Here is a 57,671-nt window from a genome sequence, read left to right as displayed (position 1 = left end):
CGTCGTCAACGCGCCGTTCCTCGCCGCGCTCGGGTTCGACGACCTCGCCGGCCACCCGACCGTCCTGCTCGGCGACGACCACCCCGTGCGCGCACCGATCGTCGGGGTGACGCCGCAGCGCTGGCAGGGCGAGACGCCGCAGGCCATGGTGCTGTACGAGCAGCTCGGGCGCTGGTACGTACCGGCCGGGACCACCGGCCCGGGCCAGCCCGCGCCGACCCTCAAGGTGTGGGTGCCGCCCGAGGCCGCCGGCGACCTGTCCGACCGGCTGGAGCGCGACGTCGCGGCCGTGCTCCCCGGGTGGCAGGTCAGCGTGTGGGACAACCGTGCGTCCGGGTACAGCGCGCTCGACGGCGCTGCGCGGTGGGTCGCGCTCGGGGTCGGGGGCATCGCCCTGCTGCTCGGCGGCCTGGGCCTCGTGAACATCGCCCTCGTGACCGTGCGCCACCGGATCCGTGAGATCGGGATCCGTCGGTCGTTCGGGGCGACGTCCGGGCGCATCTTCTTCGGCGTGCTCATGGAGTCGGTGGTCGCGACACTCGTGGCCGGGCTCGTGGGCATCGTGCTCGCGGTCGCGGTCATCAAGAACGTGCCCGTCGACGTGCTGTTCGGCGGGGGCATCCAGGACCGCCCGCCGTTCCCCGTCTCGGCCGCGCTGGTCGGCCTGGCGTGCGCGACCGGCGTCGGAGCGCTGGCCGGGCTCATCCCCGCGACGGTCGCCGTGCGCGTCAAGGTGATCGACGCGATCCGCTACTGACCTGGGCCCGGACACCCGTCTCGAGGATGCCAACCCCGGCCTCGGTCTCATACCGCAGAATGACCACCCCGCAACCGGGGCTTCGCTAGGGTCGCCGTGACGCCCGTCGCGGGCGTCGGTGACCGAGTGCCCGATCCTCGCTCGTCGCGACCCCTTCCGAGAGGCCCACCGATGCGTCGTACCACCGTCCTGCCCGTCGCCGCCGCGATCGCGGCGCTCGTCCTCGCGGGCTGCACGAGCGGGGACTCGTCGCCGTCGGACGCCGAGACGGGCCCGCTGACCGCCTTCTTCGAGAAGATCGGGGGCTCCTACGACCAGGACGAGGCGACCGAGCAGCAGCGCCGGGCCGAGGAGATCGTCGCCGCGTGCATGAGCGAGGAGGGCTTCGAGTACTCCCCGAACGTCCCGCAGACCGGGTCGCAGGGCGTCATGGGCGGCGACGACGCGCCCGACTGGGAGTCGCGCGAGTTCGCGGAGCAGTACGGCTACGGCGCGTCGACGAGCGACGAGCTGTTCGGCGGCGCCACGAGCGGCGAGGAGCAGGTCGACCCCAACGCCGACTACGTCGCCGGCATGTCCGAGGGCGAGCAGACAGCGTTCTACGAGGCGCTGTACGGCGCGGCCCCCGAGGTCGACCCCGACGCCGACCCCGAGGCGGAGGCCGAGTACGAGTACAACTGGGAGGAGGCCGGGTGCCAGGGCAAGGCCCAGCACGAGGTCTACGAGGAGAACCAGCTCTGGGACGACCCGGCGATGAAGCAGCTCAGCGACGAGATGAGCGCCGAGTACGAGAACATGGCCGACGACCCGAAGCTCCGTGAGGCGCAGGAGAAGTGGGCCTCGTGCCTCGCCGACGCGGGCTACGACTTCGCGACGCCCGACGAGGCACGGCAGAGCGTCTACGACGAGCTCAGCGGTCTGTACGACTCGGTCGCACCGCCGGAGGGCGCCACCGACGAGGAGCTCGCGAACTTCGACTACCAGCCCGACGCCACGAAGATGGCCGAGCTGAAGAAGAAGGAGATCGCGCTCGCGACCGCGGACTGGGAGTGCAAGGACTCCGCCGGGTACGCCGACGCCCTGAAGGCGGCCAACCTCGCGCTGGAGAAGCGCATGTGGGACAAGTACGGCGCGCAGCTCCAGGCGATCGCCGACAAGCAGACCGCGTCGAAGTGACGCGACGCACCGAGCAGAAGAGTTCATCGTGAGCACGGTCTCGAACCATGTCAGCGGCGGCCGCCGCACCATCGTCGCCATGGCCGTCGTCGCCGTGGTGTGCCTCGCGGCGGGCCTCGGGCTGTCGCGCCTGATCGTGTCGCCCGGGCAGGCGGCCGCCAACGCCGCCGCCCCCACGGCCGGGCCCATCACGGTCCCCGTCGAGAGCCGCGTCATCGGCAACGAGGTGGTCCTGCGCGGCGACGTCGGCTACGACGACCCGGTCGACCTCACGGTCGAGGTCGGCGACCTCGGCGGCCCGGCCGTCGTCACCGGTCAGGTCAAGGAGGTCGGCGCGACCGTCGACCCCGCGACCGTGGTGCTCGAGGTCGCGGGCCGCCCCGTGATCGCCCTGCCCGGCGACCTGCCCACGTACCGCACGCTGCGCGCAGGGGTCTCCGGGCCCGACGTGCAGCAGCTCAAGGCCGCGCTGCGCGCGGTCGGGATCGACGGCGGCGACCCGGGGGGTGCGTCCTACGACTCGACCACCGCCGCCGGTGTGCGCGCCCTGTACCAGAAGGTCGGCTACGAGTCCCCCACCGGCGGCGAGGAGGTCACGGGCGCCGTGCGCGCCGCGCAGGAGGCCGTGACCAGCGCGGAGGCCGGCGTGCGCAGCGCGCAGTCGGCGCTCGCGACCGCGGGCCGGGGCGGCGCCGCGGGGCAGTCGGTCGCCCAGCTCGACGGCGCCGTGCGGGTGGCCGAGGCCGAGCTGACGTACCTGCGCCAGGAGTGCGCGAAGCCTCCGGTGCCGATGACGCCCGACGGCGCCGAGCCCGGCCCGCAGTACCGGGACCCCTCGGTCGCGAGCTGCGCGGCCCCGGCGTTCGTCGCCGCCGAGTCCGCGCTCGGCACGGCGCGGGCCGAGCGCGCCGCGCTCGACGTCGCGCCGGACACCACCGCCGAGCGTGACGCCGTGCGGTCGGCCCAGGACCAGCTCAAGGCCGCACGCGACGCGCTCGCCGAGGCGCAGACCGACGCGCTCACCCCGCTGCCGGCCAACGAGGTCGTGTACCTGCCGTCGCTGCCGCGGCGCGTCGACGCCGTCTCCGTCGAGCGCGGCGGGGTCGTCCAGGGCAAGTTCATGAGCGTGTCCGGCGCGACGGTGCAGGTCACCGCCACCGCGTCGCGCGCCGACGCCGAGCTCCTCACGCCCGGCACGGTCGGCACCATGAGCGTCGACGGCGCCGACGTCCCCGTGACGGTCGCCGAGGTCACGGAGCCCGACGCGAAGCCGGACGCCGCGTCCGGCACCGGGTCCGACGACGGCGCGAAGGCCCCCGCGGGCGACCGCCGCCGGGTCGTCTTCACGGTCGGCGACCTCACGCCCGAGCAGCTCACGTCGATCCAGGGCAGCAACGTGCGCGTGCGCGTGCCCGTCAGCTCGACCGACGGCGAGGTCCTCGCGGTCCCGCTCGCGGCGCTCACCGCGGGACCGGGCGGCGAGAGCCGGATCGAGGTCATGGCGGACGGCACGAGCACGCTCGTCGAGGTGACCACCGGCCTCGCGGCCTCGGGGTTCGTCGAGATCAGCGACGCGAAGCAGCCGCTCAAGGCGGGCGACCTCGTCGTCGTGGGAGTCAGCGCCGCAGCCGACGGCGGCGGTGGCGACGACGGGTCGGACGAGTCCGGGGAGGACGCGTGACGGTCCTGGACCTGCTCGGCGACGCGCCCCCGGAGTCGCCGTCCGAGGTCCCGCCGGTCGTCGAGCTGCGCGGCGTGACGCGCCAGTTCCCCGGCGACCCGCCCGTGCACGCCCTGCACCCGGCCGACCTGCGCGTCGGCGCCGGTGAGTACCTGTCGGTCGTGGGGCCCTCGGGGTCCGGGAAGTCGACGCTGCTCAACCTGCTGGGCCTGCTGGACCGGCCGTCGGACGGCGAGTACCTGCTCGACGGCATCCCGACGGCGCACGCGGGCGAGCGCGAGCGGGCCGCGCTGCGGGCCGGGCACATCGGTTTCGTCTTCCAGGCGTTCCACCTGCTGCCGCACCGCTCGGTGCTGGAGAACGTGCTGCTCGCGACCATCTACAGCGGTGTGCCGCGCGCGGAGCGCCGTGACCGCGCCGTCGCCGCGCTCGAACGCGTCGGCCTGTCCCACCGCCTCGACTTCCCGCCGACCGTGCTGTCGGGCGGCGAGCGCCAGCGCACCGCCGTCGCACGGGCCGTGGTGTCGCAGCCGCGCGTGCTCCTCGCGGACGAGCCGACCGGCAACCTGGACTCGGAGAGCTCGGAGGCGGTGCTCGAGCTGTTCGACGAGCTGCACGCCGGTGGCCTCACGCTGCTCGTCATCACGCACGAGGACGACGTGTCGGCGCGCGCGCAGCGGCGCGTCCGCATCGCCGACGGGCACCTGCGGGAGATCGCATGACCGCCGTCGCGCAGCGCGTGCCCCGCACCGACCGGTTCGGCCCGCGCGACCTGCTCGCCGAGGCGGCGGCCGGAATCGGCGCCCGGCCGGGCCGTCTGGTCCTCACGATCCTCGGCACGGTGCTCGGCATCGCGTCGGTCGTCGTGACGGTCGGTCTCGCGCAGACTGCGGCCGGTCAGATCAACAAGCAGTTCGACGCGGTGGCCGCGACGCAGGCCGTCGCGAAGCCGGCCACCAACCGCGGGTTCGACGGCAACGAGCGCTCGCTCGCCCCGCTGCCGTGGGACGCGCCCGACCGCGCCGAGCGGCTCAACGGCGTCGACGCCGCCGCGCTCGTCGCCGAGGTCGACGCCGGCGACCGGGACGTCACCGCCGTGCCCGTGCACGACCCGTCGGCGGCGCGGGTCACGAGCCCCACGCTGCTGGCGACGACCGCGCACGCGCTCGACGCCCTCGACGGGCGGGTCGTGCAGGGCCGCTTCTTCGACGAGGGCCACGACGCGCGCGGCGACCGCGTCGTGGTGCTCGGTGTCGACGCGGCGCAGCGCCTGGGGGTGAGCCGGGTCGACCGCCAGCCGTCGATCTTCATCGGCGACCGCGCCTACCAGGTGATCGGCGTGGTGGACGGCATGGTGCGCCGCACCGACATGCGGTCGGCCGTCGTCCTGCCGATGGGCACCGCACGCGCCGACCTGGGTCTCACGTCGGCGCAGGAGCTGCACCTGCACATCGCGGTGGCCGCCGGCCCCGTGGTGGCGTCCCAGCTGCCGACCGCGCTGAACCCGAACTCTCCGGAGACGGTGACGGTCCAGGCGCCGCCGTCGACGTCGTCGGTCCGCCAGAGCGTCCAGGCGGACATCAACACGATCTTCCTGGCCCTGGGTGCCGTCGCCCTCCTCATCGGCGGGGTGGGCATCGCGAACGTCACGCTGCTGTCGGTGCTCGAACGGGTCGGCGAGATCGGCCTGCGCCGCGCGCTGGGGGCGACGCGGCGCCAGATCGCCGCGCAGTTCATGGTCGAGTCCGTGGTGGTCGGGCTGCTCGGCGGCATGGTCGGCGCGGCGCTCGGCGTCGCGGCCGTGACGACCGTGTCCGCCGTGCAGAGCTGGACCCCGATCCTCGACCTGCGCATGGTCGGCGTCGCCGCCCTCGCGGGCGGGTTCATCGGCCTGCTGGCGGGGCTGTACCCGTCGCTCAAGGCCGCGTCGATCGAGCCGATCTCGGCGCTGCGCGGCGGGGTCTGACGGACCCCTCCGCCTCGCGACGACGGCGGCCCGCGGACCTGGTCCGCGGGCCGCCGTCGCGCGCGGTCAGAGCGCGTACTCCGCGACGAGCGGGGCGTGGTCGGAGAACCGGGCGTCGTACGTCGCGGCACGGTCGACCGTCACCGTGCGTGCGAGCTCCGCGAGCGCCGGCGTCGCCAGCTGGTAGTCGATGCGCCAGCCCGCGTCGTTGTCGAACGCCTGCCCGCGCCACGACCACCACGTGAACGGCCCGGGGCCGTCGCCGCCGTGCTCGCGACCGAGGTCGCGCCACCCGAGGTCGTCGAACCAGCGGTCGAGGTAGGCGCGCTCCTCGGGCAGGAAGCCCGCCTTCTTGACGTTGCCGCGCCAGTTCTTGATGTCGACCTCGCGGTGCGCGATGTTCACGTCGCCCGCGACCACCGCGAGACGCCCGTCGGCCGCGAGCTCGGCGAGCCGCGCGGTGACGTGCTCGAGGAACGCGAACTTCTCGTCCATCGACGGCGTCCCGACCGTCCCGGAGTGCAGGTACGCCGACACGACCGTCAGCGTCCGGGCGGGTGTCCCGTCCTCCCCCGCGACCTCGAGGTCGGCCTCGACCCACCGGCCGGCGTCCCCGGTGACACCCGTGCCGAGCCCGATCCGCACGGCGCTCATGGGCAGCCGGGTCGCGATCGCGACGCCCGCCCGCCCCTTGGCGTGGCCGGCCTCGTGCGCGAGGTGCCACTCGTCGGGCGAGAGGTGGTCGGCGAGGATCTCGTCGCTGCCGCGCACCTCCTGCAGCAGCAGCACGTCCGGCTTGCGGACGTCGAGCCATTCCCCCATGCCGCGCCGGAACGCGGCGCGGATCCCGTTGACGTTGACCGTGGCGACTGTCAGCACGCGGCCATCCTGCCCCACGCCACCGACACCGCCGGCGGCCCCCGGGGCGGTCGTGGCGGGTCTCACTCCCCCGCGTAGGCGGCCTCGAGCGCGGCGACGTCGAGCTTCGTCATCTGCAGCATCGCCTGCGTCGCGCGCTGCACGCCCGCGGCGTCGGGGCGACCCATGATGTCGTCGAGCGCGCGCGGCACGACCTGCCACGAGACGCCGAAGCGGTCCTTGAGCCAGCCGCACGGACCGTGCGACCCGCCGTCGGCGGCCAGCGCGTCCCAGTAGCGGTCGACCTCCTCCTGCGTGTCGACCGCGAGGACGAACGAGAACGCCTCGTCGAGCGTGAAGGACGGCCCCGCGGTCAGCACGGTGACGGCGTGCCCGTCGAGCTCGAGCTCGACGACGAACGGTGCGCCGGGCTCGACGTCGGGCACGCCCTGCGCCGCGTGGACGACGCGGGTGATGCGCGAGTTCGGCACGACGGACACCCAGAACTCGGCGGCCTCGGCTCCGCGCTCGGGGAACCACAGGTGGGTACGGATCGCGGTCATGGTCGGCTCCTCGTCGCGTGCGGGTGGACGACGGGGCAGACCCGCGGCACGCGCCGAACTCATCGCCGCCCGAGCTCGTCACCGCCCGGCCGCGCCGCAGCACCGGCACCGCTCCTCCGGGCTCGCGCCGCACCGGCACCGGACGCGACGAGGCCCGGACGCTCGCGCGTCCGGGCCTCGTGCCGGCGGTCGTTCAGCCGGCCTGACGCTCGGCGGTGTCGACGACGTTCTGCAGCAGCATCGCGCGCGTCATGGGCCCGACGCCCCCGGGGTTGGGGCTGACCCACGACGCGACGTCCCAGACGTCGGGCGCGACGTCACCGACGACGCGGCTCTTGCCGGTCTCCGGGTCGGTGGCGCGCGAGACGCCCACGTCGACGACCGCGGCACCGGGCTTCACCATGTCGGCCGTGACGATGCCGGGCACGCCCGCGGCCGCGACGACGACGTCCGCGTGGCGCGTGTGCGCCGCGAGGTCGGCGGTACCGGTGTGCGTGAGGGTGACGGTCGCGTTGATCGCGCGACGCGTGAGCAGCAGCCCGATCGAGCGGCCGACGGTCACGCCGCGCCCGACGACGACCACGTCGGCCCCCGCGAGCGGGACGCCGTGCCGCTCGAGGAGCTCGACGATGCCGGCCGGCGTGCACGGCAGCGGCGAGTCGATCTCCTCGTTGACGCGCAGCACGAGCCGGCCCAGGTTCGTCGGGTGCAGGCCGTCGGCGTCTTTGGCCGGGTCCACGAGCTCGAGCACGCGGTGCGTGTCGATGCCCTTCGGCAGCGGCAGCTGCACGATGAACCCGGTGCACGCGGGGTCGTCGTTGAGGCGGCGCACGGCAGCCTCGATGTCGGCCTGCGTGGCGTCGGCGGGCAGGTCCTCGCGGATCGAGGCGATGCCGACCTCGGCGCAGTCCTTGTGCTTGCCGTTGACGTACCAGCGCGAGCCGGGGTCGTCGCCGACGAGCAGGGTGCCGAGCCCGGGCACCACGCCGCGCGCGGCGAGCGCCGCGACGCGCGTGGTGAGCTCGGCCTTGAGGGCGGCCGCGGTCGCGGTGCCGTCGAGCTTCTGAGCGGTCATCGGGGCCCCCGCTCAGTACTGCTTCAGGCCGGGGTACAGCGGGAACGCCTCGGTGAGCGTGCGCACGCGGGCGCGCAGCGCCTCGACGTCGGCCGCGGAGCCGCCGACGAGCGCCTCGGCGATGATGTCGGCGACCTCGGTGAACTCCGCGTCGCCGAAGCCGCGGGTCGCGAGCGCCGGGGTGCCGACGCGCAGGCCCGAGGTGGTCATCGGCGGGCGCGGGTCGTTCGGGACCGCGTTGCGGTTCACCGTGATGCCGACCTCGTGCAGGAGGTCCTCGGCCTGCTTGCCGTCCAGGGGCGACTCGCGCAGGTCGACCAGCACGAGGTGGACGTCGGTGCCGCCGGAGCGCACCGCGACGCCCGCGTCCTTCGCGTCCTGCCGGCCCAGGCGCTCGGCGATGATCCGCGCGCCGCGCAGCGTGCGCTCCTGCCGGTCGCGGAACTCCGGGGTGCCGGCGATCTTGAAGGCCGTCGCCTTCGCCGCGATGACGTGCATGAGCGGGCCGCCCTGCTGGCCGGGGAAGACCGCGGAGTTGATCTTCTTGGCCAGGTCGGGGTCGTTGGTGAGGATGAAGCCCGAGCGGGGGCCGCCGATCGTCTTGTGCACGGTCGAGGACACGACGTGCGCGTGCGGCACGGGGCTGGGGTGCACGCCCGCGGCCACGAGGCCCGCGAAGTGCGCCATGTCGACCCACAGGTAGGCGCCGACCTCGTCGGCGATCGCGCGGAACGCGGCGAAGTCGAGCTGGCGGGGGTACGCGGACCAGCCCGCGATGATGACCTTGGGCCGGTGCTCGAGTGCCAGGCGGCGGACCTCGTCCATGTCCACGAGGGACGTCTCGGGGTCCACGCCGTAGGCGACGATGTCGTACAGGCGGCCGGAGAAGTTGATCTTCATGCCGTGCGTGAGGTGGCCGCCCTGGTCGAGGGCCAGGCCGAGGATCGTGTCGCCGGGGCGTGCGATGGCGTGCAGCACCGCCGCGTTCGCGGTGGCGCCCGAGTGGGGCTGGACGTTCGCGAACTCCGCGCCGAACAGGGCCTTGGCCCGCTCGATCGCGATGGTCTCGGCGACGTCGACCTCCTCGCAGCCGCCGTAGTAGCGGCGGCCCGGGTAGCCCTCGGCGTACTTGTTGGTGAGCACCGAGCCCTGCGCCTGCAGGACCGCGAGCGGCACGAAGTTCTCGGACGCGATCATCTCGAGGGTGCCCTGCTGGCGGGCCAGCTCGCGGTCGAGGACGGCGGCGATCTCGGGGTCGAGGTCGGCGATGTTCTGGTCCAGCACGTTGTCGCTCATGCGCGGTGCTCTCCTGTCGCAGTCAACTGTGCGGGTCGCTCCCGGCGCACCCGCACACCGATGGGTGTGGGGTGACCGTGGGGCCCAGGCGTCCGACCCGTCGGTCCAGCTGCTGCGTCGCTCCCCGGTGGTGACCCACCCTGCTGCGCCAGTCGCGACCGGGACAGCGTAGCAACCGTGCGCGCCGCGGGGCACGGCCGTCCGGGCGTCGGTCGGCGGGGCTCAGCCGGTGCAGACCCGCACGGGGTGCTCCAGACGCGGCGTGCGGGTGATGCCGTCGGCTCCGGTGCGGGTGACCTCGACGACGAACGTGAGGTCGCCGCACCACTCGCCGTCGGCCCCCGTCCAGCCCGACGCGAGGTCGAGGTCGGGGGCCCCGATCTCGCCCCGCAGGTCGCCCTGGGCGGCGTCCTCCGCCCACCCGACGCCCCCGAGCGGAGGCACGAGAGTCCCGTCGTCGGGCCGGTCGGCGCGCCGCAGGTCGGCCCCGACCCAGCTCACGCGCTCGTCGGCCGCGCAGGCGGGGTCGACGTCGATGCGGATCGACGTCGTCGCGAGCGCGACGTCCGTCCAGCGCGCGACGACGGGCCCGCGGCGCACGGACCACGACATCTCGGCCGGGACCGTGACGGTCGCGCACGGGTCCTGGTCCCGCGGCTCGAGGACGACCGAGCGGTGCCCCGCGGTCGCCGGGGCGATCGGCGCGAGCAGCGCGCCGCCCGCCACCACCACCACGGCCACGCCCGTTGCCAGGACCCGTCCGCGCCTCATGCCGCCCTCTCGCGTCCGCCCCTCGTCGGGCGTCGCCCACGCTAGCGGGCGGCGGCCTGGCACGGACCTGGCCGGGCCGCCGGTGCTGCTGCGCACAACGGCAGGGGTCCGCGGCGGGGTGCCGGCGCGGCGCGGTGCCGCGCGGACGTCGGCGTCGCCTTCGCGGACGCGGCGTGCCGCTCAGAGGTATCCCGCGGTCCCGGGCGGCGGCGGCGCAGCGGCCGCCGGGAGCGGCGGGGCTCCCCGCAGCACGAGCTGCGCACGGCCGCCCGTCGTCGTGGTCACCAGCCAGGGCACGTCGGTCAGGGGGCAGCGACGCACGGCGGTGCCGCGCGGCAGGCTCGTGCAGCGCGGCGCAGCCACGAGGTGCTCCGACGCGTACGCCGCGGCGAACGGCCCGACCGCCGCGACCGGGTCCCAGCACCGGCACGCCCCGGCGCTCCGCAGCTGCGCGGCCCGGTCCGCGGCGCCCTCGCGTGCCACGCGCCTCCGCACCAGCGCGCGACGCGCGCTCTCGACCAGGACGAAGGACAGCGCGGGCACCCCCAGCAGCGGCACCGCCCACAGCAGCATCGCCCATCCGTCACCGAGGCCCGGCACGAGCGCCCGCACCCGCGCGTCGACCTCGAACGCCACGCCGATGCCCGCGACGAAGCCGGCGAGCGCGGCCAGCGCTGGCAGCGGCCGGACCTCGCTGTGCGCGCCGGTCTGGCGACCGTCGTCGAGCCGTGCACCGTCCACCGTGTCCCAGACCCGCTCGTCGCACAGGCTGACGCCAGGCACGCGCCGCCACACGCGCCGCAGGACCTCGACGACGCCGATGCCCAGCGCGATGCCGACGACGCCGAGCGGGAGCAGCAGCAGGGCCAGGATCCACGGGACGACGGTGGGCGCGCGGCGCCGGTGGAGCGCGGTCTCGTCGCGCAGCGCACGCAGGTCCGGGCTCGTCCGCCCACCGCGCGCGACCGCCGCCGCCAGGAGCGCCGCGCCCGCGCGGTCGCCCCGCCGCTGCAGGTCACGGACGGCGAGCGTGGTCGCGCCGGCGTCGTCGGCCGCGGCGGGCAGCGCTTCCTGGAGGCCGCGCGCGACGCCGACGACGGCGCGCACCGCGTCGGTGCTGCGCGCAGCGTCCCGGCGCGCGACGTGCGCGGCCGCCCACCCCCCGAGGCCTTGCGGGGTGCGGTCCCCGTGCTCGGAGACGAGCGTGACCCAGGCGTCGTCCGCGAGGTCGTGGCGCCCGGCCGGCCCGGCCGCGCCTGCGAGCAGCCGCAGGAAGTCGGCGCGCTGCTGCGGGTCCGCCACCCTCGAGCCGACGTGCAGCAGGGTGACCAGCGCGCCCTCGTCCCCCTGAGCGGCACGCGCTGCTGCGGCGACGACGTGCTCGGGCGACGTCGGCCCGTGCGCGGGCACCACGTCGTCGCCGCCGCGGGCCAGCAGCGTGAGAGCGTCGGCCGGGCGACCGTCGAGGAGCGCGAGCCGTGCGAGGTGGCCGACGTCGGCCCCGTCGACCGTGGTGAGCAGGTCCGCGGCCAGCCCGGGCTCGCCGAGTGCCTCGGCGTGCTGCGCCCAGGACCGCACGGAGCGGTCGTCCACGTCGGGGCCGGGCGTCGCGGTCGTGTCCACGCAGAGGTATCGGTCGCGCCGGGTCCGTCCTGGAGCGACCCGAGGCCACGCGCACCGTCAGGCGGTGGCGGGCGGCTCCTCGAGCGCGGCGAGCCACGTGCGCAGGATCCGTTCGAGGGTGTCGGCGTCCTGCGGCGTGAGCGCGTCGAGCAGGCGGTGCTCGTTGGCCATGTGGTCGGTGAACGCGGCGTCGATGACCTCGCGGCCGCGGGGCGTGAGCTCGACGAGGCGTGCGCGGGCGTCGTCGTCGGCGACGCGGCGGGTCACGAGGCCGGCGCGCTCGAGGCGGTCGACGCGCTTGGTGACGCCGCCGCTGGTGACGAGCGTGTGCGCGGCGATGTCGCCGCACGACCGCGCGTAGGGGGCGCCCGCGCGGCGCAGGGTCGCGAGGACGTCGAAGTCCCCCTCGGACAGGCCGTGCCGCTCGTAGACCGCGACGAGCTCGGCCGTCAGGTGGTTGGCGACGCGGTGCAGGCGTCCGATGACCTGCTGGGGCCGGACGTCCAGGTCGGGACGCTCGGCGCGCCAGGCGGCGCCGACGAGGTCGAGCCGGTCGGGGGTGGGTGACGTGCGCGACGCGGGCATGGCTGGAATATATCTTCCTCGTCAGATATTTTGTCTTCCGTGGAAAACACCTGGCGCTGGTCGCTCGTCGCCGCGATCGCCCCCGTCACCTGGGGAGCCGCCTACTACGTCACCGCCCACACGCTCCCCGCGAGCCACCCGCTGTGGGGGTCGGTGCTGCGCGCGCTGCCCGCCGGGCTCGTGCTGCTCGCGCTCTCGCGGCGCCGCCCGCGCGGCTCCTGGTGGTGGCGCTCCCTGGTGCTCGGCGCGATCAACATGAGCGCGTTCTTCGTGCTCGTGTACGTCGCCGCCCAGCGCCTGCCCACGTCGGTGGCGTCGACCGTCATGGCCGTCTCGCCGTTCGTGCTCGCGCTCGTCGCGTGGCCCCTGCTCGGGCAGCGCCCGCGGCTGGCCTCGATGCTCGGTGCCGCGCTCGGGCTCGCGGGCGTCGTCGCGATGCTCGTCACGGGCGCCGTCGCCGTCGACCCCGTCGGCGTCGCCGCCGGTGCGACCGCCATGGTCATGTCGTCGGTCGGCTTCGTCCTCGCGACCCGCTGGAAGGACGACGTCGACGTGCTCGCCACCACGTCCTGGCAGCTCGTCGCCGGCGGACTGCTGCTCGTGCCCGTCGCCGCGCTCGCCGAGGGCGCCCCACCGGTGCTCGACGGCCGCGGCTGGCTCGGCATCGCCTACGTGTCGCTCGTCGCCACGGCCCTGGCCTACGTCGCGTGGTTCGCCGCGCTGCGGCACCTGCCCGCCGGGTCGGTCGGCCTCGTCGGCCTGCTCAACCCCGTCACCGGCGTCGCCGTCGGGCTCGCGCTGGGCGGCGAGCGCCTCGGGCCGCTGCAGGTCGCGGGCGTCGTCGCCGTGCTCGCGGGCGTCGTCGTGGGGCAGCCCGCGGCGCACGCGCTGCTGCGCCGACGGCGGCGACCCGCGGCGACCGCCGCCGTGCCGCCCCCGCCCAGCGGCGCCCTCGACCGTCAGGCCGAGCCCGCGAGCGCGGGCCGCTGACGCCTCAGCAGCTCACCCACATCGCGCAGCCCGCGACCTGGAGCGTCGGCTCGAGCGGCACGTCGTCCCGGGCCACGCCCTCTCCGTGCCGCACGCCGCACGAAAGTCGGGTCGCGGGGCGTGCGGGGTGCCGAGCGGAGCGTCGAGCAGGTGAGGGCGTCAGACCTGGACGGCCTCGCCGTCGCCGAGCAGCTTGCGCAGGTAGGCGTACGTGAGGTCGCCGGCGGTCTGGTCGTGCTGGTGCTCGTAGCCGGCCTTGTTGTAGAGCGCGATGTTCTGCAGCGAGTCGCGGCCCGTGAACACCCAGACCTCCTCGATGCCGTCCGGGAGGGTCGGCAGGATCGCGGAGAGCAGCTCGGTGCCGATGCCCTTGCCCTGCAGGTCGGGCGCGACGGCGAACCGGCCGAGCGTCGCCTTGCCGCCCTCGACGAGGACGCGGATCGACCCGACCAGCCGGTGCCCCCACCACGCGCCGAGCGTGATGACGCCGTCGGCCGTGAGGTCGGCCTTGAGCTCCTTGAGCGTCTGCGTCAGCGGCGGGATGTTCGGGTCGCCGTACTGCTGCGCCTCGGTGACGAACGCGGCGCGCCGCAGCGTGAGCAGCTCACCGGCGTCGTCGACCGTGACCGGGCGGATGTCGAGGGCCGTCATGCGGTCATCGTCTCAGCCCGCGCGGCCCGCGCACTACTCTCGGGCCTCGTGTCCCACACCTCGGATGTCGACCCGACCCACCTCGTCCTGACCCTGTCGTGCCCCGACCGCCCGGGCATCGTCGCCGCCGTCGCGGGGCTGCTGGCCGAGCACGGCGGCAACATCACCGAGTCGCAGCAGTTCGGGGACCCGCTGTCGGGGCTGTTCTTCATGCGCGTGCAGGTGTCGACCGACGTGCCCGCCGAGCGGCTGCGCGCCGACCTCGCGGCGCTCGCCGAGCGCTTCGACATGACGTGGCGGCTCGACGTGGCCGGGCGCCCCGTGCGCACGCTCGTCATGGTGTCGACCGCGGCGCACTGCCTCAACGACCTCGCGTTCCGCCAGCAGGCCGAGAACCTGCCCGTCGACCTGGTGGCGGTCGTCTCGAACCACGACGCGCTGCGCCCCCTCGCGGACTTCTACGGCATCCCGTTCCACCACGTCCCCGTGACGTCCGCGACCAAGGCCGCCGCCGAGGCCCGCCTGCTCGAGCTCGTCGAGGAGCTCGACGTCGAGCTCGTCGTGCTCGCGCGGTACATGCAGATCCTGTCGGACGACCTGTGCCGCCGGCTCGAGGGTCGCGTCATCAACATCCACCACTCGTTCCTGCCGTCGTTCAAGGGCGCACGCCCCTACGCGCAGGCGCACCAGCGCGGCGTCAAGCTCATCGGTGCGACCGCGCACTACGTCACCGGCGACCTCGACGAGGGGCCGATCATCGAGCAGGACGTCGAGCGCGTCGACCACTCGCACGCCGTGGCCGACCTGGTCGCGCTCGGGCAGGACGTCGAGCGGCGCGCGCTCGCGCGCGCGGTGCGGTGGCACGCCGAGCACCGCGTGCTGCTCGACGGGCACCGCACGATCGTCTTCCGCTGAGACCACCGCGCGGCACCGGGGCGGCCACACCCCCGGTGCCGCGCGAAACGGTTCGGGCCCTGCCGGGCCGCGACCACGGGGTCGATGCTCTGGCCGACGGCCCGCCGACGACGACGGGCCGCGCGACCAGCGCCGGCACGGCCGGCGGGGCGGAGGACCCATGCGTACGACCCGAACCGGCACCCGGCCACGACGCACCCGGCCGCCCGGCGCGCTGCGCGCGACGCTGGCCGCCGCCGTCCTCGCCCTCGCGGCCGTGGGCGGCGCGGGCGTGGCGACCGCTCCCCCGGCGCAGGCGGCCTCGCTCGTCGAGGTGACCGGGTTCGGCAGCAACCCCGGCGGGCTCAGGATGCACCTGTTCGTGCCCGACCGCGTCGCGCCCGACCCCGCGGTGCTCGTCGTCGTGCACTACTGCACGGGCAGCGCGCAGGCGATGTTCAACGGCTCGCAGTTCGACGAGCTCGCGTCGCAGCACGGCTTCATCGCGGTGTACCCGAGCACCAACCGGCCGGGGAACTGCTTCGACGTCTCGTCGGCCGCGGCGATGACGCGTGACGGCGGCAGCGACCCGCAGAGCATCGTGCAGATGGTGCGCTACGTGCAGCAGCGTTACCAGACGGACCCCTCGCGCGTGTTCGTCACGGGTGTGTCCTCGGGGGCCATGACGACGCAGCTGCTGCTCGCCGAGTACCCCGACGTGTTCGCGGCGGGATCAGCGTTCGCGGGCGTCCCGGCCACGTGCTTCGCGACGGGCGGGCCGAAGCCCGGCACGACCGCGCAGGCCGGTTGGAACAGCGACTGCGCACAGGGACGGCGCGTGCTGTCCGCGCAGCAGTGGGGCGACCTGGCCCGCGCCACCTACCCCGGGTACAGCGGCCCGCGGCCGCGCGTGCAGCTGTGGCACGGCACGAACGACGAGACGCTGAGCTTCCAGAACTTCACCGAGGCCACCAAGCAGTGGACCGACGTGCTCGGGATCAGCGCGGCGCCCGCGTCGACCGAGACGCTCGGCAACCGCACGCGCGCCCGGTACGGCGGCACGGGCACCCGGGCGCCGTTCGAGACGAACCGGCTGCAGGGCACGACGCACAACCTGCCGGTCGACGCCGCGGCCGCGATCGCGTTCTTCGGGCTCGACCAGCCGGCCCCGACGCCCACCCCGACGCCGACACCCACGCCCACGCCGACCCCCACCCCGACCCCCACGCCCACGCCGACGCCCACCCCGACGCCGACGCCCACGTCGACCCCGACGGCCCCCGCCGGCGCCTGCACGGTGACCTACACGGCGAACCAGTGGCCGACCGGCTTCACGGCGTCGGTAACGGTCCGCAACGACGGCGCGACCGCGGTCGGCGGCTGGACGCTGCGGTTCGCGTTCCCGTCGGGTCAGCAGGTGACGCAGGCGTGGAGCGGGACCGCCACCCAGCAGGGCGCGCAGGTCACGGTGACGAACGCGGCCTGGAACGGCGTGATCCCGCCGGGCGGCTCGGTGCAGCTCGGGTTCAACGGCACGCACGGCGGGACCAACACCGCGCCGTCCGCGTTCACGCTCAACGGGGCCTCCTGCGTGGTCGCCTGAGACGTGACCGGCCCCGCACGGGCAAGTGCGGGGCCGGTCCACGTCCCGGACGCCAGAGACGAAAGTCTGTGACACAGGTCATACGAACCGTTTCACGGGGTGCGTGCTTGAGATTTCACCCATCACCGTGGTCGCCGGACGTCCACGAGGACGCCACCGGCCATCGGAAGGACACCCCATGACCGCCGACGTCGCAGCCAGCACCGCCCCGCGCACCGACGACGCACCCGGACGCCGCAACGCTCGACGCGTCCGCCTGCTCGGCACGCTCCTCGTCGCGCTCGGCGCGCTCATGATCCTGGGCGGCGCCGGCGCCTGGGTCGCCGTCTCCCAGGGCCTCGCGTCCGAGCGCGCCATGGTCGCAGAAGACGCACCCGCCTTCGCCGGTCAGCAGATCTCGTCGCCGTGGACCGCGTTCGCGCAGACCGAGGCCATCAAGGGCCACATCTCCGCCATGGCCGACGGCGAGACCTACGCGACCATGGACCAGGACGACCCGATGCGCGACACCGTCGCTCAGGGGACGTTCGTGCGCGGCTCGCTGCTCACGTCCGTCATCGCGTTCGGGGTCGCGCTCGCCGTCGTCGGCACCGGCACCGGGTTCGTGCTCGGCGGGTTCGGCCTGCGCAGCGTCGCCGCGCGCTGACCCCCGCTCGACCGCCGGGCTACCGCAGCCCGACCGAGGTGGTCACGGGCGCGACCTGCGTCGCGCCCGTGATCGCCGCCAGCAGCTCCTCCTGCGACACGTGGCGTGCGTCGAACGAGCCGTTGTTGCGGCCGTGCCGCAGCACCTCGATGCGGTCCGACACGGCGCGCACGTCGTTGAGGTTGTGGCTGATGAGCACGACGCCGAGCCCCAGCTCCCGCAGCCGCTCGATGTGCGTGAGGATCTCCGCCGTGTGCGCGACCGACAGCGCCGCCGTGGGCTCGTCGAGGACCACGAGGCGCGGCGACCCGATGAGGGTCCGCGCGATCGCGACGGTCTGCCGCTGCCCGGCCGACAGGTGCGACACGGGCGTGCGGACGGCGGGGATCCGGCTCGACAGGTCGTGCAGGATGCGCCGTGCGACCCGCTCCATCTCGCCCTCGCGCATGAGCGTGCGCTCGCGCAGCTCGCGCCCCAGGAAGAGGTTCGCGGTGACGTCGAGGTTCTCGCACAGCGCGTAGTCCTGGAACACCGTCGCGACGCCCGCCTGGTGCGCGTCGGACGGCGACGGCAGCGCGACGGGCTCGCCGCCGATCTCGAGCAGGCCCGCGTCGGGCTGCAGCACGCCCGAGATGATCTTGGCGAGCGTCGACTTGCCCGCGCCGTTGTCGCCGACCAGGGCCACGACCTCGTGCGGGTGGACGACGAGGTCGACCCCGACGAGCGCCTCGACCGCCCCGAACCGCTTGGACACCTGCTGCACCGACAGCACAGGGGTCCGCCTGCCGACACCCACGGCCTCGCCCACCTGCCCTTCGTCGCGCACGTACCGACCAGTGTTTCCCCCGCTCCCGGGGGCGTCAAACCTGTCAGCCACCTTGCTCCCCGGTGGCCGCCGTGCCGTCCTCGCGGCCCGTGCCGTGCCCGGCGCCGACGTCCGCACCCATCTGATCGGTCGCCTCGAGCACCAGCGCGAGGGCGCCGAGCACCTTCGCCCGGACGCCGAGGTCCCCGGGGACGACGTCGAGCGTGACCATCTGGTTGAGCGGCACGCGCCGCGCGATGGCCTCGCGCATCGGCTGCACCAGCAGGTCGCCCGTCTCCGCGAGCTCGCCGCCGACGACGACGCACTGCGGGTTGACCACCATCGCCATGCCCGCGACCACGCCGCCGATCACCGCACCGGCGTCGGCGACCACCTGCCGGCACCCGGGGTCGCCGTCCACCGCGTGCTGCACGAGGTCGCGCAGCGTGAGCGTGCCGTGGCTGACCGTGAGCGGCTCGACCAGCGCCGGGTACCCGACGACCGTGTCGAGGCAGCCGCGGCTGCCGCACCGGCAGATGCGCCCCTGCGGGTCGACCTGCACGTGCCCGATCTCGCCGGCCGTGCCGCCGAACCCGCGGTGCAGGTGCCCCGACAGGATGATCCCGGCGCCCGTGCCCGCGCCCACCGACACGTACACCGCGTCCTGGTAGCCGCGCGCGGCACCGAACCGGCTCTCGGCGAGGGCCCCGAGGTTCGCGTTGTTGTCCACCAGCACGGGCTTGGCCAGGCGCTTGGCCAGCACGTGCACGACCGGCACCTCGTCCCACCCGCGCAGCAGGCCGCGCACGGTCACGAGGCCCGTGCCGGGCTCGACGGGCGCCGGCAGCCCGACCCCGAGGCCGACGAGCTCGTCGACCGACGCGCCGACCCGCTCGAGCAGGTCGATCACGAGCAGCGCGACGCGGTCGAGGGTCGTGTCGGCGCGGTGGTCCGCGGGCAGCGGGAGCGTCTGCTCGGCGACGATCTCGCGCGTGACGTCGCCGAGCGCGACCCGCAGGTGCCGCGGGCCGACGTCGACGCCGGCCGCGAGGCCCGTGCGGCGCGCGATCGTGACGAGCTGCGCGCGCCGACCCGAGCGGATGGTGCCGTGGGTGTCGACGACGCCCGCGGCGAGCAGCTCCTTGACGATCGAGGAGACGGTCGCGGGCGAGAGCCCCGTGGCGGCGGTGAGCTCGACCTGCGTGAGACCGCCGTAGCGCTTGACGGTCTCGACGACGAGCGCGCGGTTCGCGCCCCGCAGGGACGACTGCGATCCCGACATCGGTCCCCTCACGTCGGCCGAGCCTAGCGGTCGGAACTGGGCACCGACGCGTACGTCGGTCCTGGCCGGAGCCGCACGTCGCGCGCCCCGCACCGGGTGTCCGGCACGGGGCGCGCGGGTGGTGTCAGCGCGCCTCGGCGCGCCGCTTGTTCCAGACGTCGAACGCGACGGCCAGCAGGAGCACGAGGCCCTTGACCATCTGCTGGACGGACTGCGGGACGCCCATGAGCTGCATGCCGTTGCTCATGACGGCCATGATCAGGGCACCGGTCATGGCGCCCGTCACCCGGCCGACGCCGCCGGTCGTCGACGCGCCGCCGATGAACGCCGCGGCGATCGCGTCGAGCTCGAACATGTTGCCCGCGCCCGGCTGGGCGCCGTTCATGCGGGACGAGAACACGACGCCCGCGACACCGGCCAGCAGGCCCATGTTGACGAAGGTCCAGAACGTCACCTGGCGGACCTTGACGCCCGACAGCTGCGCGGCGTTGAGGTTGCCGCCGATCGCGTAGATGTGCCGGCCGAACACCGAGCGCTGCGTGATGACCGAGTAGGCCAGGATCAGCACCGCGAGCACGATGAGGATGTTCGGCAGGCCGCGGGACTGCGCGAGCTGGTAGCCGAACCACATGACGACCGCGGCGATCGCGACGAGCTTGAGCACGAACAGCGGCAGCGCCTCGACGACCTGCTGGTACGCGATGCGACCCATGCGGGTGCGCCACTGGCTCACGGCGTACCCGACCACCGCGACGCCGAAGATCACGAGCGTGAACACGTCCACGCCGTAGCCGCCGAGCAGGCCGTTGGTCGAGAAGCCGTTGGCGATGTCGTAGTACGTGCCGCCGAACGGCGACAGCGAGACGTTGTCGAGCACGCGCTGCGCGAGACCGCGGAACAGCAGCATGCCGGCGAGCGTGACGATGAAGCCGGGGATGCCCACGTAGGCGACCCAGAAGCCCTGCCACATGCCGACCAGGCCGCCGACGACGAGCGCCGCGAGCACGCCGACCCACCAGGGCTGGCCGTTGCGGATCACGAGGACCGCGGACACGGCCCCGGTGAGGGCCACGACCGACCCGACCGACAGGTCGATCTGCCCCAGCACGATCACCATGACCATGCCGATCGCGAGGATCAGGATGTAGGAGTACTGCAGGACGATGTTCGTGAGGTTGCCGGGGCTCAGGAAGTTCGAGTTCAGGAACGAGAAGAGCGCGACGATCACGAGGAACGCGACGAAGATGCCGCTCTGGCGGAGGTTCCGCGTCACCATCTCGCGGAAGCCGGCGATGGCCGTCATGAGGCAAGGTCCTTTGCTGTCTCGCGCTCCATGGTCATGAGCTCCATGAGCCGCTCCTGGGTGGCCTCGGCGACGGGCAGCTCACCGGTGATCCGCCCGAACGCGAGGGTGTAGACGCGGTCGCAGATGCCGAGCAGCTCGGGCAGCTCGGAGGAGATGACGACGACCGCCTTCCCCGCTGCGACCATCTTGTTGATGATCGTGTAGATCTCGTACTTCGCGCCGACGTCGATGCCGCGCGTCGGCTCGTCGAGGATCAGCACGTCCGGCTCGGTGTAGAGCCACTTGGCCAGCACGACCTTCTGCTGGTTGCCGCCCGACAGCTTGCCGACGACCGCCATGACGGTCGGCGTCTTGATGTTCAGGCTCGCGCGGTACTCCTCGGCGACCCGGACCTCCTCGTTGCCGTTGACCCAGCCGCGGCGCGCGAGGCGGCGCAGGCCGGCCGCGGACACGTTCTGCCGGATGTCCTGGATGAGGTTGAGCCCGTACCGCTTGCGGTCCTCGGTGGCGTACGCGAGGCCGTGGTTGATCGCCTCGTCGACGCTGCGGACCTGGATCTCCTGGCCGTTCTTGTAGATCCGGCCCGTGATGCCGCGCCCGTAGGAGCGGCCGAAGATGCTCATCGCGAGCTCGGTACGCCCGGCGCCCATGAGCCCCGCGATGCCGACGACCTCACCCGCGCGCACGGTGAACGACGCACGGTCGATGACGACGCGGTCGGCCTGCGTGGGGTGCCGGACGGTCCAGTCCTCGACCCGCAGCACCTCGTCGCCGATCTCCGGCGTGCGCTCGGGGTAGCGGTGCTCGAGGTCCCGCCCGACCATGCCGCGGATGATGCGGTCCTGGGTCGAGTCCGGGTCGGACATGTCGATCGTCTCGATGGTGCGGCCGTCACGGATGATCGTGGTGCGGTCGGCGATCTCGGCGATCTCGTTGAGCTTGTGGCTGATGATGATCGAGGTGATGCCCTGCTGCTGCAGGTGCCGCAGCAGCGCGAGCAGGTGCTCGGAGTCGTTGTCGTTGAGCGCGGCGGTCGGCTCGTCGAGGATGAGGAGCTTGACCTCCTTCGACAGCGCCTTCGCGATCTCGATGAGCTGCTGCTTGCCGACGCCGAGCTGCGACACGGGCGTCGTCGGGTTCTCGTCGAGCCCGACGCGCGCGAGGAGCTTGGCCGCCTCGGCGTTCGCCTTGTTCCAGTCGATCAGCGAGCCGGCGCCGCGCACCTCGTTGCCGAGGAAGATGTTCTCGGCGACCGACAGGTACGGCACCAGCGCGAGCTCCTGGTGGATGATGACGATCCCGCGGCCCTCGGAGTCGTTGATCGAGCCGAACTCGACCTCCTGCCCCTCGAAGACGATGGCACCGTCGTAGGTGCCGTGCGGGTAGACGCCGGACAGGACCTTCATGAGGGTCGACTTGCCGGCGCCGTTCTCGCCGCAGATGGCGTGGATCTCTCCGCGCCTCACGGTCAGGTTGACGTCCTGCAGCGCCTTGACGCCCGGGAAGGTCTTGGTGATGGACCGCATCTCGAGGATGGTGCTGTGGTCCATGACCCCTCCGTTCAGTGGTGGTCGGATGGCGGGCGGTGGGGGCGCGGCCCGGCCGGGGATCGCCCGGCCGGGCCGCGTCACCGGGTCAGGCGACGCCCGACTGGACCTGGGCCTCGGTCCAGTAGCCCGAGTCGACGAGCAGCGGGACGATGTCCTCCGCGAAGACGGTGTCGACCGTCAGCAGGTAGGACGGGACGACCTTCTTGCCGTTGTCGTACGTCTCGGTGTCGTTGGCCTCGGGCTTCTCGCCCTTGACGAACGCCTCGGCGACCTTGACGGACTGGTCGGCGAGCTTGCGCGTGTCCTTGAAGATCGTCGAGGACTGCACGCCGTCGTTGATGAGCTTGACCGACGCGATCTCGGCGTCCTGGCCGGTGACGATCGGCAGGCCGGCCTCGATGGTCGGGCCCTGGCCGACGCCCTGGAGCGCCGTGATGATGCCGCGCGAGATGCCGTCGAACGGCGACAGCACGCCCGAGAGCGTCGAGCCGTCGGAGTACGTGGAGGTGAGCAGGTCCTCCATGCGCTTCTGGGCGGCCTCCTGCGACCAGCGCAGCGTCGCGACGGTGTCGAAGTCCGTCTGGCCCGACTTCACGACGAGCGTGCCGTTGTCGATGTAGGGCTGCAGCACGGACATCGCGCCGTCGAAGAAGAACCCGGCGTTGTTGTCGTCGGGCGAGCCGGCGAACAGCTCGATGTTGAGCGGGCCCTGCACGCCCTGGACCGCGACGCCCGAGGCGTCGATGAGGCCCATGCCCTGCAGCAGCGCGGTGCCCTGCGCGACGCCGACCGCGAAGTTGTCGAACGTGACGTAGAAGTCGACGTTCTCGCTGTCGCGGATGAGGCGGTCGTACGCGATGACCGGGATGTTCTGCGCGGCGGCGCTCTCGAGCTGGCTCGTGAGGGCGGTGCCGTCGATCGACGCGATGATGAGGACGTCGGCGCCGCTCGTGATCATCTGGTCGATCTGCTGGGTCTGGGTCGGGATGTCGTCGCCCGCGTACTGCAGGTTGACCTTGTAGCCCAGGTCCTCGAGACCCTGCTTGACGGCCTTGCCGTCGGCGATCCAGCGCTCGGAGGTCTCGGTCGGCATCGCGACGCCGATCGTGATGTCGCTCGGGTCGGCGCCGCCGCCGGCGCCCTCGGTGCTGCCGCCGCCGGCGCCGGCACCGCCGCCGCCGCAGGCGGCGAGGCCGAGCGCGAGCGCTCCGGCCGCCGCCACCATGGTGAACTTGCGTCGCATCGTGTGCTCCTTCTCGTCGTCGAGAGGTTCCCGGTCCCGAAGCCCTTCGGGGACGGACGCGGCTGCTGTGCCGGCCCGACCGGATGTACCCGGCTGCCTCGGACGCGACGGGGGTCGTCCTCGTCCCGGTGCAGCGGGACAACCATGCTTAAGTTCGGAACCCGAAGTCAACCGCGAACGATGCCTTCTCGGTCACGAACTCATCACAACTTCCCGACGCTCGTCCGACCGGGCGATCTGGGAGCGCGACCACGCGCGAGGTCGCCGCACGGCCGACGCGCCCCCGCCCCGACGTACGGAGTCCGCGACCGTTCGGGTCCCGCACCCAGGCGTCTGGGCGGCCAGTGCGACGACGCACCGGCCGCGCGACGTGGCGCGTGGACGCGCACGGCCCGCCGGCCCCCGGCGGCCGCGCGCGCCCGCCGCCCCGGCCACCTCAGGAGGGCAGCGGCACCCGGCGCGCACCGGGTGCGCGCGACGCCCCCGTGATGGCGGCGATGATCTGCTCGTACGCCGTCGACCGCGCGTCGAACGACCCGTTGTTGCGGCCGTGCCGCAGCACCTCGACACGGTCCGCGACCGACCGCACGTCGGTCATGTTGTGGCTGATGAGGACCACCGCGAGCCCCAGGTCGCGCAGCCCCTCGATGTGCACGAGGACCTCGGCCGTCTGCGCGACCGACAGCGACGCGGTCGGCTCGTCGAGCACGACGATGCGCGGCGAGCCGATGAGCGTGCGCGCGATCGCGACCGCCTGGCGCTGCCCCGCGGACAGCTGCGCGAGCGGCACGCGCACCGTCGGGATCCGGCTCGTCAGGTCCCGCAGGATCTGGCGCGCGACCTGCTCCATGCGCTCGTCGTCGCGACGGCCCCGCGCGTCGCGCAGCTCCCGCCCCAGGAACAGGTTCGACGTCACGTCGAGGTTGTCGCACAGCGCGAGGTCCTGGAAGACGGTCGCGACGCCCAGCGCGTGCGCCGCCGCCGGCGTCGGGATCGTCACCGGCCGCCCGTCGACCTCGATGAGGCCCGTGTCGGGCGTCAGGACCCCGGCGACCATCTTGGCGAGCGTCGACTTGCCGGCCGCGTTGTCGCCGACCAGCGCCACGACCTCGCCGCGGTGCACGTCGAGGTCGACGCCGACGAGCGCCTCGACGCCGCCGAACCGCTTGCTGATCCCGCGCATCGCCAGCAGCGGGACCCCCGTCGTCTCGGTCATCGTCGACCCCGTCCGCTCTGCGTGCGCCCGCACCGCGTGCGTCCGCCGCGCACCACCGTGCCCCGTGCAGTGAAGCCCCCCGACCCGCACCGGTCAACCCCGACCATCGACCCGCCCGTCCCGTGCCCCCGCGACCTCGTCGCCCGGCGCACCCGTGTCCTCGTCGTCCTGCGCGCCGCCCACCGGCGCGTCGTCGTCCGCGCGCACCGGCACGTCGGCCGAGCGCAGCGCCATCACCAGGGCACCCATCACCTCGGCGCGCTGACCCAGCGCCGCCGGCACGACCTCGAGCGGTGCGACCTGGTTGAGCAGCACGCGCCGCTGCACGGCCTCCCGCAGCGGGCCCAGCAGCACGTCGCCCGTCTCCGCCAGCTCGCCCCCGACCACGACGCACTGCGGGTTCATGCTCGTGCCCAGGCCCGCCAGCACCGCCCCGATCACGGCACCCGCGTCCGCCACGACGCGCGACGACCCCGGCTCGCCGGCGCGGGCCCGCGCGACGACGTCGCGCAGCGCGAGCGACCCGTGCGACGCCCGCAGCGGCTCGACCAGCGCGGTCGCGCCCACCACGGTGTCGAGGCAGCCGCGCGCGCCGCACCGGCAGATGTGGCCGGTCGGGTCGACCTGCACGTGCCCGATCTCGCCCGCGGTGCCCGCGAACCCGCGGTGCACCTGCCCACCCAGCACGATGCCCGCACCGACGCCGTACGACGCACGCACGTACACCGCGTCGCGGTAGCCCCGGGCCGCCCCCAGCGTGGACTCCGCGAGCGCACCGAGGTTCGCGTCGTTGTCGACCAGCACGGGGCGCCCGAGGCGCTCGGTGAGCACCTGCGCGAGGTGCTCACCCTCCCACCCGCGCAGCAGCCCCGGCACCGAGACCATGCCCGTGCCGACGTCGACGGGCGCCGGCACGCCCAGGCCGACGGCGACCACGTCCTCGAGGTCCGAGCCGATGCGCTCGAGCAGGTCCATGACGAGCAGCGCGCCGCGGTCGAGCGTCGTGTCCGAGGGGTGCTCGAACGGCAGCGGCAGCGTCTGCTCGGCCACGACCTCGTGCGCGAAGTCCCCCAGCACGACCCGCAGGTGCCGGTGGCCCACCTGGATGCCGACCGCGAGCCCGACCCGCCGCGCGAGCGTGACGAGCTGCGCGCGCCGCCCGCTGCGCGTCGTGACGGCGGTGTCGACGATGCCCGCGGCCAGCAGCTCGCGGACGATCGTCGACACCGTCGCCTGCGACAGCCCGGTGGCGGCGGCGAGCTCGACCTGCGTGAGCCCGCCGTACCGCTGCACGGTGCCGACGACGAGCGCCTTGTTGGCCTCGCGCAGCGCGGTCTGCGAGCCCGCCGCACCCGCTCGCCTGCTCACGAGGGCAACCTACCGGCGCCCACGCCCGTCACGGACGCACGTCCGGTTCTACTGCGTGCCCGCGCGCCGCTTGTTGAGCAGGTCGAACGCGACCGCGAGCAGCAGCACGAAGCCCTTGATGGCCATCTGCCACGCGGGGTCGACGGAGAGGATCGACAGGCCCATGTTGAGCACGCCCATGATGAGCGCGCCGACGATCGCACCCGACACGCGCCCGATGCCGCCGGTCACCGCAGCGCCGCCGATGAAGCACGCGGCGATCGCGTCGAGCTCGAAGTTCTGCCCGGCCGCCGCGATGGCCGCGCCCGCCCGGGCCGTCGTGACGATCGCGGCCACGCCCGCGAGCAGGCCCATGTTGACGAAGATCCAGAAGTCCACGCGCCGCGTGCTGACGCCCGAGAGCGCGGCCGCCGCCCGGTTGCCGCCGATCGCGTAGATGTGCCGGCCGAAGACCGTGCGCCCCATGAGGAACGAGTACGCGACGACAAGCACGCCGACGACGACGAGCACGATGGGCGTGCCGCCGGCCGAGAACGACAGGATCACCGTGAGGATCCCGATGCCGACCGCGATCGCGGCGATCTTCGCGAGGAACAGGCCGAACGCCTCGACGTGCAGGTCGTGCTTGCGCAGCGAGCGGCGCGCACGCACCTGGGTGAGCACGATCGCGGCGACCGCGAGCGCACCGATGACGAGCGTGACGACGTCCATGTTGGCGACGAACCCGAGCACGTTGGGCAGCGAGCCCTTCGAGATGCGGATGAACGCGGGCGGCAGGCCCGCGAGCGTCTCGCCGACGATCACGAGCGCGAGGCCCCGGAACACGAGCATGCCCGCGAGCGTGACGATGAACGCGGGGATCCCGACGTACGCGACCCAGAACCCCTGCCACGCGCCGACCAGCGCGCCGACCGCGAGGCCCACGAGCACGGCGGCGATCCACGGCAGGCCGATCGGGTCGCGCATGGTCACGGCCACCACGCCGCCGACGAACGCCACGACCGACCCGACCGACAGGTCGATGTGCCCGGCCACGATGACCATGACCATGCCGATCGCGAGGATCATGACGTACGCGTTCTGCTGGAACAGCGCCGCGACGTTGTTGGCGAGCAGCAGCTTGCCGTCGGTGAGCACCTGGAACAGCAGGACGATGACGACGAGCGCGCCGAAGATCCCGTACTGGCGCGCGTTGCCGCCCAGGCCCTGCAGCCGCTGCCCGAGCGACACGCGGGGCGCACCCGGCGGCGTCGGGGACGGAACGTTGACGTCGGTCGTGGTGCTCATCGGGCGATCCCGTCCTTGTCCATCGTCATGAAGTGCATGAGGTGCTCCTGGGTCGCGTCGGCGCGGGCCACCTCGCCCGTGACGCGACCCTGGCTGAGCGCGTAGATGCGGTCGCAGACGCCGAGGAGCTCGGGCAGCTCGGAGGAGATGACGAGCACGCCCTTGCCCGCGTCCGCGAGGCTGTTGATGATCGTGTAGATCTCGTACTTCGCGCCGACGTCGATGCCGCGCGTCGGCTCGTCGAGGATCAGCACGTCCGGGTCGGCGTAGAGCCACTTGGCCAGCACGACCTTCTGCTGGTTGCCGCCCGAGAGCTTGCCGACGACGGAGGCGACGGTCGGCGTCTTGATGTTGAGCTCCTTGCGGTAGCGCTCGGCGACGGTCGACTCGGCCTCGCGGTCGACGACGCCGCGGCGTGCGAGCTTGCCCAGCGCGGCGGCCGACACGTTGTGCTGCACGGTGTCGATGAGGTTGAGCCCGAACCGCTTGCGGTCCTCGGTCGCGTAGGCGATGCCGTGCGCGATGGCCTGCTGCACGGTCGCGAGCGTGATCTCGTGGCCGTCCTTGTAGACGCGTCCCGAGATCCGGGTGCCGTACGAGCGCCCGAACACGCTCATCGCGAGCTCGGTGCGCCCCGCGCCCATGAGCCCCGCGAGCCCGACGATCTCGCCCCGTCGCACGGTGAGGCTGGCCCGGTCGACGACCTTGCGGGCCTGGTCGACGGGGTGGTGCACGGTCCAGTCCTCGATCCGCAGGACCTCCTCGCCGATGCTCGGCGTGTGGTCGGGGAAGCGGTGGTCGAGCGGCCGGCCGACCATGCCGCGGATGATGCGCTCCTCGGTGACGGCGTCGGTGCCGTGCATGTCGAGCGACTCGATGGTGCGCCCGTCGCGGACGATCGTGGTGGTGTCGGCGATGGCCTCGATCTCGTTGAGCTTGTGGCTGATGATGATCGAGGTGATGCCCTCGTCGCGCAGGCCGCGGATGAGGCCGAGCAGGTGCGCCGAGTCCTCGTCGTTGAGCGCCGCGGTGGGCTCGTCGAGGATGAGCAGGCGCACCTCCTTCGACAGCGCCTTCGCGATCTCGACGAGCTGCTGCTTGCCGACGCCGATGTCGCTGACGCGCGTGTCGGGACGCTCGGCCAGCCCGACGCGCGCGAGGAGCCTGGCCGCCTCGGCGTTCGTGCGGTTCCAGTCCACGACGCCGCGCTCGGCGCGCTCGTTGCCGAGGAAGATGTTCTCGGCGATCGACAGGAACGGCGACAGCGCGAGCTCCTGGTGGATGATGACGACGCCCTGGCGCTCGGAGTCGCGGATGCCGCGGAACTCCTGCACCTCGCCGTCGAGGACGATCTCGCCCTCGTACGTGCCGTGCGGGTAGATGCCCGACAGCACCTTCATGAGCGTCGACTTGCCCGCGCCGTTCTCGCCGCAGATCGCGTGGATCTCGCCGCGGCGGACGGACAGGGTGACGTCCGCGAGCGCCTTCACGCCGGGGAACGTCTTGGTGATGCCGCGCATCTCGAGGATGTGCTCGGTGTCCATGGGTCCTCGCTGGGTCGTCCGGGCGGTGCCGGCCGCGCGACCGGACGGGTCGCGCGGCCGGCGGTGGTTCACAGGCCGAGGTCGGCGGCCGTGTAGAAGCCCGAGTCGACGAGCACCTGGACGTTGTCCGGCGTGATGACCTGCGGCGGCAGGAGGTAGGTCGGGACGACCTTCTCGCCGTTGTCGTAGGTCTTCTCGTCGTTGACCTCGACGGTCTCGCCCTTGACGATCTGGTCGACCATCTTCGCGACCTGGTCACCGAGGGCGCGGGTGTCCTTCCACACCGACATCGACTGCTTGCCGGCGATCATGTTGAGGACGTTGGCCTTGTCGGCGTCCTGACCCGTGAGGACCGGGTAGTCCGGACCGGGCGCGTAGCCGGCGCCCTCGAGCGCCTGCGCGATGCCCAGCGCGAGCGAGTCGTTGGGCGACAGGACGACGTTCACCTTGGTGCCGCCCGAGTAGAACGAGTTGAGGCGGTTCTCCATCTCGGACTGCGCGGTGTCCGAGCTCCAGCCCTGGACGCCGATCGAGGCCCAGTCGTCGTCGGACGCGGGCGCCTTGCCCGACGGCACGACGAGCTGGCCCTTGTCGACGTACGGCTTGAGGACGTCCCACGCACCCGCGAAGAAGAACTTCGCGTTGTTGTCGTCGGGCGACCCGGCGAAGGGCTCGAGGTTGAACGGCCCCGCACCCGTGTCGAGCTTGAGCGCGTCGACGATGAACTCGCCCTGCATCTTGCCGACGCCGTAGTTGTCGAACGTCGCGTAGTAGTCGACGTTCGGGGTGTCGTTGATGAGGCGGTCGTAGGCGATGACCTTGATGCCCTGGTCGGCCGCCTGCTGCAGCGTCGGCGCGAGCGCCGTGCCGTCGATGGACGCGATGACGAGGATGTCCGCGCCCTGGTTGATCATGTTCTCGATCTGGGTGATCTGCTGGTCGACCTTGTTGTCGGCGTACTGCAGGCTCGTCTCGTAGCCGGCGTCCTTGAGGAGCTCCTCGAGGTGGGCGCCGTCGCGGTTCCAGCGCTCGAGGCTCTTGGTGGGCATCGCGATGCCGACCGTCGTGTCCTCGGTGCTGCCCGACGCGCCGTCGGTCGCCCCGCCGCCGGAGCCCGTGTCGCGCTCGGAGCTGCACGCGGCCAGGGACCCTGCGAGCAGGCCCGCGGCGAGCACCGCGACCGCCGTCTTCTTCCATGCCAGTGACATCGTCGTCGCTCCCTCGTGTGCGCCGCTGCTGCGGCCGGGACGTCCGTCGTCCGGGCCACCCGGGGTCGGCGTCGCTGCCGAGGAGCCGGGTGCGGCTTCGCGTTGCATTCAAGACCTGAAGGCTTGGAGCAGGCAAGAGCCGTGACCAATCCGTGTCCTGACGTCACCCGCGCGCTCGACACCGCACCGAGTCCGTTCGAAACGGGCATGACCCCCGACGACGACGCCCCGTGCCTTCGACCGTCGAAGGCACGGGGCGTCGCGCTCACGCACGCGCAGGTCAGCGGCACACCCCGGGGAACCACCGCCCCAGCAGTCCGCACACCAGGTCCCGCCACGGGTCGGGGCGCGGCGTCGCCGCCCGCTGCTCGACGAGCACCGCGACCGTCCGGGCCGGCACCGTGACCGTCCCCGTGCCGCGGTCGTACGCGCTCGTCCGCACCACCGGGTCGGCGCCCGCGGCCTGCACGGGCGACAGCACGTACCGCCTCCCGGCGAGCGCGTCGACCCGCTGCGTCGTCGGCTCGTCCGACGCGTTGACGACCACGAGCAGGCCGTCGAGCCGCGCGTCGACGTCGGTGCGCCAGCGGCGCGTCGCCGCGTCCCAGCCCGGCCGGTCGTCGACGTGCATGACCACGACGCCCGGGGTGGCGTCGGGGCCCGCGCCCGGGAACGTCACCTTGCGCTCGATCAGGTCGGGGTCGCCGAGCCGGAACAGCCGCGTGGACGCGCGCAGCTCGAGCAGCTCGGCCGACGCGGCGCGCGCCGCCGCGACGTCGGCGGGGGTCGGCACGAGCGCGGGGTCGGCCAGCAGCGGCTGCTGGAACGGCCACTTCGCCTCGTTGTCCGCCGCCGGCGGCAGCCCGCGCCCGAACCCGTTGGTGCGGCCCGACCAGTCCAGCACGTTGAACCAGTCCCCCGAGTCGTACGAGTTCCTGTCGAGCGACTTGCTGCGCAGCAGGTCCGCGCCGGCGTGCCAGAACGACGGGGTCTGCGCGAGCGTCGTCGTCGCGAGCGAGACCGTGTTCATGCGGACGCGGTCGGCCATCGGGGTGTCCTGCGGGAGCTTGAGGTAGAGGTTGTCGAACAGGGTCTCGTTGTCGTGCGCGTCGACGTACGTGACGACCTCCTCCGGGGAGTCGGCGTACCCGGCCGGCTGCCCGTTGTAGTCGACCTGGTCGCCGCGCCTGACGGTGCCGTCGCTCGTCAGCAGCTCGAACGACCGCAGGTTGCCGGCCATGCCCAGGCGCACGAGGTCCGCCTGGTGCCGCACGCGCGCGAGCTGCTCGGCCTCGGTGCCGTTCACGGGCGCCCCGTTGGGGTCGGTGAACGCGCCGGAGCCGAAGCCCTGCACGCGCGGGTCCTCGTCGAACGGCCCGCCGCCGCGCACGGCGTCGCGCAGCCGGTCCGAGAACGTGCCGATGCCCGTGCCGCCCAGCTGACCCTGCGTGGCCTGCTCGAAGAGCCGGTCGTCGGCCACCTCGCCGAAGTTCCAGCCCTCGCCGTACAGGTAGACCTTGCGCCCGTCGACGCCGTCGGTGCGCGGGCGCAGCCGGTCGAGCGCGTCGCGCACGGCCTCCATGGTCTGCCGCGAGTGGTGGCCCATGAGGTCGAACCGGAAGCCGTCGACCTTGTAGTCCCGCGCCCAGGTGACGACCGAGTCGACCATCATCTTCTCGGCCATCGCGTGCTCGGTCGCGACGTTCTGGCAGCACGTCGAGGTCTCGACCTTCCCGGTCGCGTCGAGCCGGTGGTAGTACCCCGGCACGACGCGGTCGAGCACGCTCTTCGGGTCCTGCCCGCTCGCCGCGGTGTGGTTGAACACCTGGTCGAGCACGACCTGCAGCCCGTCGGCGTGCAGCGCCCCGACCATGGTGCGGAACTCGGCGACCCGCGCGCCGCCCACCGCGTCGACCGCGTAGGAGCCCTCCGGCACGGTCCAGTGCCACGGGTCGTAGCCCCAGTTGAACGCGTCCTGCCCCGCGACGGCGGTCACGCACGCCTGCTGCTCGGGCGAGTCCGGCGGGAGCGCGGCGAGGTCGCACGCGGGCGCCGCCTGCGCCGACCGGTCCTCCTCGATCGACGCGATGTCGAACGTCGGCAGCAGGTGGACCGTGGTCAGCCCCGCGTCGGCGAGCGCGCGCAGGTGGTCGCGGCCGTCGCTGCGGGGCACCGCGAACGCTCCGTACGTGCCACGCAGCGCCGCCGGCACCGTGGTGTCCGAGACGGAGAAGTCCCGCACGTGCAGCTCGTAGATCGTCTGGTCGACGGGACGCACGACCGGCTGGGGCGTGCGCTCCCACTGGCGCGGCCGGTAGCGGGCGTCGTCGAGGTCGACGAGCACGCCGTGCGTCGAGTTCAGCGTGAGCGCGACGGCGTACGGGTCGGTCACGCGGTTCACCTCGACCTTCCCCGTGGTGGGCGCGTAGACCGTGACCTCCCAGAGGTACGCCGCGCCGGCCCAGGCCTTCGCGCCGGCGACGGTCCAGCTGCCGTCGGGTTGCCGCTGCGCGGCGGTCCGCACGGGCTCGCGGGACGTGTCGAGCGCACCGCGCCGGTCGGCGGGCCACACCAGCACGGCGACGTCCTGCGCGGTGGGGGCCCACAGCGCGAGGTGCGGCGCCCCCTTCACCCACGTCGTGCCGAACGTACGCTTGACTGCCTTCGCACTGTACAGATCGTCGAGCACGCCCGGCACCTGCACGCCCGTGACCGCCTGCGCGACGTCGTCCGCGTCCGCCTGCCGCACCAGCAGCTCGCCGGTGAGCAGCCGCTCGACCGTGGCGCGGTCGGACGGCACGCGCAGCGCGACGTACCCGTCGAGGGCCGGGAACTGCTCGACCTGCGCCGCGGTGAGCCCACCGGCGACGACCTCGAGCGCGACCTCCTCACCGCCCGTCACGTGCCCGTCCACCACCTCGAGCGCCCCCTCGGGCGACCCGTGCAGCGTGAACCGCAGCGCCGACGCGTCGGTGCCGCTCGTGACCAGGCCCGCGGGCCACGCGAGCGTGCGGGCGTCGACCCAGTGCGCCTGCGCCTGCCCCGTACCGGGCAGCGGCGGGTCGGTGACCTGCACCGTCAGCACGTGCGTGGTGAGGTCGTAGACGAACGTCACGGGCCGGCCGCCGGGTGCCGCGAACGCGACGTTCGCGCCGTCGCGGACGCCGTCGGCGCCGTAGTTCTCGGCCCACGACAGGCCGTGCGCGACCTTGAGCTCGTACGTGCCCGCCGCCAGGTCGGGCAGCGTCAGCGTCGCGGTCCCGTCGCCGTCGCCGTCGACCAGGGCGGTCGCCAGGCACGCGGGGTCCCAGTCGGCCGCGCAGCCCGCCTCGCTCTGGTACGACCCCGGCAGCGTGAGCAGCGGACCCTGCGCCGAGGACGTCACCTGGTGCGTGGTCGCGTCGTACACGAACGTCACCTGCTGCGGCGCGTCGCCGGCCACGGTGTACGTGACGTTGGCGCCGCCGGGTGCGCCGCCCGCGCCGTAGTTCTCGTCCCACGTGCCGCCCACGGCGACCTTGTACTCGTACGACCCCGGCGGGACCGTGAACGTCCCGGAGTAGACGACCCCGTTGGTCGACGTGAGGCGCGCCACCTCGCAGCCCGGCTGCCAGTCCCCCGGGCACCCCATCGCGGCGTTGTGGCTGCCGGGCACCGTGACGAGCGTGCCGCCCGGCGCCGGCGGCGGCTCGACGCCGTCGACGGCCACGCCGACGCTCGCGTACGTCGACGCGGCGCTGCGGTGGCCGGTCACGTCCTGGCGCACCGCGCGGTACTCGACGAGCGTGCCGGGCTCCAGGTCGCGCACGTCGTGGAACACCCGGGGCGTCGTGGTCTCGGCGGTGCCGAGCGGCGTCCACGCGTCGTCGCCGACCACGCGGTAGGCGAAGGACGTCGTGGCGAACGCGTCGTCGTCGACGTCCGCGACCACGGGGGCCAGCCCCTCGAGCGCCGCGCCCGCGCCCGGCGCCGCCAGCGTGAGGCCGTCGTCGCCCGCCGCCACCGGGCCGTCGGCCCGCAGCACGACCGCGCCGAACGCGGGCACCGTCACGGCGACGGTCCCGGTGGCGTCGGCGGTGGTGGCGGCGCCCGGCACCGTGCCGGCGCCCGAGGTCGCGAGCAGAGGAGTGAACGTCGCACCCGGCGTCAGGCTGTCGACCGCGACGTCGGCCGGCGTCGCCGCGTTGTTGAGCGCGACGAGGTGCTCGACGCCGTCGTCGCCGACGCGCGAGAACGCGTACACCGACCCGGCGGCGTACCGCTCGACCTGCGCGCCGGAGGTCAGCGCGGGCGTCCGCGCGCGCAGCTCCGCGAGCGTCGCGATCTGCCGGTACAACGGCGTGTCCGTCGCGTACCGGTCGACCGAGCCGGCGGGCGTGCCGTCGAGCAGCGCCTGGTCCGCGTACTCGTCCACCTGGGTCGCGAACAGCGACTGCCGCGCGTCCTTGTCCTTGCCCCCGAGCGTCCCGTCGCCGACGAACCCCTGCTCGTCGCCGTAGTAGACGACCGGCTGCCCGCGCGTCAGGTACATGAGGGCGTGCGCGAGACCCGAGCGCGCCTGCGCGTCGCCCGCGTCCTTCACGGCGTACCCGATGCGACCCATGTCGTGGTTGCCGAGGAAGGTGGGCAGCGCCTGCGCGCTGCTCGTCGGCGTCGTGTACAGGTCGTCGCCCGCGAACAGGCCCTGCAGGCCCGCCGCCGAGAAGCCTCTGGCGTAGCTCGCCGCCGCGGCCTGGAACGAGAAGTCGAGCACGGCGTCCATGTCGGTCTCGCGCACGTACGGCGCGGTGAGCGCCGGGTCCGCGTCGTACACCTCGCCGAACATGAAGAAGTCCGGGTTGCCGACCGCGGCCGCGTGCTGCGCGATCGCCGTGGTGAAGACGTCCCAGAACTCGCGGTTCACGTGCTTGACGGTGTCGATGCGGAACCCGTCGATCCCCAGGTCCACCCACGCCTCGTAGACGTCGACGAAGCCCTGCACGACGTCCGGGTGCTCGGTCATGAGGTCGTCGAGGCCGTCGAAGTCGCCGTACGTGACGGACTCCCCCGTCCACGTCGAGTTGCCGCGGTTGTGGTACAGCGTCGGGTCGTTGAGCCAGGCGGGCACCTTGGCCTGGGCGTCGGCCGGGTCGATCACCGGCGTGTACGGGAAGGACGTCGCAGGATCGAGCGCGGGGAAGTCGCCGGTGCCGGCGTACGTCGCGGGGTCGAACGGCTCGCCCGCGGCGTCGCGGTAGGGCCGGGTCGCCTGGTCGACGTACCCGTACCCGCCCTCGGCGTAGTCGATGACGTCGGCCGTGTGGTTGGTGATGATGTCGAAGTAGACCTTGATGCCGCGCGCGTGCGCGTCGGCGATCAGCGCCTCGAGCTCGGCGTTGGTGCCCAGGTGCGGGTCGATGCGCGTGAAGTCGGTGACCCAGTAGCCGTGGTACCCGGCCGACGCGTCGGCGCCCGCGCCCTGGACGGGCTTGTTGAGGAACGACGGCGTGAGCCAGATCGCCGTGGTGCCGAGCCCCTCGACGTAGTCGAGCCGCTCGCGCAGGCCCGCGAGGTCGCCGCCGTGGTAGAACCCCTTGTCGGTGGGGTCGAGGCCGGTGGTCAGCCGGTCGCCGTCGAGACCGCCGGTGTCGTTGCCGGGGTCGCCGTCGGCGAACCGGTCGGTGAGCACGAAGTAGAAGCTCTCCCCCGCACCCGGGTCGCGCACGGGGTCCGCCACGAGGTCGGCGTCGGCGTCCGTGTAGCCCCCCGCGAGGTCCGCGACGACGACGGACGTGCGGTGCGTCGCGTCGTCGTAGGTGAACGTGAGCCGCGCGGGCCCGGCGAGCACGAGCGGCGTGTTCGCGTCGCCGCCGTCGGCGCCGTACGCCGCGTCCCACGTGCCGTCGAGCGCGACCTTCCACTCGTGCGCGCCGCCCGGCACGTCGAACGTCGCCGAGAACCGGCCGGGGACGTCGGTCGGCGCGAGCGCGGTGCTCGCGCAGGCGGGGTCCCAGTCGGCGGCGCACCCGAGCTCGTCCTGCAGGCTGCCGACGAGCGTGACCGCGCCGGCCGCGGCGACGGCGGTCGGTGCGGGCAGCGCGACGACGGCGCCGGTCGCGGCCACGGCCCCGGCGGCGAGGAGGGCGAGCGCACGGCGTGCGGCGCGGGGGGCGAGGGGGCGTGGCAGGGCGGCGCCGACCATCGGGACTCCTTCGTCACGGCACGTCGTCGTGCCGTCGGTGGGGGGCTGTCCCGGTGACCGTAACCTGTTGCAACAACTTGCAGCAAGGGTTTCGGGCATGCCGCGCGATCCGGACGATCCGCCCGGCCCTGCGACCCGTCGGCCGCCCTCAGGCGTCGAGCAGCTCCAGCACCCGCGCCCCGGCGTCACCCCGCGTCGCGGTGTCGTCCACCTCGACGACCTTGTCCCGGCTGGTCGCGCCCGTCACCAGGGCGACGTGCCGACGCCGCACGCCCAGCGCGTCCGCGAGCGCCGCGAGCGCGGCCTCGGTCGCGGCGCCGTCCACCGCGCGCGCCTGCACCGCGACGACCAGCGCGTCGCCGTACCGACCACCGACGCGCGTGCGCGACGCCCCCGGACGCACCCGGATCGCGACGCGCACGCCCCTCCCGCCGGTCAGACCAGGCCGAGCGCGCGCACGGCCTCGCGCTCCTCCACCAGCTCGGCGACCGACGCGTCGATCCGCTCGCGCGAGAACGCGTCGAGCTCGAGCCCCGGCACGATCGTGTACGCGCCGCCCGCGGCGGTGACCGGGAACGACGAGATCAGCCCCTCGGGCACGCCGTACGAGCCGTCCGACACGACACCGGCGGACGTCCAGTCCCCCTCGGCGGTGCCGTGCACCCACGTGTGCACGTGGTCGATCGCCGCGTTCGCCGCCGACGCTGCCGAGGACGCGCCGCGCGCCTCGATGATCGCCGCGCCGCGCTTCGCGACCGTCGGGATGAACGTGTCCCGCACCCACACGTCGTCGCCGACGACCTCGAGCGCGGGCCGCCCGCCGATCCTCGCGTGCGTCAGGTCGGGGTACTGCGTCGCCGAGTGGTTCCCCCAGATCGCGACGCGCCGCATGTCGTCGACCGCCGCACCCGTGCGGTGCCGCAGCTGCGCGAGCGCACGGTTGTGGTCGAGCCGCGTCATCGCCGTGAACCGCTCGGCCGGCACGTCGGGCGCGTGCGCCGCCGCGATGTACGCGTTCGTGTTCGCGGGGTTGCCCACCACCAGGACCCGCACGTCGTCCGCCGCGCCCGCGTTGATCGCGGCGCCCTGCGGCCCGAAGATGCCACCGTTGGCGCTCAGCAGGTCACCGCGCTCCATGCCCTTGGTCCGCGGGCGCGCCCCCACGAGCAGCGCGACGTTCACGCCGGCGAACGCGGCCGTCGCGTCGTCCGTGACGTCGATGCCGTCGAGCAGCGGGAACGCGCAGTCGTCGAGCTCCATCGCGACCCCCTCGGCGGCCTTCACCGCGGGCGGGATCTCCAGCATCCGCAGCCGCACCGGCGTGCCCGGGCCGAGCAGCTGCCCCGACGCGATCCGGAAGGCGAGGGCGTACCCGATCTGACCGGCGGCCCCGGTGACGGTGACGACGGCGGGCGTGGAGACGGACACGGGCGGGCTCCTTCGGTCGACCGGTGGCGGCGCGCCGACACGCGTCCACGCGCCACCACCGAACCTATCGCGCACGGGGGCGACCCGTGCCATGAAACGGCGACGCCGCCGGCACGGGCCGGCGGCGTCGCGTCGTGCACGTCTCAGGCGAGGCGCGCCGCGAGGTTCTCGTCGAGCGCGGCGAGGAACTCCTCCGTGGTGAGCCACGGCTGGTCCTTGCCGATGAGCAGCGCGAGGTCCTTCGTCATCTTGCCGCTCTCGACGGTCGTGATGACGACGTCCTCGAGCGTCTCGGCGAACTGCGTGACCTCGGGCGTGCCGTCGAGCTTGCCGCGGTGCTTGAGGCCGCCGGTCCACGCGAAGATCGACGCGATCGGGTTGGTCGACGTCGGCTTGCCCTGCTGGTGCTGGCGGTAGTGCCGCGTGACGGTGCCGTGCGCGGCCTCGGCCTCGACGGTCTTGCCGTCGGGGGTCATGAGGACCGACGTCATGAGCCCGAGCGAGCCGAAGCCCTGCGCGACGGTGTCGGACTGCACGTCGCCGTCGTAGTTCTTGCACGCCCAGACGTAGCCGCCCTCCCACTTCATCGCGGCGGCGACCATGTCGTCGATGAGGCGGTGCTCGTACGTGAGCCCGGCGGCCTCGAACTGGTCCTTGTACTCGGCCTCGAACACCTCGGCGAAGATGTCCTTGAAGGCACCGTCGTACGCCTTGAGGATCGTGTTCTTGGTCGACAGGTACACGGGGTAGCCGCGCTGCAGGCCGTACGCGAACGACGCGCGCGCGAAGTCGCGGATCGACTCGTTGAAGTTGTACATGCCCATCGCGACGCCACCGGCCTCGGGCATCGTCACGACCTCGAAGCGCTGCGGCTCGGAGCCGTCGGCCGGCTCGAACGTCATCGTGATCTTGCCGGCGCCGGGCACCTTGAAGTTCGTCGACTTGTACTGGTCGCCGTGGGCGTGCCGGCCGATGATGATCGGCTTGTTCCAGCCCGGGACCAGCCGCGGGATGTTGCTGATGATGATCGGCTCGCGGAACACGACGCCGCCGAGGATGTTGCGGATCGTGCCGTTGGGCGAGACCCACATCTTCTTGAGGCCGAACTCCTCGACGCGCGCCTCGTCGGGCGTGATCGTCGCGCACTTGACGCCGACGCCGTGCTCCTTGATGGCGTGCGCCGCGTCGATCGTGACCTGGTCGTCGGTCGCGTCGCGGTTCTCGATCGACAGGTCGTAGTAGCGCAGGTCGATGTCGAGGTACGGGTGGATCAGGCGGTCCTTGATGAACTGCCAGATGATGCGCGTCATCTCGTCGCCGTCGAGCTCGACGACGGGGCCGACGACCTTGATCTTCGCCATGCGCGGGCCTGCCTCCTGTGCCGTGGGTGTGCCGCCCAGGTTACTCGACATCGAGAGATCTCGGTCCGGCGGACCACCTGCCGCCGCACAGGGTCGGCTGGCATGCTGGGCCCTGCGTCACCCGTCCGCGCCATCGACGCCCGCCGGCCGGCCGCACCGCGGCCCGGCATCCGACGGTGACCCACACACACCGACCGACAGGACCGACATGTCGCAGCAGAAGCCCGAGCCCACCGAGGGCGCACCGGAGCCCGAGGACACCACGGCGGCCGCCGCCGGCACCACCGCGAGCAGCACGCCCGCGCCCCCGGCGCCGGCCGGCCCGTCCGAGCCGGTCGTCGCCGTGGCGGAGACGGACGACGACGCGACGGAGCTCGAGGAGGGCGACGCCTACGTGCTGCCCGCCGGCTCCGTCGTGGCCGCCGGCCCCAGCCTCCTGGCGCGGCTCGGCGCCGAGGCGTTCGGCACGTTCCTGCTGGTCCTCGTCGGCCTCGGCGTCGCGCTGTACTCGGCGTTCAGCAACACCGGCGGCGGCCTGGGCGTCGCCCTCGGCTTCGGCATCGCCGTGCTCGCCGGCATCATCGCCGTCGGCCGCGTCTCGGGCGGGCACTTCAACCCGGCCGTGACGTTCGGCGCGTGCCTCGCGGGCCGCACGTCCTTCAAGGACCTGCTCCCCTACTGGCTCGCCCAGGTCGTCGGCGGCGCGCTCGCCGCGGCGGTGCTGTTCCTCACGGTGCCCGCGGCGCTGCCGGGCCTCGTCAGCCAGGGCGCGCAGACGTCGACGCGCACGTTCTTCAGCTCGGTCGCCAACGGCTACGCCGACCACTCGCCCCTCGCGACGCTCTCGGGCGGCCAGGCCGAGTTCAGCCTCGTGGTGGCGCTGCTCGTCGAGGCCGTCGCGACCGCCGTGTTCGTCGGCGTCATCCTCGGCGCGACCGACCGTCGCGCCAACAAGCAGCACGTCCCGTTCGCGGTCGGCCTGGCGCTCGCCGTCCTGCTGCTCGTCGCGACGCCTGTGACCAACGGCTCGCTCAACCCGGCGCGCTCGCTGGCCGCGGCGATCTTCTCCGACGGCTGGGCGCTGTCGCAGGTGTGGCTGTTCTGGGTCGCGCCGCTGCTCGGGGCCGCGATCGCCGCGCTCGTCTACCGCGCGTTCGCGGCCGAGCCGCCGGAGGACTCGCTGTTCGGCGAGGACGAGCTGTACGTCGCCGAGGAGGACGTGCTCGTCGTCGAGCGCTGAGCCACCACGCACGAGGGCCCCGGGACGTCCGTCGGACGACCCGGGGCCCTCGTCGTCCGTCCGACGTCCGTCACGCCCGCCTCGTGGCGGCGGGGGCGCGCGTCAGGCGCCCGGCAGCACCGCTGCGAGCGCGACGAGGGCCGCGGCGCACCCGAGCAGGACCGTCACGTCGAGCGCCTTCGAGCGGACCACGACGGCGGCCGGGCCCGGCGACGTGCCCACGGCCCGGACCGCGCCGTAGACGACGAGCAGCGCGGCGAGCACCAGCACGCCGACGACCGCGTCCCACGCGAACGCGGCACCCACCGCACCGGCGATGCCGCCGAGCGTCCACCACAACGACCGGTTGCGCCCCGCCGCCAGCGACGCCCGTGCGATCGACCGCGGATCGAGCGCCTGCTCCTCGGGCGGCACCGGGCGCACGTCGGGGTCCACCGGTGCCGCGGACGCGCCGGCTGCGGCGGCCGGGCGCAGACCGGGGTGCTGGTCGACCGACACGCGGGGACGACCGTCTGCCGGCGTCTCGGGCGCACCGTCGCGCTGCTCCGCACCGCCGGCGCCGGGCCGCGTCGTCCAGGTCGGTGTGCGGAGGTCCGCGCCGGGGATGCGCGCCGCGCTCGACATGCGGCCCCTTTCGTCGTCCACCACCGCGGCCGGCCGGGAGGCCCCGCCGGTCGGCCCCCTGAGCGGACCCGGCGGACGTGCGCGGTGCGGATCAGCGTACCGCTGCGACGCCTCGTTACGGTGACACCGTGACGACCGACGCACCTGCCGCACCGTCCCCCGTCCGCGACGTCCTGGTGGTGGGCGCGGGCCTCGCGGGGCTCCGTACCGTCGCGGCGCTGCGCGAGCACGGGTACGACGGCGTCGTGCGGGTGCTCGGCGCCGAGGGCGTCGCACCGTACGACCGGCCGCCGCTGTCGAAGCACCTGCTGGACCGGACGTCACCGGCCTGGCTCGCCGACGACCTGGGCCACGACCTGCACGCGCTCGCCGACGAGGTCCACCTGGGCAGGGCGGCGCGCGGCCTGCGCCCGCTGGCCGGCGGGGGCGCCGCGGTCGGCACCGACGACGGCGAGCTCGCGGCGTCCTGCGTCGTGCTGGCGACGGGCGCCGCGGCGGTGCGCGTCGCGGGCTGGGACGGCGCCCGCACGCTGCACACGGCCGCCGACGCCGACGCGCTGCGCACCGCGCTCGGCGTGTCGCCGCGCCGGCTCGTGGTGGTCGGCGCCGGGTGGATCGGCGCCGAGGTCGCGGGTGTCACGGCCGCGGCGGGCCACGACGTCACGGTCGTCGAGGCACGCGAGGCGCCGCTCGCGGCCGCGCTCGGTGTCGAGGTCGGCGCGCTCACGGCCCCCTGGTACGCCGCCGCCGGGGTCGACCTGCGCACGTCGGCCGCCGTCGCGTCGCTCGACGCCGCCGGTGTGCGGCTCGCCGACGGCAGCCACCTGCCGGCGGACGTCGTGCTCGTCGCCGTCGGGGCGCGGCCCGCGACCGCGTGGCTCGACGGGGCGCTACCGCTGCGGGACGGGGCCGTCCCCGTGGACGAGGCGTACCGCGCGCTGGGTCCCGACGGCCCGCTGCCCGGCCTGCTCGCGGTGGGCGACGTCGCGGTACGGCGCTCGGCGCGGCACGGCTGGGTGCCCGGTGGGCACTGGGACGAGGCGCTGCACGGCCCCGACGTGCTGGTCCGCCACCTGCTCGGCCTGCCGGTCGACGGACCGGAGCCGGTGCCCTACGTGTTCTCGACCCAGCTGGGGCACGACCTCACGATGTTCGGCCTGCCGGGCCCGGGCGACCGGACGACCGTGCTGGGCGACCCCCGCGACGGTGCGGGCTGGACCGTGCTGTGGTCGCACGACGACGCCGTCACCGGCGCCCTCGTCGTGGACCGTCCGCGCGACGTCGGCGCGGCGCGCCGCCTGTTCGCCCGCGACGGGCTGCCCCACCTCCCGCTGGGGCCCGACGCCGCGCCCGCGGCGGACCTGCGCACGCTCGTGCGCGCGACGCCCCCGGCCTGACGCGGGCGAGGCCCCCGCGGGCACGTCCCCCGTCGGCCCGACGCCGCACGGGCCCGACCGCCGTGCGGCCGGGCCCGTGCGGGACGCGGGTCAGTGCGCGAAGTGCCGCGTGCCCGTGAGGTAGAGCGTCACGCCCGCGGCCGCCGCCGCGGCGACGACCTCCTCGTCGCGCACCGAGCCGCCCGGCTGCACGACCGCGCGCACGCCCGCGTCGAGCAGCACCTGCAGCCCGTCGGCGAACGGGAAGAACGCGTCGGACGCCGCGACGGCGCCGCGCGCGCGCTCGACGTCCCCGGCGTTGGCGCGCTCGACGGCGAGCCGGCACGAGTCGACCCGGTTGACCTGCCCCATGCCGACGCCGACGGACGCGCCGTCGTGCGCGAGGAGGATCGCGTTCGACTTCACGGCCCGCACGGCGCGCCACGCGAACACGAGGTCGGCCAGCGTGGCCTCGTCCGCCGCGTCCCCCGCCGCGAGCGTCCACGTGGCCGGGTCGTCGCCGGGCGCGTCGATGCGGTCGACCGACTGCACGAGCAGACCGCCGGACACCGGGCGCAGCTCGACGTGCGTCGCGGGCGGCGCGTCGACCACCAGCAGGCGGATGTTCTTCTTCTGCGTGAGCAGCGCGAGCGCGTCGTCGTCGAAGCCCGGGGCGACGACGACCTCGGTGAACACGGGCGCGATCTGCTCGGCGGCCGCGAGCGTGACCCGCCGGTTGGTCGCGATGACGCCCCCGAACGCCGAGACCGGGTCGCACGCGTGGGCCTTGGCGTGCGCGTCGGCGACGTCGGCGCCCACGGCCACGCCGCACGGGTTGGCGTGCTTGACGACCGCGACCGTGGGCAGGTCGCCGTGGTCGTGCGCGGCCCGCCACGCCGCGTCCGCGTCGACGTAGTTGTTGTAGCTCATGGCCTTGCCGTGCAGCTGGCGCGCCTGCGCCAGCCCGGGGGTGCCCTGGTCCGCCGTGTAGAGCGCCGCCCGCTGGTGCGGGTTCTCGCCGTAGCGCAGCACGTCCGACCGCTCCCAGGTCGCGCCGACCCAGGCCGGGAACCCGGTCGCGACGCCGTCGACCTCGTCGGTGGTCGTCGCGACGTTGCCCATCCAGGACGCGACCGCGACGTCGTAGGTCGCGGTGTGCACGAACGCCTGCGCCGCGAGGCGCGTGCGCTCCGCGAGCGTGAACCCGCCGGCGGCGACGGCCGCGACCACGTCGTCGTAGCGCGCGGGGTCGACGACGACCGCGACGCTCGGGTGGTTCTTCGCGGCGGCGCGCACCATCGACGGCCCGCCGATGTCGATCTGCTCGACGCACGCGTCGACACCCGCACCCGACGCGACGGTCTGCGTGAACGGGTACAGGTTGACCACGACGAGCTCGAACGCGGCGACGCCCAGCTCGTCGAGCTGGGCGAGGTGCTCGGGGCGACGCGTGTCGGCGAGGATCCCGGCGTGCACGCGCGGGTGCAGCGTCTTGACGCGCCCGTCGAGGCACTCGGGGAAGCCCGTGAGGTCCTCGACGCGCGTCACCGGCACGCCCGCGGCCGCGACGGTCGCGGCCGTCGACCCCGTGGACACGAGCTCGACGCCCGCGGCGTGCAGCGCCGTCGCGAGCTCGACCAGGCCGGTCTTGTCGTAGACGGACAGCAGCGCGCGGCGCAGCGGGCGGCGCGTGGCGTCGGCGGTCGGGTCCGCGACGGGGGCGACGGGGGGCAGGTCGTGCGGCATGGGTGGCACCTTCCTGGGTCGGGCGGCGGTCCGGCAGGACCTTCGACGAACCCCGGCACCCAGGCGGGCGGTGCACTCGGCAGGGTGGTGCTCGGTCGCTCCCCGGTGGTCCTCCACCCTCGCCAGTCACGACCGCGCACGAGTCTACCGGCGCACCGGCGCGCGCGGGTCAGTCGGCCGCGGGCCGACCCAGGCGCGCGCGCCGGCCGTCGACCGTGAGCCCGTCGCGCGCGATGCGCCCCACGACGTCGACGAGCAGGCGACGCTCGACGACCTTGATGCGCTCGTGCAGCGACGACTCGTCGTCGTCGTCCGCGACCGCGACGGCCTCCTGCGCGACGACGGGGCCGTCGTCGACGCCCGCGTCCACGACGATCACCGAGCAGCCCGTGACCTTGACGCCGTACGCGAGCGCGTCGCGCACGCCGTGCGCGCCGGGGAACGACGGCAGCAGCGCGGGGTGCGTGTTGACCGTCCGCCCGCCGAACCGCGCGAGGAACGGCGCGCCCACGAGCTTCATGAACCCCGCCAGCACCACGGTGTCGGGCGAGAACACCGCGACGGCCTCGGTGAGCGCACGGTCCCACGCGTCGCGGTCGGGGAAGTCGCGCAGCGCGACGACCGCGGTCGGGACCCCGGCCTCGCGCGCGCGGTCGAGCGCCGCGACGCCCGCACGGTCGGACACGACGCCGACGACGCGCGCGCCGAAGGCCGGGTCGTCGTGCGCGTCGAGCAGCGCCGCGAGGTTGGAGCCCGTGCCGGACACGAGCACGACGAGGCGGTGCGCGCGGGACACGGCGTGGGCGGGCGGGACGGGACCGGGGCCGGTGCGAGTCACGCGGGTGAACCTACCCCGCCCGCGGGCCGACCCGTCCGCGCGTCCGGCGCCGCGCGTGCGCGAGAATGACGCCATGGGCAACCCGTGGGCACCGCCGGACCAGTCGCAGCCGCGGGACCAGTCGCCGCCGCCGGCGCCCGGTGCGCCGGGGGGCGCGACGCCCCCGCCGGGCACCGGGGGCGCGTGGCACCCGGGGCACGTCGGCCCGCAGCACGGCAGCCCCCAGCACCCGGGGCAGCACGCCGGGCCGCCGGCCGGGCCGCACCCGGGGCAGCGACCGCCGACGCCGCCCGACCCTGCGGGCGTCGCGCGCGCGACCCGCGCCGCGGTGTGGAGCGCGTGCCTCCTGCTGGCCGGCGTCGTGCTGCTCAGCGCGCCGTACCCGGGCCTGCTGGTCGCCCCCGTCACGGCCGTCGCGAGCCTCGCGTTCGCGATCGTCGCGGTGACGCGCGCGGCCCGCGCGCGCGCACGCGGACCGGTCGTCGCGCTGTCCGTCGTGCTCGTCGTCGCGTCGCTGATGTGGACGTTCCTCAGCGCGCAGTCGCTGCTCTACCTCGACGCCGTGCGCGACCTGCAGCGGTGCAGCGGCGCGGCGCTCACGCAGCAGGCGCAGAGCGCGTGCCAGTCGCAGTTCGACCGGGACGTCCGCGAGCGCATCGGGTCCGTGTTCGGCCTCGGCGGCTGACAACCGCTGGGCCGCACGTCGCCGCACGGCGACGTGCCGGCCGGTCGCTCACCCGGTGGCGTCCGGGCCCGTGGGCGTCGCGTCGTCGCCCGCGCGCGGTGCGGGCGCCGCGGCTGCCGCGCGTCGCCGCTCGCGCCCACGACGCACCGCGGCACGCACCTCGGGGTCGAACGGGACGCTCGTGCACGCGGCCGCGACGCCCGTCCCGGCGGCGGCGAGCAGCGCGACGAGGCCGACGTGCGCCCCGACGTGGGCCATGCGCCCCGGGCCCGCGGCACCGCTCGCGGCCGCCACGAGCAGCGCGACGAGGGACCCGACCGTGACCGCGAGGACCGCGAGCGCGACCACCACGTCGCGCGGCCGCACGGGCGTCGACCAGCGCCGCAGCACGAGCCCCGCGAGCAGGCCGACGGCGAGCACGAGCGCGGGCGCGGCCAGCGGCGGCCCGCCGCCCGCGTCGGGCAGCGCCCCGAGCAGCGGCACGGCCGGCAACGGGCCCGCGACCACCTCGGCGGGCGCGAACCGCGTCCCGGCGCCGACCGCGAACCCGGGGCCGACGACCCACGCGAGCGCCCACACCACGAGGTTCGGCAGGAACGCGAGCTCGCCCACCGCGAGCACGACCCCGCCGACGGCGTCGAGCGAGAGCCCGGCGACGACCTGCGCGACCGCGGCGTGCCCCGCGACGACCCACATGACGCAGACCACCGACGCGAGCAGCACGAGCCCGGCGGTCGCCAGCAGACCCGCGCGTAGCCCGACCGCGACGCCGCCCGGGAGCCGGTCGCGCACCGGTGCGACGAGCCGCGCCCACGGCGGCGCCTCGGGCCGCCGCAGCAGCCCGGCGCCCAGGCCGAGGCCGCCGACGAGCACGCCGCCCAGCAGCGCGCGCAGCACGCCCGTCCCGCCCGCACCGGTCACGACCGCGACGAGCACGGCGAGGAGGGTGTACGCCGCGACGCCCGCGAGGGCCGCACCCCGGGTCGCCTGCCCGGAACGACGCGCCGACGCGTAGCACGTGAACACCGCGAGCGCCGTGAGCCCCAGCGGCACGACCGACACGACGGCACCGCCCAGGGTAGCGGGCACGCCGTGCGCGAGCAGCCACAGGTTGGCGGCGACGACGACCGCCCGGGTCCACGCGACGTCGGCGTTGGCCGGGTCGGCCGAGGTCGCGACGAACACCGCGACCGCCGGCAGGGTGACCGCGAGCAGCGACAGCGCGGCGCCCTGCAGCGCGGTCAGCGCCCCGACGGCCCAGCGCGGCGCGCCGTCGATCGCCGACGTGAAGAACGACGGGCGGGGGTCGTCCTGCAGGACGCGGCGCACGCGCCCCGTGGTCGGGACGGGACCGGTGGAGGTGGGCACCCGCCCATGGTCGCCGCTCCGCCGGCCGGGCGACGGCACCCGACCCGGCGCGTCGTGGCCCCGCGACCCTGTGACGCACGAGACCGGCGGACCGGGACCTTCCGGGCCCGGTCCGCCGGTCTCGTCGGACGCGTCAGGCGGAGAGGATCTCGCGCGCGAGCGCGGCGGTCTCCGACGGGGTCTTGCCGACCTTGACGCCGGCGGCCTCGAGGGCCTCCTTCTTGGCCTGCGCGGTGCCGGACGAGCCGGACACGATCGCACCGGCGTGGCCCATCGTCTTGCCCTCGGGGGCCGTGAAGCCCGCGACGTAGCCGACGACCGGCTTGGTGACGTTCGCCTGGATGTAGGCGGCGGCCCGCTCCTCGGCGTCGCCGCCGATCTCGCCGATCATGACGATGAGATCCGTGTCGGGGTCGGCCTCGAACGCGGCGAGCGCGTCGATGTGCGTCGTCCCGATGATCGGGTCGCCCCCGATGCCGACGGCCGACGAGAACCCGAAGTCCCGCAGCTCGTACATCATCTGGTAGGTCAGCGTGCCCGACTTCGACACCAGCCCGATGCGGCCGGGGCCGGTGATGTCGGCGGGGATGATGCCGACGTTCGACTTCCCGGGGCTGATGAGGCCCGGGCAGTTGGGGCCGACGAGGCGCACGCCCTTGTCCTGCGCGTAGGCGAAGAACTCGGCGGTGTCGGCCACCGGCACGCCCTCGGTGATGATGACGACGAGCGGGACGCCGGCGTCGACGGCCTCGACGACCGCGGCCTTGGTGAAGGCCGGCGGCACGAAGATCACGGACACGTCGGCGCCGGTCTGCGCGACCGCGTCGGCGACCGAGCCGAAGACGGGCACGTCGACCGTGCCGTCGCCGTGCGGGAACGTCACCGACGTGCCGGCCTTGCGCGGGTTCACGCCACCGACCACCTGCGTGCCGGACGCGAGCATGCGGGTCGTGTGCTTCTGGCCCTCCGACCCCGTCATGCCCTGGACGATGACCTTGGACTCCTCGGTGAGGAAGATCGCCATGGTGTGTCTGCTTCTCTCTGGTCGGGGGGTCTCAGGCGGTGTGGGCGAGCTCGGCGGCCTTGTCGGCCCCGCCGTCCATCGTGTCGGCGAGCGTCACGAGCGGGTGCGCGGCTTGCGCGAGGATCGCGCGGCCCTCCACCACGTTGTTGCCGTCGAGGCGCACGACGAGCGGCTTGGACGCCTCGTCGCCGAGGATCTCGAGCGCCGCGACGATGCCGTTCGCGACCGCGTCGCACGCCGTGATGCCGCCGAAGACGTTGACGAACACCGACTTCACCTGCGGGTCGGACAGGATGATGTCGAGGCCCGCGGCCATGACCTCCGCGGACGCGCCGCCGCCGATGTCGAGGAAGTTGGCGGGCTTGACCCCGCCGTGCGCCTCACCCGCGTACGCGACGACGTCGAGCGTGCTCATGACGAGCCCGGCGCCGTTGCCGATGATGCCGACCTCGCCGTCGAGCTTGACGTAGTTGAGGTCCTTCTCCTTGGCGCGCGCCTCGAGCGGGTCGGCCGCGGCCGCGTCCTCGAGCTCGGCGTGGTCCGCGTGCCGGAAGTCCGCGTTGGCGTCGAGCGTGACCTTGCCGTCGAGCGCGACGACGTCGCCCTCCTCGGTGAGCACGAGCGGGTTGACCTCGACGAGCGTCGCGTCCTCCTCGCGGTACACGGTCCACAGCTTCTGCAGCACGTCGGCGACCTTCGGCGCGAGCTCGGGGGCGAAGCCCGCGGCGGCGACGATCTCGTCGGCCTTGGCCTGGTCGATGCCCGTGCGCGGGTCGACCGCGACCTTGGCGAGCGCGTCGGGGCGCTCGACCGCGAGCTGCTCGATCTCCATGCCGCCCTCGACCGAGCACATCGCGAGGTAGCGACGCTCGGCGCGGTCGAGCAGCAACGAGAAGTAGAACTCCTGGGCGATGCGCGCACCGGCCGCGACCATCACGCGGTGCACGGTGTGGCCCTTGATGTCCATGCCGAGGATCTCGCCGGCCTTCTCGGCGGCCTCGTCGGCGGACCGGGCGATCTTGACGCCGCCCGCCTTGCCGCGACCGCCCGTCTTCACCTGGGCCTTGACGACGACCACGCCGCCCTCGGGCGGGAGCAGGCGCTCCGCCGCCGCGCGGGCCTCGTCGGGCGTCGTGGCGACGATGCCGCCGAGCACGGGCACGCCGTGCTTCTCGAAGATGTCACGTGCCTGGTACTCGAACAGGTCCACCTGGTCCGGTTCCTCTCGTCACCACCGCGGCGGCCCGGTGCGGCCGCGTCGCCGCAGTGATCGTATCGCCGGGACCGAGGTCCCTCGACATCAAGAGACTGTGGGCGGGGTCACGTCGCTCGCGTCGGGGCCGGGTGCGGGTCGCGGCGGTGCGGCGGGCACGTCGTGCCGCCGTCGCACGCCCTCGGCGCGTGGCTCCCGCGCGAGGTCCGGGAAGGCGTCCGCCATGAGGATGTAGGTGTCCTTGCCGCGCTGGAAGGCGTCGATCTGCGGCACGAGGCGGCGGAAGTGCTCGCTCGCGCAGTGCTCGTCGAGCGCCTCCTGGTCCGGCCAGGTCTCGACGAACACGAAGTGCCCCGGGTCGTCCCTGTCGACGTACAGGTCGTAGCTGATGTTGCGCGGCTCCTGGCGCGTCAGCACGACGAGCTCGCGGTACAGCGGCATCACCGTGTCGATCGCGGCGACCTCGATGAGGTCCTGGGCGATGACCTTCAGCACGTGGGCCTTCCTGGGGAGACGGAGCCACCGGCCCGTGCAACGCGCGGGGTCAGAGCTTCGTGACGGGTGAGTACCGGAGCAGCAGGCGCTTCGCGCCGTGCGTCCCGAAGTCGATCTTCGCGACGGCGTTCTGGCCGGCGCCCTCGATCGCGATCACGGTGCCGAGCCCGTACGAGTCGTGCGTGACCTTGTCGCCGACGTCGAGGTCGGGCACGTCCCCGCGGGGTGTCGCCGACCCGAACGACGCACCGGTGCGCGGCAGCGGCTCGCGCCGCTCGGTGCGCACGGGCCCGCTGCCCGCGCCGGACGACCCCCGCTCCGACCACGACGACGACCCGCGACCTGCGGAGCCGAACCCGGAGCCCCAGCCGCCTCGCAGCCGCGACGTCGAGGACTCCCGGCGACGCCAGTCGACGAGCTCGTCGGGGATGTCGTCGAGGAACCGGCTGGGCGGGAACTCGTTGGGCGTGCCCCACGCCGTCCGCAGCGCGGCGCGCGACACGTACAGCCGCTGCCGCGCGCGCGTCAGCCCGACGTACGCGAGGCGCCGCTCCTCGGCGAGCTGGTCGGGGTCGGCCAGCGACCGCATGTGCGGGAACGTGCCGTCCTCCATGCCCGTGAGGAACACGACCGGGAACTCCAGCCCCTTGGCGGTGTGCAGCGTCATGAGCGTGACGACGCCCGCGGCCGCCGCGGCGGCCGCCTCCGCCTCGGCGTCGGCGCCGTCGGGCGTCGGGATCTGGTCGGAGTCCGCGACGAGCGACACGCGCTCGAGGAAGTCGGTGAGGTCGCCCTCGGGGTCGGACTCCTCGAACTCGGAGGCGACCGCGTGCAGCTCGGCGAGGTTGTCGACGCGGGAGCCGTCCTGCGGGTCGTCGCTGCCGCGCAGGTTCGCGAGGTAGCCGCTGCGGTCGAGCACGGCGCCGAGCACCTGCGCCGGACCGGCGCCCGACGCGGCGAGGTCGCGCAGCCCGTCGAGCATCTCCTGGAACGCCCGCAGGCCGGTCACCGCGCGTGCGCCGAGCCCCGGCACCTCGTCGAGGCGCGCGAGCGCGGCGCCGAACGAGATCCGCTCCCGCTCGGCGAACGCCGCGACCATCGACTCCGAGCGCTCCCCGAGGCCGCGCTTGGGCTCGTTGAGGATGCGTCGCGTGCTGACGTCGTCGTCGGGGTTCGCGACCGCGCGCAGGTAGGCGATCGCGTCCTTGATCTCCTTGCGCTCGTAGAAGCGCGTGCCGCCGACGACCTTGTAGGGCAGGCCGACGCGCACGAGCACCTCCTCGAGCGCGCGGGACTGCGCGTTGGCGCGGTAGAAGATCGCGACGTCACCGGGGCGCACGCCGTCGGAGTCGCCGAGGCGGTCGATCTCCTCGGCCACGAACCGCGCCTCGGCGTGCTCGTCGTCGGCGACGTACGCGACGATCTGCGCGCCCGCGCCCGAGTCGGTCCACAGCCGCTTGGGCTGGCGCCCCGGCACCTTGGACACGACCGCGTTGGCGGCCGAGAGGATGGTCTGCGTCGAGCGGTAGTTCTGCTCGAGCAGGATCGTGGTGGCGTCCGGGTAGTCGGCCTCGAACTCGAGGATGTTGCGGATGGACGCACCACGGAACGCGTAGATCGACTGGTCGGCGTCGCCGACCACCGTGAGCTCGCCGCGCCCCACGCCCTCCGGCGCGCCGGCGTCGTCCTGCGCGCCGACGCCGACGAGCTCGCGGACCAGCACGTACTGCGCGTGGTTGGTGTCCTGGTACTCGTCGACCAGCACGTGCCGGAACCGTCGCCGGTAGTGCTCGGCGACCTGTGGGAACGCCTGCAGCAGGTGCACCGTCCGCATGATGAGGTCGTCGAAGTCGAGCGCGTTCGCCTGCTGCAGGCGCTGCTGGTACCGCGTGTAGACCTGCGCGAGCACGGTGTCGAACTCGTCGGCGCGGCCGCCGCCGTTGCTGGCCGCGAACGCGTCGGGGTCGACCAGCTCGTCCTTGAGCGCCGAGATCTTGTGCCCCAGCGACTTGGCCGGGTACTTCTTCGGGTCGAGCTCGAGCTCGCGCGCGACGAGCGTGAGCAGCCGCTGCGAGTCCGCCTGGTCGTAGATCGAGAAGCTCGTGCGCAGGCCGAGCGTCGCGGCCTCGCGCCGCAGGATGCGCACGCACGCCGAGTGGAACGTCGAGACCCACATGCGCTGCGCCGACGGGCCGACGAGCTGCTCGACGCGCTCGCGCATCTCGGCCGCGGCCTTGTTGGTGAACGTGATCGCGAGGATCTCGCCCGCGCGCGCACGCCGCGTCGCGAGGAGGTGCGCGATGCGGTGCGTGAGCACGCGGGTCTTGCCCGACCCGGCGCCGGCGACGATGAGCAGCGGGCCGCCCGCGTGCAGCACGGCCGCGCGCTGCTGCGGGTTGAGGCCGTCGAGCAGCGCGGCCGCGCGGGCCTCGTCGGCGGCGCTGCGCTCGTCGGCGGTCGCGTCGTCGCCGCGCGGGGGGACGACGAGCGGCAGCCCCGACGACTCGCCCGCGTGCGAGCGGGTGGTGGCGGGGCCGAACAGGGGCAGGGAGTCGAACAGCGACGTCATGGCAGCACCCAGCCTAGGCGCCGCCACCGACACGGCGGGACGCTGCCCGCCGTGCCGGTGCCGGGCACCGGCACCGGCGTCAGCGCCAGAGCACGGCGATCGCGACGTTGAGCGCCGTCAGACCGGCGATCCCGCCGAGGTAGCCCCGCGTCACGACGTCGGGGCGTCGGCGCCCGACCACCACGAGCGCGGTCACGGCCAGCGCGACCACGAGCTTGACGGCGATCTTCACGTTGTTCGGCTCGTGCCCCGCGACGCCGGACGACGCGAGCCCGACCAGCACGATGCCGGTCACGAGCGCCGTCAGCACGCCGTGGAACGTGCCCGGGTTGAGGGTCACGCCCTTCAACCCGGCGAGCACGCCGCCGAACACCATCGCCCACCCGAGCAGGTGGAGCACCACGAGAACTCCGTAGACCACGTCCATGACCCCACCCTAGGCGATCTGACACGCTGTCAGATCGCTGCGACCGTCCGCAGCACGTGGCAACCGCCACGCCACCGCACCGCACCGCACCGCCGGACAGGCTCCCGGCTCGGCGGGCAGGCGCACGCCGCTGTCCGTGGCCCGCGCCGCTGTCCGTGGACCGCGGCGGTGTCCGTCGGCGCCCCGCCCGCGCGCCGGCTCAGAGCAGCCGGCGCGCCGCCGCCCACCGGGTCAGCTCGTTGCGGTTCGACAGCTGCAGCTTGCGCAGCACCGCCGACACGTGGGTCTCGACCGTCTTCACCGAGATGAACAGCTCCCCCGCGACCTCGCGGTACGTGTACCCGCGCGCGATGAGCCGCATGACCTCGCGCTCGCGCGCCGAGAGCCGGTCGAGCTCGTCGTCGCCCGTCGCGACGTCGCCCGCGGCCGTGCCGAACGCGTCGAGCACGAACCCCGCGAGGCGCGGCGAGAACACCGCGTCGCCGCCCGCGACCCGCAGCACGGCGTCCGACAGCGTCTGCGGGTCGATGTTCTTGGTGACGTACCCGCGCGCGCCGACGCGGATCACCGCGACCACGTCCTCGGACGCGTCGGACACCGACAGCGCGAGGAACCGCGTGCCGGGCACGTCGACGCACCGCCGCACGACCTCGGCGCCGCCGCCGCCGTCGCCGCCCGGCAGGTGCACGTCGAGCAGCACCACCGGCGGCGCGAGCTCGTGCACCACCCGCACGGCCTCGTCGACGTCCGACGCCTCCCCCACGACCCGCACGCGCGCGTCGAGCGACGCGCGCACGCCCGCCCGGAACATGTGGTGGTCGTCGACCAGCACCACGTCGACCTGCTCGCTCACGCGCCCCGCTCCTCGTCCTCGTCCGTCCCGGAGCCGCCGCGACCGACCGGCATCGCGAGGTGCACCTCCGTGCCCCGCTCGGGGCTGCTGCTGACGCGCGCGGTCCCGCCGCGCCGCCGTACGCGCCCCATGATGGACTCCCGCACGCCGAACCTGTCGGGACCGACCGCGTCGAGGTCGAAGCCGTCGCCGCGGTCGCGCACGAACACCTCGACCAGCTCGGGCCCCACCTCGAGGTACAGCGACACGGGCGGGCGGCCGTGCACGACCGCGTTGACGAGCGCCTCGCGCGTCGCCTGCAGCAGCGCGAGCGTGTCGGGCTCGGGCACGCGGTCGCCGACGACGACGACGTCGACGGCCACCGCCTCGCCGCTCGGCCCCGACCGCGAGTCCTCGACCTCCGCGACGACGGCGCGCAGCGCCGCGACGAGCGACGTACCCGGCTCGTGCCGGTCGTCGTACAGCCACTCGCGCAGCTCGCGCTCCTGGGCACGGGCCATGCGCGCGACCTCGACGGGCTCGTCGGCGCGCGCGCGGATCAGCGCGAGCGTCTGCAGCACCGAGTCGTGCAGGTGCGCCGCGATGTCCGCGCGCTCGGCCTCCCGCGCACGTGCCGCACGCTCGTCGCCGAGCTCGCGCACGAGCCGCACCCACCAGGGCGCGAGCACGAGGCCGACGCCCAGCAGCACCGCGAGACCCGCCACGGCCGACTGCACGAGCAGCGCGGGCTCGACGCCCCGCCCGCCCACCTGACCCGCGAGCAGCAGCACGCCGGCCCCCGCGAGCAGCCCGCCGCCGATGAGCCGCAGCACGCTGATGCGACGGCCGTCGCCCCGCGAGCGCTGCACGGCGTCCAGCTGGCTCCACGCCAGCGCCAGGCCCAGCAGCACGACGAGCACGGGCAGCGCCCACGCCGCGTCGATCTGCGCGCCGAGCCGCATCGCGACGAGCACGGCGGCCGCGAGCACGAGGAGCGCACCGAGCGCGAGCTCGGCCCACGGCACGCGCCGTCCGTCCGCCCGCAGCGGCTGCCGCCGGGCCAGCCGCTGCAGCGTGCTGGGCCGCGCCGCGGCCGCGGCGGCCGCCGGGTCGCCCACGGGGACCGCGAGCCACCAGAACACGTACAGCGCGAGGCCGGTGCCCGCGAACGGCACGAGCAGCACGAGCGCCACGCGCACGACGGCCGCGGGGAGCGCGAGGTGCGCGGAGAGCCCGGTCGCGACGCCGGCGAACCAGCGCCCCTGCTCGGGGCGGCGCAGCGGCAGCCGCACGCGCGGCACGGCGGCCGGGCGCGGGGGCGCGCCGAACGGCGCGGGGGCGGTGGTCACGCCCCGATCGTCACACGCGCGCACCCGCCGGGGCACGCACCGGGACGGAGGTTCAGGGGCCGGCGCCCGGGATCTGGGGGTGCGTCCCAGGGTGCCCTCAGGGGCGGTCCCCGATGTGCCCGGGGTACCGCGACCGGCAGGATCGAGCCATGGACACGCAGACTCCCGCCGGTGCCGGCACCGGCTCGCCGGGCCCGACGCCCGGCACGGGCCCCCAGCCGGGCGCCACGCCCCCCGCGCCGCCCTCGACGTCGTCGTTCTGGTCGGGCATCCGCCGCTCGGGCCTGCACCGGTCCGACGACCGCTGGGTCGCCGGCGTCGCCGGCGGTCTCGCCGACCGGCTCGGCGTCGACCCCCTGGTCGTGCGTGGCGTCCTCGCGGTGTCGTTCCTGCTCGGCGGCTTCGGCCTCGTGCTGTACGGCGTGGCCTGGGCGCTGCTCCCGGACGCCCGCGACGGTCGCATCCTGTTCGAGCGGCTGCTGGCCGGGGAGACCGACGGCGCGCTGCTCGGGTCGCTGGTCGTGGTCGTGGTCGGGCTCGCGCGCGGCGACGGCTGGTGGTGGTTCTGGGACGGCGGCGGCGCGCTCGCCGGCCTGCTCTGGGCCGTGCTCCTGGTCGGGCTGCTCGTCCTGGTCGTGACGTCGATGCAGCGCCGCGGCCGGGCGCGCGGGCCGTGGCAGCCCACGCCCCCGCCGGGCGGTCCCGCCGCGTCGGGTCCGGCACCCGCGTACGGCACGCCGCCCGCGGCGACGGCCGCACCGACGGCCGGCGCGACGACGCCCGCGGCGGCGTGGTCCGCCCGCACGACGACCCCGCTGCCCCCGACCGGCACGTACGGCGCCGCCACGCCGCCCGTGCCCCCGGGTCCGCCGGCACCGCCCTACGGCAGCGCCCCCGCGGGTGGCGCCCCCGTGCCGCCGCCCGCGCCCCCGCGTCCGCCGCGGCAGCGCCGTCCGGGCCCCGACGCGACCACGGTCGCGACGGTCGTCGGGCTGAGCGTCGTCGCGCTGGGCGCGCTCATGCTGGCCGAGCGCACCGGCACGTTCGACGGTCCCGTGTGGCTCACCGCGGGGGGCGTCTTCCTGGTCCTCGCGGGCCTCGGCCGGATCTCGCTCGGGTTCCGGGGCCGCCGCAGCGGCCTCCTGGGCGTCGCGAGCGTCGTCGCCGCGCTGGTGTGGGTGCCGGGCGCGATCGCCCACCAGTCGGACGACTGGCGCGGCGACTTCCCCGTGGTGTGGCGCACCGACGCCCCCGCGGCGTCGGACGTCACGGTCACGAGCCGCAAGGTCGCCGCGAACGGCGTCAGCCTCGGGTTCGGCCAGTCGCGGGTCGACCTCACGGGTCTGCCGATCACGCGGGACACGCTGCACGTGCCGATCTCGATCGGGGCCGGCGACCTCACCGTCGTCGTGCCGACCGACGCGGCGGTGCGCGCCGAGGTGTCGGCGGGCATCGGCAAGGTCTCGTGGCGGCTGGACGACGACTACCACGAGCGCAGCGGCATCGCGCTCGGCGAGGTGGTGTTCGAGGACGCCGCGGCCGAGGCGGGGACGCCCGACCTGGTGCTGGAGATCAGCTCGGGCGTCGGCGAGGTCAGGATCATCGAGGAGGACGCAGCATGAGCACCGACGAGACGCAGCCGCTGGCGGCACCCGCCGACCCCGAGCCGACCCCGCCGGACCTGACGACCGCCGGGTTCGCCCCCGGGGAGACGGCGGCCCCGCGGCCGGGCGTTCGGGTCAGCACGGTCGTCGGAGGGCTCATCGGCGTCCTGCTCGGCGTGGGCGTGCTGCTCGTCGCCGCGGGGTACACGATCGACGTCGAGCTCGCGGCGATCGTGCTGCTGATCCTGGCGGGCGTGGGGCTCATCCTCGGCCCGCTCGTGCAGGGGATGCGCCGTGGCCGCGAGGCCCGGGTGCCGCGCTGAACCGCCGCCGGGGCGCACGGTGGAGGAACCGTGCGCCCCGGCGGGACGACCGAAGGCCGGTACCCGTGTCGGGTACCGGCCTTCGTGCGTCTGCCGTGCGGTCCGCTCACCGGACCGCGCGGGGCGCGACCCGTGGAGGGAACGGGTGCTCAGACGTTCTGGACGACGGGCGCGGCGGTGGTCGCCTCGACCCGGGCGGCGATGCGACGCAGGGTCTCGCCGGTGATGATGAAGACGACGCCGAGGCCGAAGACCAGCAGGGCGACGCCGAACGCGACGACCGAGGTGAACAGCGAGGCCCGCAGGAACGAGCCGTTCATCATGGTCTCGCGGACCGGGTCCTCGCGGTCGAGCTGCGAGTAGGTCTTGCCGCCCGACGCGTCGAGCGCGTGGTGGTTGATGATGTCGGCCTGCGCCCACGCCTCCCACGGCGTGTCGACGATCGCGCCGCCGAACGCCGCGGCGTCCTCGGACACGGTGATCTGCTCGGCGCGCAGGTTGCTGGACACGGCGATCCAGGTGCCCGTGCCGGCGACGGCGAAGAGCGCGCCGAACACCATGACGACGATCGCCAGGGCCTTGATGTGGGCGGGCTTGCTCTGCACTGCGGACATGGTCGTTCTCCCCGATCGGCTTGCGGTGTACCCCCACGGTCGGGACCGCATCGCTGCCGGTCCCGGTGAGCGGTCGTGCTCACGTAAGAAAGCGTCGTCGCAGGTCGAGCGGATCCCGTGGGACTCTGGTCCCTCGGGGTACCGCGACGTATCACCCGTGCGGGTGACTCGCTTCTCGACCCCGGACCAAAGGCCCGACGCCCCCCTGGACCTGCGACGATACACGAAAGCGCAGGTCAGCCTCAGTTTCCCCGCTGCGGGCGTTCGGCACGTCCACGATGCCCGTTCCGCCCGGTGTCCCGCGGACGGAGCACGCGTGCGTCCGCCCCGCTGCCGGGAAGCCTGGGCTCAGCGCGCGGCGAGCCCGGCAGCGCGCGCGTACTGCGCGTCGGCGGCCGCCAGCACGTGCTCCCAGTCGAACGGCGGCCGT

The 57,671-nt window shown here is 74.3% G+C and carries 49 protein-coding genes and 2 riboswitches (2 of these 51 running past the window's edge); of the genes, 14 read left to right on the top strand and 35 right to left on the bottom strand.

The genetic code is table 11. The features are described from left to right. The 5 genes from E4A51_RS00840 to E4A51_RS00820 form a co-directional block, all read left to right on the top strand. Positions 1–757, top strand: the 3' portion of a protein-coding gene (locus tag E4A51_RS00840; protein ID WP_134850630.1) for an ABC transporter permease. 452 nt of this gene lie to the left of the window's left edge; only the last 757 of its 1,209 coding nucleotides appear in the window; its start codon lies beyond the left edge, outside the window; the stop codon is at positions 755–757. A gap of 171 nt (positions 758–928) precedes the next feature. Further along, positions 929–1,933 carry a hypothetical protein gene (locus tag E4A51_RS00835; protein WP_070319861.1) on the top strand — a complete coding sequence of 335 codons (1,005 nt, stop codon included), beginning with the start codon at positions 929–931 and terminating at the stop codon, positions 1,931–1,933. Positions 1,934–1,961: 28 nt separating this feature from the next. Next, positions 1,962–3,614, top strand: coding sequence for a hypothetical protein (locus E4A51_RS00830; RefSeq protein WP_240696327.1), 1,653 nt, complete (start codon positions 1,962–1,964; stop codon positions 3,612–3,614). Continuing rightward, positions 3,611–4,336 (top strand): ABC transporter ATP-binding protein, encoded by a 726-nt coding sequence (locus E4A51_RS00825; protein WP_082131404.1) that lies wholly within the window; start codon positions 3,611–3,613, stop codon positions 4,334–4,336. Before E4A51_RS00830 ends, E4A51_RS00825 begins: the two co-directional genes overlap by 4 nt. Then, positions 4,333–5,580, top strand: coding sequence for an ABC transporter permease (locus E4A51_RS00820; protein ID WP_070319859.1), 1,248 nt, complete (start codon positions 4,333–4,335; stop codon positions 5,578–5,580). Before E4A51_RS00825 ends, E4A51_RS00820 begins: the two co-directional genes overlap by 4 nt. 66 nt (positions 5,581–5,646) lie before the next feature. Here the strand turns inward: E4A51_RS00820 and E4A51_RS00815 are convergent, their stop codons facing one another. The 7 genes from E4A51_RS00815 to E4A51_RS00785 all read right to left on the bottom strand — a co-directional run bounded on the left by E4A51_RS00815 (position 5,647) and on the right by E4A51_RS00785 (position 12,351). Further along, on the bottom strand, positions 5,647–6,459 hold the full coding sequence (locus E4A51_RS00815; RefSeq protein ID WP_070319858.1) for an exodeoxyribonuclease III: 813 nt from the start codon (positions 6,457–6,459) through the stop codon (positions 5,647–5,649). 62 nt (positions 6,460–6,521) lie between these two features. After that, on the bottom strand, positions 6,522–7,001 hold the full coding sequence (locus E4A51_RS00810) for a VOC family protein (RefSeq protein WP_046528872.1): 480 nt from the start codon (positions 6,999–7,001) through the stop codon (positions 6,522–6,524). A gap of 193 nt (positions 7,002–7,194) precedes the next feature. Next, a complete protein-coding gene (locus E4A51_RS00805) occupies positions 7,195–8,076 on the bottom strand; it encodes a bifunctional methylenetetrahydrofolate dehydrogenase/methenyltetrahydrofolate cyclohydrolase (RefSeq protein ID WP_046528873.1) in 882 nt (293 codons plus the stop codon). Between the two features lie 12 nt (positions 8,077–8,088). After that, positions 8,089–9,372 carry a serine hydroxymethyltransferase gene (gene glyA / locus E4A51_RS00800; RefSeq protein WP_134850629.1) on the bottom strand — a complete coding sequence of 428 codons (1,284 nt, stop codon included), beginning with the start codon at positions 9,370–9,372 and terminating at the stop codon, positions 8,089–8,091. A gap of 75 nt (positions 9,373–9,447) precedes the next feature. Then, a riboswitch (ZMP/ZTP riboswitch) is annotated at positions 9,448–9,538 on the bottom strand. Positions 9,539–9,594: 56 nt separating this feature from the next. Continuing rightward, the gene (locus tag E4A51_RS00795) at positions 9,595–10,143 is read right to left on the bottom strand and encodes a hypothetical protein (protein ID WP_134850628.1); all 549 of its coding nucleotides are present in this window, start codon (positions 10,141–10,143) and stop codon (positions 9,595–9,597) included. A gap of 180 nt (positions 10,144–10,323) precedes the next feature. Beyond that, positions 10,324–11,766 (bottom strand): hypothetical protein, encoded by a 1,443-nt coding sequence (locus tag E4A51_RS00790; protein ID WP_134850627.1) that lies wholly within the window; start codon positions 11,764–11,766, stop codon positions 10,324–10,326. Positions 11,767–11,823: 57 nt separating this feature from the next. Further along, positions 11,824–12,351: a MarR family winged helix-turn-helix transcriptional regulator gene (locus tag E4A51_RS00785; RefSeq protein WP_070319852.1), complete on the bottom strand. Its 528-nt coding sequence runs from the start codon at positions 12,349–12,351 to the stop codon at positions 11,824–11,826. Positions 12,352–12,390: 39 nt separating this feature from the next. On the opposite strand from E4A51_RS00785, the gene E4A51_RS00780 reads away from it, so the two are divergent. Further along, a complete protein-coding gene (locus tag E4A51_RS00780) occupies positions 12,391–13,341 on the top strand; it encodes a DMT family transporter (protein ID WP_134850626.1) in 951 nt (316 codons plus the stop codon). 159 nt (positions 13,342–13,500) lie between these two features. Here E4A51_RS00780 and E4A51_RS00775 read toward each other — a convergent pair whose 3' ends face one another. Beyond that, a complete protein-coding gene (locus E4A51_RS00775; protein ID WP_046528878.1) occupies positions 13,501–13,992 on the bottom strand; it encodes a GNAT family N-acetyltransferase in 492 nt (163 codons plus the stop codon). Positions 13,993–14,040: 48 nt separating this feature from the next. Here E4A51_RS00775 and purU point away from each other — a divergent pair, with 48 nt between their 5' ends. The 3 genes from purU (at position 14,041) to E4A51_RS00760 (ending at position 17,135) form a co-directional block, all read left to right on the top strand. Then, positions 14,041–14,907 (top strand): formyltetrahydrofolate deformylase, encoded by an 867-nt coding sequence (gene purU, locus E4A51_RS00770; protein WP_046528879.1) that lies wholly within the window; start codon positions 14,041–14,043, stop codon positions 14,905–14,907. A 160-nt stretch (positions 14,908–15,067) separates the two neighbouring features. Continuing rightward, complete coding sequence (locus E4A51_RS00765) at positions 15,068–16,489, top strand: PHB depolymerase family esterase (RefSeq protein ID WP_070319850.1); 1,422 nt, start codon at positions 15,068–15,070, stop codon at positions 16,487–16,489. Between the two features lie 178 nt (positions 16,490–16,667). Continuing rightward, positions 16,668–17,135, top strand: a complete 468-nt coding sequence (locus E4A51_RS00760; protein WP_134850625.1) for an aromatic ring-opening dioxygenase LigA — start codon at positions 16,668–16,670, stop codon at positions 17,133–17,135. Positions 17,136–17,154: 19 nt separating this feature from the next. Here E4A51_RS00760 and E4A51_RS00755 read toward each other — a convergent pair whose 3' ends face one another. The 14 genes from E4A51_RS00755 to E4A51_RS00690 all read right to left on the bottom strand — a co-directional run bounded on the left by E4A51_RS00755 (position 17,155) and on the right by E4A51_RS00690 (position 38,914). Then, positions 17,155–17,961 carry an ATP-binding cassette domain-containing protein gene (locus E4A51_RS00755; RefSeq protein ID WP_226239034.1) on the bottom strand — a complete coding sequence of 269 codons (807 nt, stop codon included), beginning with the start codon at positions 17,959–17,961 and terminating at the stop codon, positions 17,155–17,157. Between the two features lie 43 nt (positions 17,962–18,004). After that, a complete protein-coding gene (locus E4A51_RS00750; RefSeq protein ID WP_134850873.1) occupies positions 18,005–19,222 on the bottom strand; it encodes an ROK family transcriptional regulator in 1,218 nt (405 codons plus the stop codon). A gap of 124 nt (positions 19,223–19,346) precedes the next feature. Further along, positions 19,347–20,525: a multiple monosaccharide ABC transporter permease gene (mmsB, locus tag E4A51_RS00745; RefSeq protein WP_070319847.1), complete on the bottom strand. Its 1,179-nt coding sequence runs from the start codon at positions 20,523–20,525 to the stop codon at positions 19,347–19,349. Next, positions 20,522–22,078, bottom strand: a complete 1,557-nt coding sequence (gene mmsA, locus E4A51_RS00740) for a multiple monosaccharide ABC transporter ATP-binding protein (protein WP_070319846.1) — start codon at positions 22,076–22,078, stop codon at positions 20,522–20,524. Before mmsA (E4A51_RS00740) ends, mmsB (E4A51_RS00745) begins: the two co-directional genes overlap by 4 nt. 85 nt (positions 22,079–22,163) lie before the next feature. Beyond that, positions 22,164–23,321, bottom strand: coding sequence for a multiple monosaccharide ABC transporter substrate-binding protein (gene chvE, locus E4A51_RS00735; protein ID WP_046528885.1), 1,158 nt, complete (start codon positions 23,319–23,321; stop codon positions 22,164–22,166). A gap of 436 nt (positions 23,322–23,757) precedes the next feature. Beyond that, positions 23,758–24,537, bottom strand: coding sequence for an ATP-binding cassette domain-containing protein (locus E4A51_RS00730; protein ID WP_070321026.1), 780 nt, complete (start codon positions 24,535–24,537; stop codon positions 23,758–23,760). 93 nt (positions 24,538–24,630) lie between these two features. After that, positions 24,631–25,905, bottom strand: coding sequence for an ROK family transcriptional regulator (locus E4A51_RS00725; RefSeq protein WP_046528887.1), 1,275 nt, complete (start codon positions 25,903–25,905; stop codon positions 24,631–24,633). A 48-nt stretch (positions 25,906–25,953) separates the two neighbouring features. Further along, the gene (mmsB, locus tag E4A51_RS00720) at positions 25,954–27,192 is read right to left on the bottom strand and encodes a multiple monosaccharide ABC transporter permease (RefSeq protein ID WP_046528888.1); all 1,239 of its coding nucleotides are present in this window, start codon (positions 27,190–27,192) and stop codon (positions 25,954–25,956) included. Further along, the gene (gene mmsA / locus E4A51_RS00715; protein WP_046528889.1) at positions 27,189–28,736 is read right to left on the bottom strand and encodes a multiple monosaccharide ABC transporter ATP-binding protein; all 1,548 of its coding nucleotides are present in this window, start codon (positions 28,734–28,736) and stop codon (positions 27,189–27,191) included. The genes mmsB (E4A51_RS00720) and mmsA (E4A51_RS00715) overlap by 4 nt, the downstream gene beginning before the upstream one ends. A gap of 68 nt (positions 28,737–28,804) precedes the next feature. Continuing rightward, positions 28,805–29,944: a multiple monosaccharide ABC transporter substrate-binding protein gene (chvE, locus tag E4A51_RS00710; protein ID WP_082131406.1), complete on the bottom strand. Its 1,140-nt coding sequence runs from the start codon at positions 29,942–29,944 to the stop codon at positions 28,805–28,807. 280 nt (positions 29,945–30,224) lie between these two features. Beyond that, positions 30,225–36,125, bottom strand: coding sequence for a pullulanase-type alpha-1,6-glucosidase (gene pulA, locus E4A51_RS00705; protein WP_134850624.1), 5,901 nt, complete (start codon positions 36,123–36,125; stop codon positions 30,225–30,227). A 148-nt stretch (positions 36,126–36,273) separates the two neighbouring features. Further along, positions 36,274–36,546, bottom strand: a complete 273-nt coding sequence (locus E4A51_RS00700) for a DUF167 domain-containing protein (RefSeq protein WP_070318432.1) — start codon at positions 36,544–36,546, stop codon at positions 36,274–36,276. A 14-nt stretch (positions 36,547–36,560) separates the two neighbouring features. Continuing rightward, entirely contained in the window at positions 36,561–37,553 is a 993-nt protein-coding gene (locus tag E4A51_RS00695; protein WP_134850623.1) for a malate dehydrogenase, read from the bottom strand. Between the two features lie 143 nt (positions 37,554–37,696). Beyond that, positions 37,697–38,914 carry an NADP-dependent isocitrate dehydrogenase gene (locus tag E4A51_RS00690; protein ID WP_046528894.1) on the bottom strand — a complete coding sequence of 406 codons (1,218 nt, stop codon included), beginning with the start codon at positions 38,912–38,914 and terminating at the stop codon, positions 37,697–37,699. Positions 38,915–39,122: 208 nt separating this feature from the next. Here E4A51_RS00690 and E4A51_RS00685 point away from each other — a divergent pair, with 208 nt between their 5' ends. Further along, positions 39,123–40,154: an aquaporin gene (locus E4A51_RS00685; protein ID WP_134850622.1), complete on the top strand. Its 1,032-nt coding sequence runs from the start codon at positions 39,123–39,125 to the stop codon at positions 40,152–40,154. 102 nt (positions 40,155–40,256) lie between these two features. Here the strand turns inward: E4A51_RS00685 and E4A51_RS00680 are convergent, their stop codons facing one another. Further along, on the bottom strand, positions 40,257–40,652 hold the full coding sequence (locus E4A51_RS00680; RefSeq protein ID WP_233421014.1) for a DUF3017 domain-containing protein: 396 nt from the start codon (positions 40,650–40,652) through the stop codon (positions 40,257–40,259). Positions 40,653–40,906: 254 nt separating this feature from the next. Here E4A51_RS00680 and E4A51_RS00675 point away from each other — a divergent pair, with 254 nt between their 5' ends. Further along, a complete protein-coding gene (locus tag E4A51_RS00675) occupies positions 40,907–42,175 on the top strand; it encodes an NAD(P)/FAD-dependent oxidoreductase (RefSeq protein ID WP_134850621.1) in 1,269 nt (422 codons plus the stop codon). A gap of 90 nt (positions 42,176–42,265) precedes the next feature. Here the strand turns inward: E4A51_RS00675 and purH are convergent, their stop codons facing one another. Both purH and purN read right to left on the bottom strand, forming a co-directional pair. Beyond that, the gene (gene purH, locus E4A51_RS00670; protein WP_134850620.1) at positions 42,266–43,900 is read right to left on the bottom strand and encodes a bifunctional phosphoribosylaminoimidazolecarboxamide formyltransferase/IMP cyclohydrolase; all 1,635 of its coding nucleotides are present in this window, start codon (positions 43,898–43,900) and stop codon (positions 42,266–42,268) included. A 50-nt stretch (positions 43,901–43,950) separates the two neighbouring features. Further along, positions 43,951–44,040: riboswitch (ZMP/ZTP riboswitch) on the bottom strand. Positions 44,041–44,069: 29 nt separating this feature from the next. Beyond that, entirely contained in the window at positions 44,070–44,738 is a 669-nt protein-coding gene (gene purN, locus E4A51_RS00665; RefSeq protein ID WP_070318437.1) for a phosphoribosylglycinamide formyltransferase, read from the bottom strand. Between the two features lie 73 nt (positions 44,739–44,811). On the opposite strand from purN, the gene E4A51_RS00660 reads away from it, so the two are divergent. After that, positions 44,812–45,423, top strand: a complete 612-nt coding sequence (locus E4A51_RS00660; protein ID WP_134850618.1) for a hypothetical protein — start codon at positions 44,812–44,814, stop codon at positions 45,421–45,423. A 48-nt stretch (positions 45,424–45,471) separates the two neighbouring features. On the opposite strand, the gene E4A51_RS00655 is transcribed toward E4A51_RS00660, so the two are convergent. From E4A51_RS00655 to E4A51_RS00620, 8 genes are all read right to left on the bottom strand, one after another. Beyond that, on the bottom strand, positions 45,472–46,791 hold the full coding sequence (locus E4A51_RS00655) for a DUF6350 family protein (protein WP_206119931.1): 1,320 nt from the start codon (positions 46,789–46,791) through the stop codon (positions 45,472–45,474). 133 nt (positions 46,792–46,924) lie between these two features. After that, the gene (sucD, locus tag E4A51_RS00650; RefSeq protein WP_070318439.1) at positions 46,925–47,815 is read right to left on the bottom strand and encodes a succinate--CoA ligase subunit alpha; all 891 of its coding nucleotides are present in this window, start codon (positions 47,813–47,815) and stop codon (positions 46,925–46,927) included. A gap of 31 nt (positions 47,816–47,846) precedes the next feature. Continuing rightward, positions 47,847–49,025 (bottom strand): ADP-forming succinate--CoA ligase subunit beta, encoded by a 1,179-nt coding sequence (gene sucC, locus E4A51_RS00645; RefSeq protein WP_070318440.1) that lies wholly within the window; start codon positions 49,023–49,025, stop codon positions 47,847–47,849. Positions 49,026–49,115: 90 nt separating this feature from the next. Continuing rightward, positions 49,116–49,523 (bottom strand): putative quinol monooxygenase, encoded by a 408-nt coding sequence (locus E4A51_RS00640; protein ID WP_082739581.1) that lies wholly within the window; start codon positions 49,521–49,523, stop codon positions 49,116–49,118. A gap of 49 nt (positions 49,524–49,572) precedes the next feature. Continuing rightward, on the bottom strand, positions 49,573–52,092 hold the full coding sequence (gene pcrA, locus E4A51_RS00635; RefSeq protein WP_134850617.1) for a DNA helicase PcrA: 2,520 nt from the start codon (positions 52,090–52,092) through the stop codon (positions 49,573–49,575). Positions 52,093–52,171: 79 nt separating this feature from the next. Beyond that, positions 52,172–52,519, bottom strand: coding sequence for a hypothetical protein (locus E4A51_RS00630; RefSeq protein ID WP_070318442.1), 348 nt, complete (start codon positions 52,517–52,519; stop codon positions 52,172–52,174). Between the two features lie 199 nt (positions 52,520–52,718). Beyond that, the gene (locus E4A51_RS00625; RefSeq protein WP_046528903.1) at positions 52,719–53,372 is read right to left on the bottom strand and encodes a response regulator transcription factor; all 654 of its coding nucleotides are present in this window, start codon (positions 53,370–53,372) and stop codon (positions 52,719–52,721) included. Continuing rightward, entirely contained in the window at positions 53,369–54,700 is a 1,332-nt protein-coding gene (locus tag E4A51_RS00620) for an ATP-binding protein (RefSeq protein ID WP_134850616.1), read from the bottom strand. Before E4A51_RS00620 ends, E4A51_RS00625 begins: the two co-directional genes overlap by 4 nt. 149 nt (positions 54,701–54,849) lie before the next feature. Between E4A51_RS00620 and E4A51_RS00615 the strand changes: the two genes are divergently transcribed. Next, positions 54,850–56,322 (top strand): PspC domain-containing protein, encoded by a 1,473-nt coding sequence (locus E4A51_RS00615; RefSeq protein WP_167748791.1) that lies wholly within the window; start codon positions 54,850–54,852, stop codon positions 56,320–56,322. Next, the gene (locus tag E4A51_RS00610) at positions 56,319–56,627 is read left to right on the top strand and encodes a hypothetical protein (RefSeq protein WP_134850614.1); all 309 of its coding nucleotides are present in this window, start codon (positions 56,319–56,321) and stop codon (positions 56,625–56,627) included. Before E4A51_RS00615 ends, E4A51_RS00610 begins: the two co-directional genes overlap by 4 nt. 149 nt (positions 56,628–56,776) lie before the next feature. Here the strand turns inward: E4A51_RS00610 and E4A51_RS00605 are convergent, their stop codons facing one another. Continuing rightward, positions 56,777–57,241 carry a hypothetical protein gene (locus E4A51_RS00605; protein ID WP_046528907.1) on the bottom strand — a complete coding sequence of 155 codons (465 nt, stop codon included), beginning with the start codon at positions 57,239–57,241 and terminating at the stop codon, positions 56,777–56,779. A 348-nt stretch (positions 57,242–57,589) separates the two neighbouring features. After that, positions 57,590–57,671, bottom strand: the 3' end of a protein-coding gene (locus E4A51_RS00600; protein WP_134850613.1) for a glycosyltransferase family 4 protein. 1,049 nt of this gene lie beyond the right edge of the window; the window shows 82 of its 1,131 coding nt (coding positions 1,050–1,131); the start codon falls outside the window, past its right edge; its stop codon occupies positions 57,590–57,592.

Source organism: Cellulomonas sp. HD19AZ1, assembly GCF_004535805.1.
GTDB classification, from domain to species: Bacteria; Actinomycetota; Actinomycetes; order Actinomycetales; family Cellulomonadaceae; genus Cellulomonas; species Cellulomonas iranensis.
Note: the sequence above shows the minus strand (reverse complement) of the source record. Positions and strands in the feature narration are given on the sequence as shown.

Bases quoted from the DNA above. Each gene is read 5' to 3' on its own strand.
- E4A51_RS00835 (WP_070319861.1), top strand. From the start codon at position 929: ATGCGTCGTACCACCGTCCTGCCCGTCGCCGCCGCGATCGCGGCGCTC.
- E4A51_RS00820 (WP_070319859.1), top strand. From the start codon at position 4,333: ATGACCGCCGTCGCGCAGCGCGTGCCCCGCACCGACCGGTTCGGCCCG.
- E4A51_RS00810 (WP_046528872.1), bottom strand. From the start codon at position 7,001: ATGACCGCGATCCGTACCCACCTGTGGTTCCCCGAGCGCGGAGCCGAG.
- E4A51_RS00805 (WP_046528873.1), bottom strand. From the start codon at position 8,076: ATGACCGCTCAGAAGCTCGACGGCACCGCGACCGCGGCCGCCCTCAAG.
- glyA (WP_134850629.1), bottom strand. From the start codon at position 9,372: ATGAGCGACAACGTGCTGGACCAGAACATCGCCGACCTCGACCCCGAG.
- E4A51_RS00795 (WP_134850628.1), bottom strand. From the start codon at position 10,143: ATGAGGCGCGGACGGGTCCTGGCAACGGGCGTGGCCGTGGTGGTGGTG.
- E4A51_RS00785 (WP_070319852.1), bottom strand. From the start codon at position 12,351: ATGCCCGCGTCGCGCACGTCACCCACCCCCGACCGGCTCGACCTCGTC.
- E4A51_RS00775 (WP_046528878.1), bottom strand. From the start codon at position 13,992: ATGACGGCCCTCGACATCCGCCCGGTCACGGTCGACGACGCCGGTGAG.
- E4A51_RS00765 (WP_070319850.1), top strand. From the start codon at position 15,068: ATGCGTACGACCCGAACCGGCACCCGGCCACGACGCACCCGGCCGCCC.
- E4A51_RS00760 (WP_134850625.1), top strand. From the start codon at position 16,668: ATGACCGCCGACGTCGCAGCCAGCACCGCCCCGCGCACCGACGACGCA.
- E4A51_RS00750 (WP_134850873.1), bottom strand. From the start codon at position 19,222: ATGTCGGGATCGCAGTCGTCCCTGCGGGGCGCGAACCGCGCGCTCGTC.
- mmsB (WP_070319847.1), bottom strand. From the start codon at position 20,525: ATGACGGCCATCGCCGGCTTCCGCGAGATGGTGACGCGGAACCTCCGC.
- mmsA (WP_070319846.1), bottom strand. From the start codon at position 22,078: ATGGACCACAGCACCATCCTCGAGATGCGGTCCATCACCAAGACCTTC.
- chvE (WP_046528885.1), bottom strand. From the start codon at position 23,321: ATGCGACGCAAGTTCACCATGGTGGCGGCGGCCGGAGCGCTCGCGCTC.
- E4A51_RS00730 (WP_070321026.1), bottom strand. From the start codon at position 24,537: ATGACCGAGACGACGGGGGTCCCGCTGCTGGCGATGCGCGGGATCAGC.
- mmsB (WP_046528888.1), bottom strand. From the start codon at position 27,192: ATGAGCACCACGACCGACGTCAACGTTCCGTCCCCGACGCCGCCGGGT.
- mmsA (WP_046528889.1), bottom strand. From the start codon at position 28,736: ATGGACACCGAGCACATCCTCGAGATGCGCGGCATCACCAAGACGTTC.
- chvE (WP_082131406.1), bottom strand. From the start codon at position 29,944: ATGTCACTGGCATGGAAGAAGACGGCGGTCGCGGTGCTCGCCGCGGGC.
- pulA (WP_134850624.1), bottom strand. From the start codon at position 36,125: ATGGTCGGCGCCGCCCTGCCACGCCCCCTCGCCCCCCGCGCCGCACGC.
- E4A51_RS00690 (WP_046528894.1), bottom strand. From the start codon at position 38,914: ATGGCGAAGATCAAGGTCGTCGGCCCCGTCGTCGAGCTCGACGGCGAC.
- E4A51_RS00685 (WP_134850622.1), top strand. From the start codon at position 39,123: ATGTCGCAGCAGAAGCCCGAGCCCACCGAGGGCGCACCGGAGCCCGAG.
- purH (WP_134850620.1), bottom strand. From the start codon at position 43,900: ATGCCGCACGACCTGCCCCCCGTCGCCCCCGTCGCGGACCCGACCGCC.
- E4A51_RS00660 (WP_134850618.1), top strand. From the start codon at position 44,812: ATGGGCAACCCGTGGGCACCGCCGGACCAGTCGCAGCCGCGGGACCAG.
- sucD (WP_070318439.1), bottom strand. From the start codon at position 47,815: ATGGCGATCTTCCTCACCGAGGAGTCCAAGGTCATCGTCCAGGGCATG.
- pcrA (WP_134850617.1), bottom strand. From the start codon at position 52,092: ATGACGTCGCTGTTCGACTCCCTGCCCCTGTTCGGCCCCGCCACCACC.
- E4A51_RS00630 (WP_070318442.1), bottom strand. From the start codon at position 52,519: ATGGACGTGGTCTACGGAGTTCTCGTGGTGCTCCACCTGCTCGGGTGG.
- E4A51_RS00615 (WP_167748791.1), top strand. From the start codon at position 54,850: ATGGACACGCAGACTCCCGCCGGTGCCGGCACCGGCTCGCCGGGCCCG.
- E4A51_RS00610 (WP_134850614.1), top strand. From the start codon at position 56,319: ATGAGCACCGACGAGACGCAGCCGCTGGCGGCACCCGCCGACCCCGAG.
- E4A51_RS00605 (WP_046528907.1), bottom strand. From the start codon at position 57,241: ATGTCCGCAGTGCAGAGCAAGCCCGCCCACATCAAGGCCCTGGCGATC.